The 57,671-nt window shown below is 31.3% G+C and carries 48 protein-coding genes and 1 tRNA gene (2 of these 49 cut by a window edge); 23 read left to right on the forward strand and 26 right to left on the reverse strand.

All coding sequences use genetic code 11. The features are described from left to right. The 6 genes from Q4Q35_RS19790 to Q4Q35_RS19815 all read right to left on the reverse strand — a co-directional run. A protein-coding gene (locus Q4Q35_RS19790; RefSeq protein ID WP_303279763.1) for a hypothetical protein crosses the window boundary here: on the reverse strand, positions 1 to 805 show its 5' portion. 776 nt of this gene lie to the left of the window's left edge; the window shows 805 of its 1,581 coding nt (coding positions 1-805); the start codon lies at positions 803 to 805; its stop codon lies off the left edge, out of view. A 104-nt stretch (positions 806 to 909) separates the two neighbouring features. Beyond that, a complete protein-coding gene (locus Q4Q35_RS19795; RefSeq protein WP_303279764.1) occupies positions 910 to 1,644 on the reverse strand; it encodes a BamP family beta-assembly machinery protein in 735 nt (244 codons plus the stop codon). Between the two features lie 172 nt (positions 1,645 to 1,816). Beyond that, on the reverse strand, positions 1,817 to 2,839 hold the full coding sequence (locus tag Q4Q35_RS19800; protein WP_303279765.1) for a UDP-glucose--hexose-1-phosphate uridylyltransferase: 1,023 nt from the start codon (positions 2,837 to 2,839) through the stop codon (positions 1,817 to 1,819). Between the two features lie 6 nt (positions 2,840 to 2,845). Beyond that, positions 2,846 to 3,997, reverse strand: coding sequence for a galactokinase (galK, locus tag Q4Q35_RS19805; RefSeq protein ID WP_303279766.1), 1,152 nt, complete (start codon positions 3,995 to 3,997; stop codon positions 2,846 to 2,848). A gap of 12 nt (positions 3,998 to 4,009) precedes the next feature. Then, entirely contained in the window at positions 4,010 to 4,903 is an 894-nt protein-coding gene (locus Q4Q35_RS19810; protein WP_303279767.1) for an aldose 1-epimerase, read from the reverse strand. Between the two features lie 22 nt (positions 4,904 to 4,925). Continuing rightward, positions 4,926 to 5,918 carry a GntR family transcriptional regulator gene (locus Q4Q35_RS19815; RefSeq protein WP_303279768.1) on the reverse strand — a complete coding sequence of 331 codons (993 nt, stop codon included), beginning with the start codon at positions 5,916 to 5,918 and terminating at the stop codon, positions 4,926 to 4,928. A gap of 146 nt (positions 5,919 to 6,064) precedes the next feature. On the opposite strand from Q4Q35_RS19815, the gene Q4Q35_RS19820 reads away from it, so the two are divergent. The 3 genes from Q4Q35_RS19820 to Q4Q35_RS19830 all read left to right on the forward strand — a co-directional run bounded on the left by Q4Q35_RS19820 (position 6,065) and on the right by Q4Q35_RS19830 (position 10,977). Further along, positions 6,065 to 7,693 (forward strand): sodium/sugar symporter, encoded by a 1,629-nt coding sequence (locus Q4Q35_RS19820; RefSeq protein WP_303279769.1) that lies wholly within the window; start codon positions 6,065 to 6,067, stop codon positions 7,691 to 7,693. A 221-nt stretch (positions 7,694 to 7,914) separates the two neighbouring features. Then, positions 7,915 to 7,988, forward strand: a tRNA-Arg gene (locus tag Q4Q35_RS19825). A 412-nt stretch (positions 7,989 to 8,400) separates the two neighbouring features. Further along, a complete protein-coding gene (locus Q4Q35_RS19830) occupies positions 8,401 to 10,977 on the forward strand; it encodes an SIR2 family protein (RefSeq protein ID WP_303279770.1) in 2,577 nt (858 codons plus the stop codon). Between the two features lie 275 nt (positions 10,978 to 11,252). Here the strand turns inward: Q4Q35_RS19830 and Q4Q35_RS19835 are convergent, their stop codons facing one another. The 3 genes from Q4Q35_RS19835 to Q4Q35_RS19845 form a co-directional block, all read right to left on the reverse strand. Then, positions 11,253 to 12,068, reverse strand: a complete 816-nt coding sequence (locus tag Q4Q35_RS19835) for a carboxypeptidase-like regulatory domain-containing protein (protein ID WP_303279771.1) — start codon at positions 12,066 to 12,068, stop codon at positions 11,253 to 11,255. Positions 12,069 to 12,406: 338 nt separating this feature from the next. Beyond that, a complete protein-coding gene (locus Q4Q35_RS19840) occupies positions 12,407 to 12,763 on the reverse strand; it encodes a hypothetical protein (RefSeq protein WP_303279772.1) in 357 nt (118 codons plus the stop codon). A gap of 249 nt (positions 12,764 to 13,012) precedes the next feature. Next, positions 13,013 to 13,360: a helix-turn-helix transcriptional regulator gene (locus tag Q4Q35_RS19845; protein ID WP_303279773.1), complete on the reverse strand. Its 348-nt coding sequence runs from the start codon at positions 13,358 to 13,360 to the stop codon at positions 13,013 to 13,015. A gap of 197 nt (positions 13,361 to 13,557) precedes the next feature. Between Q4Q35_RS19845 and Q4Q35_RS19850 the strand changes: the two genes are divergently transcribed. The 4 genes from Q4Q35_RS19850 (at position 13,558) to Q4Q35_RS19865 (ending at position 17,005) form a co-directional block, all read left to right on the forward strand. Continuing rightward, a complete protein-coding gene (locus Q4Q35_RS19850) occupies positions 13,558 to 13,779 on the forward strand; it encodes a hypothetical protein (RefSeq protein ID WP_303279774.1) in 222 nt (73 codons plus the stop codon). Continuing rightward, complete coding sequence (locus tag Q4Q35_RS19855) at positions 13,749 to 14,021, forward strand: hypothetical protein (RefSeq protein WP_303279775.1); 273 nt, start codon at positions 13,749 to 13,751, stop codon at positions 14,019 to 14,021. Before Q4Q35_RS19850 ends, Q4Q35_RS19855 begins: the two co-directional genes overlap by 31 nt. Positions 14,022 to 14,429: 408 nt before the next feature. Further along, positions 14,430 to 16,496, forward strand: coding sequence for a hypothetical protein (locus tag Q4Q35_RS19860; RefSeq protein WP_303279776.1), 2,067 nt, complete (start codon positions 14,430 to 14,432; stop codon positions 16,494 to 16,496). A gap of 50 nt (positions 16,497 to 16,546) precedes the next feature. Continuing rightward, positions 16,547 to 17,005 carry an RNA methyltransferase gene (locus tag Q4Q35_RS19865; protein WP_303279777.1) on the forward strand — a complete coding sequence of 153 codons (459 nt, stop codon included), beginning with the start codon at positions 16,547 to 16,549 and terminating at the stop codon, positions 17,003 to 17,005. A 106-nt stretch (positions 17,006 to 17,111) separates the two neighbouring features. Here the strand turns inward: Q4Q35_RS19865 and Q4Q35_RS19870 are convergent, their stop codons facing one another. From Q4Q35_RS19870 to tsaD, 7 genes are all read right to left on the reverse strand, one after another. Continuing rightward, positions 17,112 to 18,287, reverse strand: a complete 1,176-nt coding sequence (locus Q4Q35_RS19870) for a THUMP-like domain-containing protein (protein WP_303279778.1) — start codon at positions 18,285 to 18,287, stop codon at positions 17,112 to 17,114. Between the two features lie 9 nt (positions 18,288 to 18,296). Then, positions 18,297 to 19,385 (reverse strand): AI-2E family transporter, encoded by a 1,089-nt coding sequence (locus Q4Q35_RS19875; RefSeq protein WP_303279779.1) that lies wholly within the window; start codon positions 19,383 to 19,385, stop codon positions 18,297 to 18,299. A gap of 205 nt (positions 19,386 to 19,590) precedes the next feature. Beyond that, positions 19,591 to 20,091, reverse strand: coding sequence for a TrmH family RNA methyltransferase (locus Q4Q35_RS19880; RefSeq protein ID WP_303279780.1), 501 nt, complete (start codon positions 20,089 to 20,091; stop codon positions 19,591 to 19,593). A 276-nt stretch (positions 20,092 to 20,367) separates the two neighbouring features. Continuing rightward, positions 20,368 to 20,700 (reverse strand): hypothetical protein, encoded by a 333-nt coding sequence (locus tag Q4Q35_RS19885; protein ID WP_303279781.1) that lies wholly within the window; start codon positions 20,698 to 20,700, stop codon positions 20,368 to 20,370. A 12-nt stretch (positions 20,701 to 20,712) separates the two neighbouring features. After that, entirely contained in the window at positions 20,713 to 21,354 is a 642-nt protein-coding gene (locus Q4Q35_RS19890) for a DUF4159 domain-containing protein (protein WP_303279782.1), read from the reverse strand. A 1-nt stretch (position 21,355) separates the two neighbouring features. Further along, positions 21,356 to 22,060: a 16S rRNA (uracil(1498)-N(3))-methyltransferase gene (locus tag Q4Q35_RS19895; protein WP_303279783.1), complete on the reverse strand. Its 705-nt coding sequence runs from the start codon at positions 22,058 to 22,060 to the stop codon at positions 21,356 to 21,358. Positions 22,061 to 22,153: 93 nt separating this feature from the next. Continuing rightward, positions 22,154 to 23,176, reverse strand: coding sequence for a tRNA (adenosine(37)-N6)-threonylcarbamoyltransferase complex transferase subunit TsaD (gene tsaD, locus Q4Q35_RS19900; RefSeq protein ID WP_303279784.1), 1,023 nt, complete (start codon positions 23,174 to 23,176; stop codon positions 22,154 to 22,156). A gap of 184 nt (positions 23,177 to 23,360) precedes the next feature. Between tsaD and Q4Q35_RS19905 the strand changes: the two genes are divergently transcribed. The 6 genes from Q4Q35_RS19905 to Q4Q35_RS19930 all read left to right on the forward strand — a co-directional run bounded on the left by Q4Q35_RS19905 (position 23,361) and on the right by Q4Q35_RS19930 (position 33,652). Next, complete coding sequence (locus Q4Q35_RS19905; protein WP_303279785.1) at positions 23,361 to 27,743, forward strand: translocation/assembly module TamB domain-containing protein; 4,383 nt, start codon at positions 23,361 to 23,363, stop codon at positions 27,741 to 27,743. A 158-nt stretch (positions 27,744 to 27,901) separates the two neighbouring features. After that, the gene (pfkA, locus tag Q4Q35_RS19910) at positions 27,902 to 28,888 is read left to right on the forward strand and encodes a 6-phosphofructokinase (protein WP_303279786.1); all 987 of its coding nucleotides are present in this window, start codon (positions 27,902 to 27,904) and stop codon (positions 28,886 to 28,888) included. Positions 28,889 to 28,905: 17 nt separating this feature from the next. Then, complete coding sequence (gene gap, locus Q4Q35_RS19915; RefSeq protein WP_303279787.1) at positions 28,906 to 29,907, forward strand: type I glyceraldehyde-3-phosphate dehydrogenase; 1,002 nt, start codon at positions 28,906 to 28,908, stop codon at positions 29,905 to 29,907. 74 nt (positions 29,908 to 29,981) lie between these two features. Beyond that, positions 29,982 to 30,842, forward strand: coding sequence for an N-acetylglucosamine kinase (locus Q4Q35_RS19920; protein ID WP_303279788.1), 861 nt, complete (start codon positions 29,982 to 29,984; stop codon positions 30,840 to 30,842). Positions 30,843 to 30,878: 36 nt separating this feature from the next. Next, the gene (locus tag Q4Q35_RS19925) at positions 30,879 to 32,099 is read left to right on the forward strand and encodes an ATP-binding cassette domain-containing protein (RefSeq protein ID WP_303279789.1); all 1,221 of its coding nucleotides are present in this window, start codon (positions 30,879 to 30,881) and stop codon (positions 32,097 to 32,099) included. Positions 32,100 to 32,218: 119 nt separating this feature from the next. After that, complete coding sequence (locus tag Q4Q35_RS19930; protein WP_303279790.1) at positions 32,219 to 33,652, forward strand: ATP-binding protein; 1,434 nt, start codon at positions 32,219 to 32,221, stop codon at positions 33,650 to 33,652. Between the two features lie 411 nt (positions 33,653 to 34,063). On the opposite strand, the gene Q4Q35_RS19935 is transcribed toward Q4Q35_RS19930, so the two are convergent. The 3 genes from Q4Q35_RS19935 to Q4Q35_RS19945 form a co-directional block, all read right to left on the reverse strand. Then, positions 34,064 to 34,921: a T9SS type A sorting domain-containing protein gene (locus tag Q4Q35_RS19935; RefSeq protein WP_303279791.1), complete on the reverse strand. Its 858-nt coding sequence runs from the start codon at positions 34,919 to 34,921 to the stop codon at positions 34,064 to 34,066. A 585-nt stretch (positions 34,922 to 35,506) separates the two neighbouring features. Then, complete coding sequence (locus Q4Q35_RS19940; RefSeq protein ID WP_303279792.1) at positions 35,507 to 35,887, reverse strand: RidA family protein; 381 nt, start codon at positions 35,885 to 35,887, stop codon at positions 35,507 to 35,509. Positions 35,888 to 36,114: 227 nt separating this feature from the next. Then, positions 36,115 to 38,859: a putative LPS assembly protein LptD gene (locus tag Q4Q35_RS19945; protein ID WP_303279793.1), complete on the reverse strand. Its 2,745-nt coding sequence runs from the start codon at positions 38,857 to 38,859 to the stop codon at positions 36,115 to 36,117. Between the two features lie 151 nt (positions 38,860 to 39,010). Here Q4Q35_RS19945 and Q4Q35_RS19950 point away from each other — a divergent pair, with 151 nt between their 5' ends. The 10 genes from Q4Q35_RS19950 (at position 39,011) to bshA (ending at position 51,699) form a co-directional block, all read left to right on the forward strand. Further along, on the forward strand, positions 39,011 to 40,114 hold the full coding sequence (locus Q4Q35_RS19950) for an N-acetylmuramoyl-L-alanine amidase (RefSeq protein ID WP_303279794.1): 1,104 nt from the start codon (positions 39,011 to 39,013) through the stop codon (positions 40,112 to 40,114). A gap of 50 nt (positions 40,115 to 40,164) precedes the next feature. Beyond that, a complete protein-coding gene (locus Q4Q35_RS19955; protein ID WP_303279795.1) occupies positions 40,165 to 41,097 on the forward strand; it encodes an MlaD family protein in 933 nt (310 codons plus the stop codon). A 6-nt stretch (positions 41,098 to 41,103) separates the two neighbouring features. Next, the gene (locus Q4Q35_RS19960; RefSeq protein WP_303279796.1) at positions 41,104 to 42,414 is read left to right on the forward strand and encodes a 4Fe-4S dicluster domain-containing protein; all 1,311 of its coding nucleotides are present in this window, start codon (positions 41,104 to 41,106) and stop codon (positions 42,412 to 42,414) included. Between the two features lie 39 nt (positions 42,415 to 42,453). Continuing rightward, entirely contained in the window at positions 42,454 to 43,245 is a 792-nt protein-coding gene (locus Q4Q35_RS19965; RefSeq protein WP_303279797.1) for a (Fe-S)-binding protein, read from the forward strand. A 66-nt stretch (positions 43,246 to 43,311) separates the two neighbouring features. Next, positions 43,312 to 43,827, forward strand: coding sequence for a PH domain-containing protein (locus tag Q4Q35_RS19970; protein WP_303279798.1), 516 nt, complete (start codon positions 43,312 to 43,314; stop codon positions 43,825 to 43,827). Further along, the gene (locus tag Q4Q35_RS19975) at positions 43,814 to 45,301 is read left to right on the forward strand and encodes a PH domain-containing protein (protein WP_303279799.1); all 1,488 of its coding nucleotides are present in this window, start codon (positions 43,814 to 43,816) and stop codon (positions 45,299 to 45,301) included. Before Q4Q35_RS19970 ends, Q4Q35_RS19975 begins: the two co-directional genes overlap by 14 nt. Positions 45,302 to 45,384: 83 nt before the next feature. Beyond that, the gene (locus tag Q4Q35_RS19980) at positions 45,385 to 45,870 is read left to right on the forward strand and encodes an ABC transporter ATPase (protein WP_303279800.1); all 486 of its coding nucleotides are present in this window, start codon (positions 45,385 to 45,387) and stop codon (positions 45,868 to 45,870) included. A 202-nt stretch (positions 45,871 to 46,072) separates the two neighbouring features. Further along, positions 46,073 to 47,296 (forward strand): phosphoserine phosphatase SerB, encoded by a 1,224-nt coding sequence (gene serB, locus Q4Q35_RS19985; protein WP_303279801.1) that lies wholly within the window; start codon positions 46,073 to 46,075, stop codon positions 47,294 to 47,296. 286 nt (positions 47,297 to 47,582) lie between these two features. Continuing rightward, positions 47,583 to 50,498, forward strand: coding sequence for a serine hydrolase domain-containing protein (locus Q4Q35_RS19990; RefSeq protein WP_303279802.1), 2,916 nt, complete (start codon positions 47,583 to 47,585; stop codon positions 50,496 to 50,498). 64 nt (positions 50,499 to 50,562) lie between these two features. Next, a complete protein-coding gene (gene bshA, locus Q4Q35_RS19995; protein ID WP_303279803.1) occupies positions 50,563 to 51,699 on the forward strand; it encodes an N-acetyl-alpha-D-glucosaminyl L-malate synthase BshA in 1,137 nt (378 codons plus the stop codon). Between the two features lie 289 nt (positions 51,700 to 51,988). Here the strand turns inward: bshA and Q4Q35_RS20000 are convergent, their stop codons facing one another. From Q4Q35_RS20000 to Q4Q35_RS20030, 7 genes are all read right to left on the reverse strand, one after another. Next, positions 51,989 to 52,411: a DoxX family protein gene (locus Q4Q35_RS20000; RefSeq protein ID WP_303279804.1), complete on the reverse strand. Its 423-nt coding sequence runs from the start codon at positions 52,409 to 52,411 to the stop codon at positions 51,989 to 51,991. 138 nt (positions 52,412 to 52,549) lie between these two features. Beyond that, positions 52,550 to 54,178 (reverse strand): acyl-CoA carboxylase subunit beta, encoded by a 1,629-nt coding sequence (locus tag Q4Q35_RS20005; protein ID WP_303279805.1) that lies wholly within the window; start codon positions 54,176 to 54,178, stop codon positions 52,550 to 52,552. Between the two features lie 590 nt (positions 54,179 to 54,768). Continuing rightward, the gene (locus tag Q4Q35_RS20010) at positions 54,769 to 55,128 is read right to left on the reverse strand and encodes a hypothetical protein (RefSeq protein WP_303279806.1); all 360 of its coding nucleotides are present in this window, start codon (positions 55,126 to 55,128) and stop codon (positions 54,769 to 54,771) included. Positions 55,129 to 55,416: 288 nt separating this feature from the next. Then, positions 55,417 to 55,761, reverse strand: coding sequence for a hypothetical protein (locus tag Q4Q35_RS20015; RefSeq protein WP_303279807.1), 345 nt, complete (start codon positions 55,759 to 55,761; stop codon positions 55,417 to 55,419). 239 nt (positions 55,762 to 56,000) lie between these two features. Then, a complete protein-coding gene (locus Q4Q35_RS20020; protein ID WP_303279808.1) occupies positions 56,001 to 56,360 on the reverse strand; it encodes a hypothetical protein in 360 nt (119 codons plus the stop codon). Positions 56,361 to 56,722: 362 nt separating this feature from the next. Next, positions 56,723 to 57,079 carry a hypothetical protein gene (locus Q4Q35_RS20025; protein WP_303279809.1) on the reverse strand — a complete coding sequence of 119 codons (357 nt, stop codon included), beginning with the start codon at positions 57,077 to 57,079 and terminating at the stop codon, positions 56,723 to 56,725. 279 nt (positions 57,080 to 57,358) lie between these two features. Beyond that, positions 57,359 to 57,671 carry the 3' portion of a hypothetical protein gene (locus tag Q4Q35_RS20030; protein ID WP_303279810.1) on the reverse strand. The gene runs 14 nt beyond the window's last position, so only the last 313 of its 327 coding nucleotides appear in the window; the start codon falls outside the window, past its right edge — the gene reads right to left on this strand; it ends in the stop codon at positions 57,359 to 57,361.

Below are 57,671 nucleotides of genomic sequence, written 5' to 3' on the forward strand. Positions count from 1 at the left end.
CGGGCGTATCGGCAAAAGCAGGTTCTAAACGATCTCCTTCAAAAATAACCTCGTTTTCTAATAAATCTGGATCGGTACTCAAAGCACCATTTACTTGCAATGATGCATTATTAGAAACAATAATTCCCGAATTATTATGAAAATGGACACGTGCACCAGCTTCTATGGTTAAGGTTTCACCATTTGGAACGGTTGCAAAACCATAAATAACATAGGGTTTATCGTTTGTAAAAGTGAGATTGACTGGTAATAGTTCCCGCCCTTGTAATTCGGTTTCAACTAATTCGCCAGCGATATCAAGCGTTAATGTTTCAATAACTTTTGTGGTATTATCTCTGTCTGGATAAATAAATACGGCATCTTTTACTAAGGTAACCAGCTCTACTTCCTGAAGGTTCGAGTCGGCATCAAACTCAATTTGATCGGTATATAAATAGCTATCATCTAGACTTGTTAAACTATTAATATCTATAGTCGATTCTATAAAAATAAATAAACTATCTCTGGCTAGTATTTCTACATTTTCAAATACTTTACCTGCTATACCGTCTACATTCAACCTATAATTGGAATCTTCTCCCAATGCCAATCTTAGTGAAGGTATAGAAATATCATCATCACTTCTGTTATAGACTTTTAAATTGTATGTACTAGAGCCAATGTTAGTGAAAACGGTGTCTAAATAAACGGTATCTTTTGAAAATTCAAGATTACCTGTGCTTGGAGAAAATTCAAAATCTTTGCGGCAAGAACTCCAAAGCATTATGAATACTAGTGTAAGTACGAAATACAGGTAACGTTTCATTAACATATATAAATTTTAAAGCCAATTAGAGGCTAAAAATATAACTTTTGAAACAATGATTTAGTATGATGTGTTTTATTTTAATTGAAAAAAATAAATATGACCTACTTTTTTTTAGATTCTTCAATTATTTTTAAAAATGATTTGCTATAAGATATTAAGCTGTCTAGAAGAATTATGTCATTTTTTTTTGATAAAAATGTTTTATTCAGATTTTTGGTCTCACAATATTCAAAAAAGAGGTGTTTATAATCTTTAGGAATTGCTAGATCATTAACAAGTAATGTTTCATTAAAAAATGTATTATTGGAAAATAATGAATCTAGGTCTTTATGCGACAAAGGAATGGTAGAGGCGTTTTTTATTTTATCCTTTTTTAAAAGCTTACCAATTAATTTAGCTACTCTAACGATATCAAGCCCATATTTTGAAGAAGTCCCATACTTATGAGGATTTCTCTTTATATCTTCTTTAGTTTGTTCTTCGAAAGTCTTTTGTACCTGCTCCTGATTAAATTCTTTAGGTTTTATATTATTCTGTATTAAGATCTCGTTAAGTCTGTTTATAGTTTTTCTTAGTTCAATAACAATGACATCATTAAAATCGGTTTCAGTAAGTTTTATGATTTTTTTATTATGGAATATAGAGTGAAAAGACAGGGTGTCACCTATACTTGCTTTAATAGTAAAGCTCCCGTAATTATCTGTATAAGTTCTGGTTTTTTTACTCAGGTTAAAAACATCTATTCCTTTTACTGTAGTGTCATTATCATACACTTTTCCTGTTATATTTTGAGAAAGCATTGAAAATGGTAAAAGAATAAAAATGAAGTATTTCATTTTTGTTTTATTGGTTATCGTTTTTCAAATTAAAGTATTTTACAATCTAAATTATTGAGAATTAAGATACTTTAACAGCCGTTTTAGTGAACTCTTAACATAATATATTAAAAAAACCTGATGGGGACATCAGGTTTTTAACATTGGTTTGCTATTAATCAATCGATGGTAGTTACAATTGTTTTCGAATCATATCTGCAGCAATTTCTGCAGTGATGTCTCGTTGCGGAGACCCAAACATTTCATAACCTACCATAAATTTCTTTACTGTGGCACTTCTTAATAGGGGCGGATAAAAGCTCATATGCCAGTGCCAGTGTTTATTTTCGTTTCCATTGGTTGGTGCTTGGTGTATACCGCTGGAATAAGGAAAAGATGTGTTAAATAATTTGTCGTATGCTTTAGTTAGTACCGAAATGGCTTCGGCATAATTTAAAGCCTCTGCATCATTTAGTTCTAAAATAGTTGACTGTCGTTTTTTGGGCACAATCATAGCTTCAAACGGCCATACTGCCCAAAAAGGAATTAAAACGACAAATGAATCATTTTCAAAAATAATACGCTCTTGCTTTTCTAATTCCTGAGCTAAATAGTCTCCTAAAAGACTGTTTTTATTTTTGTTATAATAATCTAGTTGTCTCGTGTTTTTTTTGTCAACCTCATTAGGGAGTGTAGATTGACTCCAAATTTGTCCATGGGGGTGCGGATTGCTACAACCCATTACGGCTCCTTTGTTTTCAAATATTTGTACGTAGTTAATATTGGGGTTTTCTGAGAGTTCTTTAAATTCCTTCTGCCAAGCGAAAACCACTTTTTGGATATCTTTAGGAGCCATGTCTGCCAAGCTTTTTGAATGGTCTGGGCTAAAGCAAATAACTTTGCATATTCCGGTTTCGCTTTCTGCGACTAACAAACCATCTTCAACCGAAAAAGATTTAGAGTCTTTTTGCAAGGCAGCAAAATCGTTGGTAAAAACAAATACATCTTGATATTTTGGATTTACCTCGCCATTAATTCTGGTATTTCCTGCACATAAATAACATGAGTCATCGTAAGCTGGTCTAACAGTATTAGAAACGGCCTCGTTTTGACCTTGCCATGGGCGTTTTGCACGATGTGGCGATACTAAAACCCATTCGCCGGTAAGTATATTTAAACGTTTATGAGAATAATCCTGTAAATCGGTATGCGTCATTTTAAATTAATTATTTATTATATGTGTACCCTCAGATAATTTTATAAAGTATACAGAACAGGCTTTGTTAAATTTATTTTTATAAGCTACAGATACCGCTTCCCCAAAAGCTTTGGCTTCGCTTTTTGCTACTAGGTTTATGGTACAACCACCAAATCCGCCTCCCATCATTCTTGCACCTAACACATGCGTATTTGCTTTTGCCAGATCTACTAAAAAATCCAATTCATCACAACTCACTTTGTATTGATGTTGTAAACCTTGGTGCGATTTAAAAATTAAGCTTCCTAAGGTATCTAAATCGTTATTTTCAATAGCTTTTGATGCTTCTATAGCTCTATTGTTTTCTTGAATAACATATAATGCTTTTTGATAATTTTCTGGTGTTACCTTGTCTTTTATAGTTTCTAAATCGGCTTCATTAGCATCCCTTAATGCTTTTATTCCAAGTAATTCAGCAATGCTTTCGCAAGCAGCACGTCTGTCGTTATAGGCACTATCAGATAAACTATGCTTTACGTTCGTGTTAATTAGCATGAGTTGATGATTTTTAAAATCTATTTTATAAGGGTTAGATTCTACAGTCCTACAATCTAATAACAATGCATTGTCTTTGATGCCAAACATGCTTGCGTATTGATCCATAATACCGCATTTTACACCAACATAATTGTGTTCTGCTTTTTGAGATATTAAAATCATTTCGTGCTTAGTGAGTCCTAAATTGAATAACTCATTTAGACCAAATACAACACTGTTTTCTAATGCTGCGGAAGATGACATACCTGCACCTCCTGGAATATCACCTTTAAAGACAATATTAAAATTACCTACAACTTTGTTTTTATTTTGAATTTGAGCAATGACACCAAACACATAATTTTCCCAACTACCTTTGGTAGATGGTTTTAATTTATCTAAATCAAATTCTATACGGCTGTTTTTATTTAAAGCATAGGCTGTAGATACATTGGTGTCGCTTTTTTGTATGGCGGCTGCAATGCCTTTATCTACTGCTGCAGGAAATACAAAGCCATCATTATAATCTGTATGTTCTCCAATAATATTAATCCGACCCGGAGAGAAAATAAGAATAGGTTCGGTTTTAAATGTATTGATGTATGCTGTTTTTACATCATTTATTAATGTGGTACTCATTATTGTTATTCGTTAAAAATTGCTATTTACTTTTAGGTTCCAGGTAATATTATAAATGGCATTTGCATCTAAAACCTCTAAACCAATTTTATTATTAAAACTATCTGAAACACCTGTTGTAGGCTCTATAGCTATCGTGTTTAATTTAGGAGGTGTGTAAACTTGGAGAAAATTATCCTTTCCTGTAGACTCAATTGTTAATTGATATTTAGGGGTATGGAAGGTTACTTCTTTTGAATCTAAAACCCAGCAATCGTCCAACGATTTGTCATAGATATTAAAGACGTCTTTTAATTCGAAATCTTCTATACCTGTTGTTATATTTCTTTTATCTAAAACTAATTTTTTACTGCTATTAAAATGTAGTGTACTATTAAATAAATCGGCACTTAAAAAATAAGGATGCCAACCTAAAGTAAATGGAAATGCTTTAGAATCTGTGTTTTTTACAAATACATTTAAGCTTAAATCATTTGGAGTAAAAACATATTTTAATTGAATAGTATAGGTATAGGGAAACCCGATAGATAGCTCGGTTTCTTTGTATTCTAATAAAATAGATGCAGAATCGCTACTGGTTTTTTTCTCTATTACTCGAAACGTTTTATTATAAACCAATCCATGTAAAGCATTGTTTTCTTCTTTTACATTAATTTCAAATTGAAACGCTTTATTGTTAAAAGTATATGCTCCGTCCTTTATTCTGTTAGCAAATGGAAATAAAATTGAAGATGCATAGGTGTTTGAATAGGATAGTGGTGATAAATCCTTTATAATGGCATGTCCGTTTAATGTTAATTCTTGCAAACTTGCCCCTGCATTGAGGTTAATTTTTCCGTATGCCTTGTGTTTAGAGTTTTCAATCTCTAAAGTATTTAATGTTTTGTTATGATTAATTCGATACACTATTATGTTTTGATTTTGTTTATTACAATGAATTTCTGATAATTAATTTATTAGTGTTTTCTACTTTAATTTGTTCCTTATTTAATATCATTTCTGCTAAACGCTGCCCCATGATGTTAAAATCTGTAGAAATGGTTGTAATACCACCCTCTACAATCTCTTTAAGTAAGGTGTCATTATATGAAATAATACCAATATCTTTTTTTAACGATAGGTTTTTACTTTTCATTTTTTTTATAATTTGAAGTAAGCTTTTATCGTCTGGCATAATGTATAATTCTCCCTTTTTTAAAACCCTGTTAGCTAATGAGCTTATAACCTCAAAAGGCATTTTGTTTTCTTTACAGAACATATTAAAGCCTTTTAACATGCCAAGAGGTTGTTTGTCTTCGGAAAAAATTAAAACTATTTTTTCATATTTTTTTATGAGATGCCATGCTTTGGTAAGGTTTTTAAAAATTACTTTTTCAAAATTTTGATAAATAGCGGCGTATTCAAGTAAATCGTCATGTATTTGATCTAAAATATACACCTTATCCTTTGGTAGTTTTTTTATATCCTCATTAGTATCAGTAAGGTTTGCCGGCATAATAACATAGAAATTGTAATTCCCAACGTTATCATTAATTAATTTGTTAAAAACAGTTCTGTTGAAATGATGGAAAAAAATATCTACTTGAATATTACCTCCTAAATTTTCTAAAAAGGAATTGTATAAGTCTTCTTTAAAAGAATTTAGCTCATCGAAAAGCAAAAATATTTTTTGAGTAATGTTTACATCTTCACTGGCAATGTAATATCCTTTACCAACAATAGATTGAATAATACCTCTGTTCTTTAACTCATTAAAAGCCATTAAAACAGTATCTCTTGAAAGTTTATGTTTGTCCTTAATACTATTAATAGAAGGAATTTGATCCCCTTTTTGCAAAGCACCGGAAAGAATAGCATGCTCAATCGAATGGATTATCTGCTTATATTTTGGGACTCCAATTTTCTTCTTAATTTTTATCATAACCTGCTACAAATGTAGCATTATTTTTTCTAAAAAACATACTAGACCCTACTAGTTTGTTTTTTTATGTAAAACATGCATTATTTTTAAATTAAATTTCTATATTTGATCTTAATTTTTCACTAACTAAACTAATTTATTTTACTATGACAGCAGGATTTGAAATGTGGGATTATGTAGTCTTTGTCGCTTACGCCATTTTAATTTTAGGAGTAGGGTTGTGGGTGTCTCGAGATAAAGATGGGCATCAAAAGAATGCTGAAGATTATTTCTTAGCAAGTAAGTCTTTACCGTGGTGGGCCATAGGAACATCATTAATTGCAGCTAATATTTCGGCAGAACAATTTATTGGTATGTCCGGATCTGGATTTGCTTTGGGGTTAGCTATTGCATCTTATGAGTGGATGGCAGCTTTAACTTTAATTATAGTAGGTAAATATTTCTTACCTATTTTTATTGAAAAAGGCCTTTATACGATTCCAGAATTTGTTGAAAAACGATTTTCAACTAATTTAAAAACAATACTAGCTGTATTTTGGTTAGCGCTTTACATTTTTGTAAATCTGGCTTCTGTTCTATATTTAGGAGGATTAGCAATCGAAACCATTATGGGAATCGATATGATGCATGCTATAATTGGTTTAGCATTATTTGCGGCAGCTTATTCTTTATACGGTGGTTTGTCTGCTGTGGCATGGACCGATGTTATACAAGTTGTGTTTTTAGTATTAGGTGGTTTGGTTACTACATATTTAGCATTAAATACAGTGTCTGGAGGAGAAGGTGTTTTATCTGGTTTCTCTAAAGTTGTAGAAGCAGCTCCTGATAAATTCCATATGATCCTTGAAGAGACTAATGAAAACTATGTAAACTTACCTGGTATTTGGGTATTAATAGGAGGTCTATGGGTCGCTAACTTATACTATTGGGGTTTTAATCAATACATCATACAAAGAACTTTAGCAGCAAAATCTTTAAAGGAGTCTCAAAAAGGAATTTTATTGGCTGCGTTCTTAAAACTTATCATACCTGTAGTAGTAGTTGTTCCTGGAATAGCGGCTTACGTGATGGTAAACGATCCGTCAATTATGGCTAATTTGGGAGAGGCAGGTATGTTAAATGTACCTACTACAGATCAAGCCGATAAAGCGTATCCTTGGTTGTTACAATTTTTACCAGTAGGGCTTAAAGGAGTTGCTTTTGCTGCTTTAGCTGCTGCTATTGTATCTTCTTTAGCGTCTATGCTAAATTCAACATCAACTATATTCACTATGGATATATACAAACAATATATAAATAAAGATGCTAACGATAAAACAACGGTAAATGTGGGACGTATTTCTGCTGCAGTAGCTTTGTTAATCGCTGTGATTGTAGCGCCTCTTTTAGGAGGGATCGATCAAGCATTTCAGTTTATTCAAGAATACACAGGTATTGTAAGTCCGGGAATACTAGCCGTGTTTATTTTAGGTTTATTCTGGAAAAAAACAACAAACAATGCAGCCATTTGGGGAGCTATTTTATCTATTCCAATTGCATTAGCTCTTAAATTCTTGCCTATTCCGGTATTTGAGCCATGGATGCATCAAATGGGTATAACGACATTGTTATCTATGCTAGTTATAGTGATAATAAGCAATATACAAAATAAAGGAGCAGATGACCCTAAAGGGATTCCGCTTACTAAAGAGCTATTTAAAACAACGCCATTATTTAATGTAGGTTCGTTTGCGATTATGATTATCCTAACAGTACTTTATGCGTTATTTTGGTAATAATTAAATAGATAGATATTTAAATTGAAAGCACCATGTAAAAGTGGTGCTTTCTTAATATAAAGCTATGGGAAACATACTTGGGAGTTTATAAATGGTTATGGTAAGTATCATGTTTTAAAAGCATTATGGGAAACCAAAAAAAATATAAACATTTCTTTTGGTTAGATTTATAGTTAATTTTATATTTGCACACCGGAAATCAGAAATGTTTTCTTTTAGGGCTCTTAGCTCAGCTGGATAGAGCACCTCCCTTCTAAGGAGGCGGTCGAAGGTTCGAATCCTTCAGGGCTCACGAAAAGCTTCACTAGACATAGTGAGGCTTTTTTGTTTTTGGTACTATCTGTAATTTTTTGGGACATAGACAAAAGGGATCATTCCTAAAAGTTGTGTTTAAGCAAAAATTCTAGTTAATCTTAAACAGGAATAATTCCAATTTTTACAGCATTAAGCTGAGTATTGAGAGCTTTATAACTGGTCGATTCCGTATCTTTATACCGATGAACAAGTTTAGTCTAATCTCTTCGTATTAATTAGCAATAATGAAAATGTTCCTGAGACGGAACGTTTTTAATTTCTTTATCACTAAACAAAATTTTATATAAATATTCTTAGTAATCTTTTATAGATTTTATATTTTTGAAAGAAAAATCTTTTTTTAGAAGGAAAATATCTATATTGTTAACATTTAATTTTTTTCTAAAAAAATGGAAGAAGCAGATTATAAAAAGCAATCAATATCTAACTTAAAACTCCTTGCCAAGGAATTGGCATATAACTATTTTGACGCATCATCCATTGACCTTTATCCGAAATGCGATAATGAGAGTAATGAGAAGAAGGAAAGTGAATATAGGATAAATGAAGGTAAAATAAGTGATTTAAAAAAAGATGTCATTAAAGATTTTGTTGAAGGCATTGAAGGAAAATCATTAGAAATTAATGAAGAATCTAGAATTTCAGATAGTTCAATAAAATATTCAAGGAACATATTAGTTATAGGGGCTGGATGTAGTTATAATGCTTTTGAAAACATTCCTTTGGCAGATAAGGCTATAGAGGAAATTCATAAAAGAACGGTTGTAGATAAGAGTAATAATTTGACCTTCTTTGATTTATTAGGAAATGGGCTATTAGAAAAAACAGAAGGTAAAAAGCTACCTAATAAAGAGGACAAATACCAAATAGTGGACGGAGTTATAGAGAAATATAATGCAGAGTATCGTAAACAAAAATTAATTAGAAAAGATTATACGGATTCTGGCAAATTAGATTTTGAAACATCATTGAGTTTACTCACAAACTTCCTACCCGTATCTAAAATAAGGGCGTTAATAAAGGATACGTATGATTACAGGTATAGCCCAACTCTTTTTTATGAAATAGTAGCCCACCTTTTTAAGCATAGATTTATTGATATCATAATTAATTTTAATTTTGATGAACTTTTAGACCAAGCAATTGAAGATGAAATTGGGGATGGTGGATTTGATAAAATAATTTCTGATGGAGATTGTAAACCTCTCGATCAGCTTTTCTTAGAAGGAAGATTACGTCAGCCCCTTTACATAAAACCTCATGGTACTGTTAGTCACAAAAGTACTTTAAGATTTACTAAAGACCATTATCATGAACTTCCTTTGGATATGAGAGAGTTTCTTGAAGAGATTTTTGCTGCTGTTGATGGAGATATAAAGAAGAAAATAAACCTGATCACAGTAGGATTCAAAATGGAAAGTATTGAATTTAATGAGATTTTGAAAAAAAACCTTCCTCTTAATTCACAAATATTCTCTTTTTACTATGAAAAAGAAGTAGGTGTTAGTAAGGCTGAAAAAGAAGTAGATGATAAATATGAGTACAATAAAGGTATAATAATCAACTTATTTAAGGATAAAGTCTCTCATACTCCAAAAATATATCTTATTGGTCATGAGTTTTTTTTAAAAAATTTAAATGAAATAAATCTATCTGAAAATAATAATTTGAATATAGGTTTAGATGTAACTAAAACTAGTTTAGGTAACACTTTTCATGTGTTGTTCGAAATTCTATCGAGTTATTTTACCCATAAATATAAACCAAGACAAATATATAAGCACCTTTTAATTGCGGAAATTTTTGGAAATACAAAGTTTTGGAAAAATCTTCAAGTTCCTGAAAATATGACTAAAGAAGAGGTGTTAGAAATACCTTTGGGAAAATCGTATTATTCAAAAGATTATTTCACATCTTCAAAATATTTTAAAGATAGAGTATTAGTTGAAATTTTAATTAACCTTGCCGTAAACCAAGGAAAAGTAAACCTGTCTATTCTTATGAGTGGTCTTGTGGGAAATTATTATTCTCTATATTATGAGAAGCATAAAGGTGATAAATTAACCTTAATGAAATTAATAGAACGTATCGGTTTGAAAGATAATGAAGATTCATTGGGCTATAAATATTTAGAAATTCCCCAAGAAACTAAAGAAGCTAAACCTTCAGAATTTTTGAACAAGGTTATTACTGAGGTTATTACTCGACTTGTTGATAATGATAAAGCAGAATGTTATTTCTCGGATGAATTTAGAAAACATCTAAAGGATGGAAATACTAGGGAAAAAGTCATAACTCTTTTCGAAAAGATTCATAGGGCAAATAACTCTAAAATTCATTCTCAATTCCGTAATCCTATTTATCATATGTTTCAAAAATATAAAATTACAGATTTAGTAAGTACGGACTTGTTAAATGATTTGCATTTTACCGTTGGATTGCAAGACAAAAGAATTAACACTATTTGTGTTATTGCGGATTATGGTTATCAAGTTTCAAAATTCCTTAAAGATATTATAGGTAAGAACATAGATGTTTATCTTATTTTACAAGAAAAGGAAGGAGTTGAAAAGAATATATCTATCCTTAGAAAATTAGTTTTAGAAAGTTTTAAATCTAACAATCAATTTCTAGTTTATGATAAAGCTCTTCTTTGGTTCGACGAAAGAATACATATTTTCTCGCTTCCAATTAATGACCATAATTATCATATGACTTTGTTTTTAGAATTAGATACTAATGAGCCTTTAATAAAACAGAAGGATAATGTAATTCAAGCAATATATTATTATAAATGGGGGCTTTCTAAAAGAATTAACCCAATTCGAATGGTAGAAAAAGAAAATTTCGAATATCTTTTGAACAGATTTGTAGAACATTTAGAGAAAGTAAAGCAATATTATGGTGATAACAAGAAAAGATTAGAACCCTTAGAGTCATTGATAAATGGTAATTTAATAAACTAAATGTAAATAAATATCTAATAAGAGTTAATCAATTCTGTTAAAATATTATAATTTAATAAGTTCCAAGACTCTGTTTGTTTATTAAATATCAATCCATAATCATTTTACGAATGAAAAAGCTTCACTAGACATAGTGAGGCTTTTTTGTTTTTGTAGGGTTTGTGGTTCTTTATAGATTTTTTAATCCATGACCTTTGCAGAATTAATTTTTAATGAGAGCATGTGTTTTTTATGGTCTTGTACATAGATTACTGATGTTGGGCGTAAATTTTTTTTCAATATTCTATTTCAACATTAATTGTTGAAGCACCTTGAAGTTTATTCCATTTTCCTTGACTATTTCTTCTTGAATACCCTTTCCCTTTGGTTAATATTGCTCCTATATAAACATTGAGCGGGTTTTTAAAATCAGGAATAAATTCCACGCCAACAAAAAAATCTTCTTCAACATAGATCTCTTTTTTTGTTAAATCAATTTGAAGCCAACCAGGTTTAATTTGTTTCTTCTGCAAAATATTTTCAAAAACTATCCTCTCACCAGGCATATTGTCTACGTTTTTATAAAAATTTATTCTCACAAAACTGCTATCAGATTCGAAACCTCTTCTTAAATAAATATTCACATATTTTATTCTTACTATTTTCTCAGGAATATTTATTCTTTGAGCATTTTCTATAATATCATTATCCTCTGAAATTCCGCCAAGCCATAACAAAGGATTGTAACTTTTAACTCCAATTTTCCTGTTTTTTTTCTTTTTGTTTGAAACAATAACCTCAGAAAGCTCATTCATTTTAGGTTTGAGAAAAACAGTTTTATTTTTAGCGTTTACAATTGGAATTTTAGAAGGGTAATAATTTATATGACTAATTGTTAAACTGTCTTTTATGTATTCTTTTGAAACTTCTAAATTAAATTCCCCGTTTTGATTAGAAACGGTTCCTTTATTTTTATTTAGTATTCCAATATTTACAAACTCAATAGGCTCTTTTGTTTCAAAGTCAATTATCAAACCATTTATTATAATGTTTTGTGCGTATCCTATAAAGCTTGATGTAAATATTAATCCTATCAATAATATATGTCTCATAATAACAAGGCTTTATTATTAATTGTCAATAATAAATAAATATCTTTTCAAGATTGTTAAGAATAATTTAATTGGGAAATATTTAAGTAATTGGGTTTAAACTTTTTTATTAAAAATAGTAACACTTTTTATTCATAAGCTTATTAAGTTTAACAAAGCTTATATTTGTTCTCCTATTTTTAGCTATTTTTTTAATTGGATATTATATTTACGCGCAGTTACATAATATGAGATTATATATATTATTGGTTTGTCTTATAGTATCAAAGAGTGTCTTTGTGCAAGAAGACATATGAATCTATTATAAAAGCAATAAAAATTAAATCGGACGCTATCTATTATGGATCTTTTTTAACAATAGATTTTCTCAATCCTTCTACTGCGAAGACACCTATAGCAAACCCACCAAGAACCATACATGCTTTAGCTATATATTCAAGTTCTGCACATTCGTTGAAGTAGCCTATTAATCCTATATTAAAGCACATGGATATAGTGAATCCAAAAGCAAAAGACATGATAATATCTCCAATATAATAAGTCTTTCTTTTATAAAGTTTTCTTGCTATAAAGTATATAAGTACAAACACTGAACCTAATATCAAGCCAAGCTGTAAATAGTTTATATTTTTTAAAAGCGATTCTATAGGAACGAGAATTAAAAAGGTTATTTGTATTACAACAACAAAAACCATTTTCGGGTAGTAAAAATTATACTTATTTGTAAAATAAATTGACTATATATACTTATCGTTAATTTTTAAAAGATAATTTGCAGGATTTCCTGCCTGTAGTTTTACCAGGTTTTTTTAAGAAAATAAAAATTACCATTTTATATTTAAACATTCTGTAACAAAACAGAAAAGAATATCCAGCCTAATAAGCGTAAGGCAAATAGTTATAATTCTAATATTAAATATTTATTGATTGAAGGAGAGTAAAAATCACTTTCTAATATTGTCAATCCATTCATTAGCTCTAAAAACAAACTCTTTTCTAAAAGGATCATATTCCATTAATTCGCCAAAGCGGTTCTTAAAGGCATCGGTTACAAAATCCAATTCTTTTTGCCCCATTTTTTTATAATCTGGTCGGGGAGGGTTACTAACTTCATGTTCTATTTTTGGTTGCGTATAATTACGCAATAAATTAGTGAATAATTTCTCTTTACTTTTTGGAATATTACTGCCCCCTTCATAATTTACTATAGTTTTTCTAGTTACACCAAGTAATTTGGCTAACTCTTTTTGAGTCATGTTTAATTTTTCTCTTTCCTTTTTTATATTCAACATGCTGAAAAACAATTAATTATTTTAAGTGTGGAATGTTTTTTGTTTACTCAGAGGGTAAAATTACTCTTGTTATTTTGTAAAAGAGTAAAAATACTCGTACATTTGTAACGAATTTGTTTGTGATTTTACAACAAATATATGTTGTAAAATCTTGTAAAACAACAAATGAAATCAAATAACAGGTAAAACAGTAGTAGATGGAAAGCCTCACGTATCAAGAAAATAAAATCGTTTATAGGATATCAAACGGCTTTTTTGAAAAGGGAACAGTAGATATATTGTATATAAACCCTATTACAATCAATGCTTTTACACGACCTATCGGGCGTAAGCTGCCTGCTAAAAATATCGCAGGTGTACACCCACAAATAAATTTAGGCAAGCCTGTATGCTCACAGATAAAAACATCCAAAACATAAAAAACAATATGAGTGGTATTAACGAAATAGACAGTATTAAGCAACTTTTTAGTCAAATAAATAAATCTGACAGAGAGGACTTTTTTGAAAAAGTAGCAGAGGAGTTCGATATGGTAAAATCTAGTGTAAGGTCTGGTTGGTTTTCTCGTTTTGAAATACCGATGAAGTATAATGTGCGCAAGCATTTAATAGCGTATATGCAAGATTATATATCATGTAGCGTTAAAAAAAGCAAAGATTAAAAAATAATACCAATACATGAACCTGTTGAATTTCGGTTCAAAAATCAGCAATGTGCAACCTCATTATATTGTTCATAATAGCTGTATCCACTTTATGTAGCTCAGTGGTCAGAGCAAGCCAGACCATAACACGATAAATGATTTTAGAGGTAAGCGCCTTCAAGAACATTAAAAAAAGATCTTCCACCAAGTGGTACTGCTCTTAGCAGAAGAAGGGATTGGCACATAACTTAAAAAAGTATAGTTTAGCACAAGATAAAATCATTGTAGGTTTCCACTCTTCTATTAAAAATAATAACACTTTTTATTCATAAACTTATTAAGTTTAACAAAGCTTATATTTGTTCTCCTATTTTTAGCTATTTTTTTAATTGGATATTATATTTACGTGTTCACACGTTGCATTATATGAGAATATATATATTATTAGTTTGTCTTATAGTATCAAAGAGTGTCTTTGCGCAAGAAGACATATCAATCCCTACGAAGTTTCTTGAGGAAGGTCATTTATATGAAAATTTTAATGAGCTTTCAAAGCCTATAGCAACATTTAAGGAAAATGAAAAATGTATAGTAACGGGCTATTTAGGTAGAGATACCTATAAAGTAAAATATAAAGAATGGGAGGGGTATGTAAATGTTGAATTTCTAGAGGTTACTGAGCGAATGATGGATCTATACTTCGAAAACCAAGAGAAAGAAAGACTTAAAGCGATTGCAGAAAAAGAAAACAGAAGAAAGAGAATACAGGAGATTGTAAAAAAAAGAGAAGATTCCATAGCTGAAATTGAAAATGCAAAAAAGAGAGCTTTAGAAGCGATACAGGAAGCTGCAAGAAAAAAAGCCTTAGAAAAAGAAAAGAGAAAACAAGATTCTATAGCCAAAGTAGAGGCAGCAAAGAAGAAAGCAGCAGAAGCCGAAGCAGCAAGAAAACGGGCATTAGAAATTGAGAAGCGGCAACGAGATTCTATTGCTAAGGTAGAGGCCGCTAAAAAAAGGGCAGAAGAAATCGAAGCTGCAAGAAAGCGGGCATTAGAAATAGAAAAGAGAAAACAAGATTCCATTGCTAAGGTAAAGGCTGCTAAAAAAAGGGCAGAAGAAATTGAAGCCGCAAGAAAAAGAGCTATAGAAATAAAAAGGATACAACAGGATTCTATTGCCAAAGCAGAGGCAGCAAAGAAGAAAGCAGCGGAAGTCGAAGCAGCAAGAAAGCGGGCATTAGAAATAGAAAAAAGAAAACAAGATTCCATTGCTAAGGTAGAAGCTGCTAAAAAAAGGGCAGAAGAAATTGAAGCCGCAAGGAAAAGAGCTATAGAAATAAAAAGGATACAACAGGATTCTATTGCCAAAGCAGAGGCAGCCAAGAAGAAAGCAGCGGAAATCGAAGCAGCAAGAAAGCGGGCATTAGAAATTGAGAAGCGACAACGAGATTCCATTGCTAAGGTAGAGGCCTCTAAAAAAAGGGTAGAAGAAGCCGAAGCCGAAAGAAAACGAGTATTAGAAATTGAAAGAAAAAAATACGATTCTATTGTTAAAGTAGAAATAACAAAAAAGAAAGCACAGGAAGCGAAAATCGCAAGAAAACGAGCATTAGAAATAGAGAAGCGAAAACAGGATTCTATTGCTAAAGCAGAAGTTGTCAAAAAGAAGGCCGAAAAAGAAGCAATAAAACTAGAGAAAAAAAGGCAAGATTCTATTATTAAAGTAGAGGCAGTAAAAAAGAAGGCACAAGAAGTAGCAGAAAAGGCAGCAAGAAAAAGGGCCATAGAGTTAGAAAAAAGAAGACAAGATTCTATCGCTAAAGTAGAAATAGAAAAAAAGAAAACAGGGGCATATGAGGCAGCCGCAAGAAAAAGGGTGTTGGCACTACAGAAAAGAAGGCTAGATTCCCTCTCTAAAATAGAAGCCGAAAAAAAGCGAGTACAAGAAGCTGCCGCTGCTGCAAGAAAGCGAACATTAGAAATAGAAAGGAGAAAACAAGATTCCATCGCCAAAGTAGAAGCTGCCAAAAAGAAAGCACAGGAAGCCGAAGCGATTGCTGAAAAAGCTAAATTTCGAAATACTTGTCATTATCTAATAAACGAATATGATGAATTTTACAAAGTAAAAATTAAAAGAACCGAACCATATAAGGTTCATGAAGATTTAACAATAGAATTGTATAGACAAGGTAGAAATGTAGATGTCTTTTTGAATTTATCGGAGAATTTAGGTTGTGCCAGCTACCTGTCTAATAGTAGATCCTCTGTTAGAGTCCAGCTTGAAAATAATCAAGTAATAACCTTATATCACTCTTGGGATGTAGATTGTAGAGACGAATTTAGTTTTAAAGGCAGATTACCGAGTTCGAAAATGTCGAGCTTAAAAAAATCTCCTATTAAATCCATAAAATTTAAAGGAACAAAATCTTCACACATAATTACAGATATAGATTATAAAGAGTTTTTTATTGACAAACTAAAATGCATTGAGTAAGTCAAAAGAATAGTTTTTTAATTTTTAATGTTTTCTATTTTTGTGCTATTATGAATGATAATTTTACGAATGAGTTTTTTGGTATCGGAATTCAAAACGGTAAAACTCCCGAAAATTTAGGTGTATTGTGGCGTTCGGCCCAAAATTTAGGAGCAAGCTTTATTTTTACTATAGGCAATCGTTACGCAAAACAGGCATGCGATACTCACAATGCCGTTAAATCGATGCCCTATTTCCATTATGAAACGTTTGACGAGTTTTTTAAAAACCTCCCAAAAGGGACAAGATTGGTTGGCGTAGAGCTTGATGAAAAGGCTGAGGATTTAGAAAGTTTCCATCACCCAAGACGATGTGTTTATTTATTGGGAGCCGAAGATCATGGACTTTCTAAACAAGCTATCGAAAAATCTCATTTTTTAGTAAAATTTAAATCGCAATTAAGCTTAAATGTGTCTGTAGCAGGTAGTATAATAATGTACGACAGGGGGCTTAATAAGCCGAGGTCTTGATTTTTGTTAATATTGAACATAAGCTTATACGGTAATGAAAAAGTATGTTTCAGGATTGCATTAATACCGATTAATAGTTCCTATGTATTCAGGATAGAAAAAACAGCTATTTACTACAAACAATGACTGTTTTTATATTGTTTAAATCTGTTGTAAAGAATATATAGTAATCACCTCCGTCTTTTATATTGAACTTTTTACGTATTTGTTGAACAGTTTCATGGAAATTACGTGTCGTAATATTTGCTTTTTTTATAGATAGCTTTTTAATTTCTTTCTTATTATAAGGGACAATATTTTCAATTTTAAAACACCTTCCCGGAAAATCAATACATGTGTCACTAGTGTATAAATGAGAGTGTTGATGTAATTTAAAAACACTAAGCTTTTTAGCAATAGCATTGAAGGCTCCTGCCTTTAAAATAGCACTATTGGGTTCGTATAAATAGGAGAGTGGTTGATTGTATTTTACTTCTGAATTTTTTTCAGTCTCTATTGAAAAATTAAAGAATTCTTTTGCGGCTTTTTTAATATTTACTGTATCTATATTTATTGCACCTTCAAAACCATTTTCTAAAACCCATAGTAACTCTTTTACTTCATTATTTATAGCAATAATATGAATTGTTTTTACGTGTTTTAATTCATTGATGCCAACAGAAATATCAAGTAGCGGTGACGTTTTAATAAGGATATTTTTAGAGTGATTAAATAGCAAATCAATATGTTGCAGGATGTTAGGTAGACAATCATTTAAAAAAAAGACTTTGCCTTTGCTGTCGTGTCTTCTGGAAGGGTCGACATAAATCCAATCAAAGTGTTTTCCGGAAGTTTCTAAATAAGAAATACCATCCTCATTTTTTGGTTCTATATGGTGAATTTCCAATTGTTGGTAATTATGGGTTACTATATTCGATAGACTGTTATCAATTTCACAGTGTGTCACTGTTTTAAAAACTTTTGAAAAATAATAACAATCGACCCCAAAACCACCAGTTATATCTATAATGGATTCTCCTTGAATTAAATTTGATTTATACTGCGCCGTTATTTCAGAAGATGTTTGCTCAATATTTAACTTGTTGGGATAGTATATGTTTTTACACCGAAACCATGTGGGGAGCTTCTTTTCGCAACGTTTTTTTGCTTCAATCTGTTCAATAATGTCTTTCGCTTCAATAGAAGTAAATGGAATACCTTTTAGGAGCAACGAAGTCACATTAGAATTTAAATGACTATCTATAAATTCTTGAACTTCAATATTTAAAATAGACGAATTCAAATAGAAATATTATAAGTCTTTAGTGAGTTTTTTTACAATTTTATTTTCAGACAAAAACTCTTTTAAGATTACTTTTATAGCAGTGTATGCCGGAACCGCGATTATTAAGCCAATAACTCCAAATAGAATCCCAGTAATTAAGATTACTAAGAATATTTCTAATGGATGCGATTTCACACTTTTTGAAAAAATGATAGGTTGACTCCCAAAATTATCAACCAATTGACCGATTGCAAACACAATAAATACCCAAAATGTTTTTGGTAAAATAACATCGCTAAAACTCTCCCCGAGGTTGCTTGTCATGGTTAATGTAATCATTAAAAGTGCTCCAACCAATGGGCCAACATAGGGAATAAGGTTTAATAAGGCACATAAAAAGGCTATAACTATGGCATTTTCAACTCCGATAATAAGCAAGCCAATGGTGTAAATAATGAATAGTATAAATATTTGAAAAATGAGCCCCACAAAGTACCTGGAAAGTAAATCTTTAATTTTAGTAGATGAATTTTTCCAACGAGATTCTTTATTGTCTGGTATAAATGTTAAGATGCCATTTTCAAATAATCGACTGTCTTTTAAAAAGAAAAAAGAAATAAAAAGCACAGAAAATAAACCAATGCTAAAACTTCCAAGACCACTAACTACCGAGTTTAAAAAGTTAGGAATAAGAGAATAATCTATTTTAGATAAAAGATCAGATTCTTTAATAGACTGTTCCAGATCTATATGATGTAAATTGAAATAATTAATAATTTCAGCATATAAATTTTCGATATTAATTTGTAACTCATCAATGTTTAATAGCGATAGATTTTGCCCTTGTTTTATTACCAGTGGGATAAATAAGCCTACCAGACCTAAAAATAATCCTAAAAGAACAACCATAGTAACAATAACAGCAATGGTGTTTTTAAACTTTAATCGATGTTCTAGGAACAGTACAATAGGCCTTCCTATTAATGAAATAACTACTGCAATAGCAATGTAACCAATAACCGATTGTATTTGATATAAAAAGTATAGCACCAATGCTATACCTAGAATAATGGCTAAAGCCTTTAAAATACCGTTTGATATAGTGTTAGAATTCAATTGAAAAAAATTAATAGTAAATCTAGTCATTTCGAACGAAAGAGAGAAATCGCATTCTCATTTTTGTTATGAGAATAAAAATATGCCTCAATCGTATTGTCATTTGAGCAAAGTACAGGAATCTATTTTTTAGAACTTTGTTTCAATTTATAAGATTGTCACGTCACCCCAAACCCTATAGAGATCGAGCCTCCCATAATAAAGATTAGAGAAGTTGCTTGGTAATTTCGTAAAGCACTATATTAGTTGCTTGTACGACATTCATACTACTGTTTTGTCCGAACATATCGATATGAATAATAGCATCAGACAGACTTAAAATAGATTCAGATACACCAAAATTTTCATCACCAATAACCAAAGCAATAGGAGTTTCTGTCGAAAACTTAAACTCATGGATAGGATTACTAGTATCTGTAATTTCTAGCGAGATAATTTGATACCCACTGCTTTTTAAATTCTCAACAACATCTGAAGCAGACTCGACAACTTCAAACTCAACAGCTTTTTCAGTGGCTCTTGAGGTTTTAGTCATTTTTCGTCCAAGCGGAATCTGATCACCACAAAGGATGAGTTTTTCAATCCCAAAAGCATCAGAAACCCTAAACAAACTTCCAATATTAGGCGCATTCGTTACATTATCACAAACTAAAGTAATAGGAAAAGTACGCTTTGTAAAGTTTGTAGTGTAATGGGTTAGTTGCATTTTTGCTTAGTATTCAGTATTCAGTATTCAGTGGTAATCAGTAATAGTTGTAGCTTCTTTGCGTCTTTGTGCCTTAGCGTGAGATATTTTCAGTATTCATCAAATTTTACTTTGTATTTTAACAATAACCAAATTATAATTGAAAGAACTAATAGAAATATTATAATTTTTAAAACTATAATACCTATTTCTTTTGACGTTATTTCTTCATCAGAATCAGTATAAAAAATAAATTCAACTAGAGCTATTAAAAGATCCTTCATTATATTATTCTAATCATCTTACTCTTGACCTATTGAATAAGCTTGTTTTTTTATTTTGATCAACCCATATCCCTATTGGAATAGTGCCGCTTATTGTACTAACTAAGCCAAAATCCCATAGGAAAATTGTAATGATAATAGCAAGAACAATACCTCCTATTATAATCATATAATTAGGTTCTGCATGTAACCTATTAATGTCTTTTTTTGTGTGATTTCCACAATGTTTACAGCGTTCATTAATTTCATTTTTACCATATTCTACTAAAAAGGCATACCTGTCTGGTGCAGATGTTTTTAAATAATTCTCTTTTTTACAAGAGCTACAATAGTAACTTAATTTCATAGTATATAGGACTTAATTTTCAAAAGCATATTTAACAATATTCGCCCCCATTTTAAGCGCTTTATCCCTAACATCCGCCGGATCATTATGCACTTCGGTATCTTCCCAGCCATCACCTAAATCACTTTCATACGTAAACAATAATACAAGTCGGTCTTCCTGGAAAATTCCAAAAGCCTGAGGGCGTTTACCATCATGTTCATGAATTTTAGGCAAGCCTTTCGGGAATTTATAAGGATCATTAAATATTTTATGGTTTACAGAGAGTTCAACCAAATCTTTATTGGGGAATACCTTTTTAAGTTCTTTGGTAATATAAGGTTGCATGCCGTAGTTGTCGTCTATGTGCAAAAAACCACCGGATATTAAATAATTTCTTAAGTTTTCGGCATCAGTTTCACTAAAAAACACATTACCATGTCCCGTCATATGTAATAATGGGAATTGAAAAATATCAGTACTACCAACTTCTACAGTTTGTGGTTTTGGTGCTATTTTAGTGTTTATATTTTGATTACAAAAAGTAATTAAGTTTGGTAATGCAGTGGGATTACCATACCAATCGCCACCACCTTTATACTTCAAAATAGCTAAATCTTGAGCAGTTAAGAGTAAAGAAAAAAGGGCAAAGAAAAAAGATAAATAAATCTTCATATTATTCGTTTATAAAAGCTACAGAATGACAAGCTACCATAGCAGCGGTTTCTGTTCGTAATCTGGTTTCACCCAAAGTTACAGGAATAAAATTAGTCTCAATAGCCATTTTTATTTCTTTAACAGAAAAATCGCCTTCAGGACCAATTAAAATAGTAATGTTTTGTTTTGGTTTTAGGGTATGTTTTAATGACTTTCTATCGGTTTTTTCACAATGAGCGATAAATAGATTGCCGCTAAAATCCTGTTTTAAAAAAGATTTAAAAGAAATAGCATCGTTTAATTTTGGTAAGTAGCAGTTTAAAGATTGTTTCATAGCCGATTGCAAAATACGCTCGAAACGCTCCGGCTTAATAACTTTTCGTTCACTACGATCACAAATAATAGGTGTAATGCTATCGATGCCAATTTCGGTTGCTTTTTCCAGAAACCACTCATAGCGATCGTTCATTTTTGTTGGTGCTACGGCTAAGTGTAGATGATAATCTCTTTTTGTCTGTAACGATTTAGCTATAACAACAGCCATGCACTTATTAATATTAGGTATAGTGATTTCGGCAGTAAATAACCAACCATTACCATTAGTAATATATAATGTGTCTCCAACATTTTTTCGTAATACTTTAACAATATGCTTGCTTTCGTCTTTAGGAAAAGAAAATTGTTTTGTACTATCTGTAATATCCGGATTGTAAAATAATTGCATAAAGCGAAGATAAAAATGATTTACAATTTACGATTGATGATTTACAATTTTTAAATAATACTGAACACTGATTACTGATCACTGTGACCGCCACTAAATCTTAAGCCTAGCCGAAGCCGTAACACTCTGTTCAGCAAAATTACCTTCCAAATACTTTAAATATCCAACTATAGCTATCATGGCAGCATTATCGGTAGTAAATTCGAATTTAGGTACATAAGTCGTCCAGCCAAATTTTTGCTCCCCATCTTTTAAAGCTTGACGTATTCCAGAATTTGCAGAAACCCCACCACCAATAGCAATATGTTTAATCCCAGTTTGTTTAGAAGCCCGTTTTAGTTTATCAATAAGAATACCGATTATAGTATATTGTATAGAAGCACAAATATCATTTAGGTTTTCTTCAACAAAATTAGGATTCGCTTTTACTTCGCGTTGTACAAAATAAAGAATAGCCGTTTTTAAACCAGAAAAACTAAAGTTTAAGCCATCTACTTTTGGTTTTGTAAACGGGAATGCTTTTGGGTTCCCTTGCTGTGCTCGTTTATCAATTTCAGGTCCAGCAGGATATCCCAAACCAAGTATTTTTCCGCTTTTATCATAAGCCTCCCCAACGGCATCATCAATGGTTTCACCAATAACTGTCATGTCAAAATAGCTTTTCACTTCAACAATTTGTGTATGTCCGCCAGAAATAGTCATAGCAATAAAAGGAAACGATGGTTTCTCAAAACCTTCCTCATCTATAAAATGAGCCAAGATATGTGCTTGCATGTGGTTAACATCAATTAATGGGATATTTAATCCGTAAGCTAAAGACTTTGCAAACGAAGTCCCTACTAATAACGACCCCATTAAACCCGGACCACGAGTAAAAGCAATAGCATGGAGTTGATCTTTAGTGATACCTGCCTTTTTCAAGGCTTGATGTACCACAGGAACAATGTTTTGTTGGTGTGCTCTGGATGCTAATTCTGGAACCACACCACCAAATTCTTCATGTATTTTTTGACTCGCTATAACGTTGCTTAAAATTTTTCCGTTGTGTATTACAGAAGCGGCAGTATCATCGCAGGATGACTCAATTCCCAGAATATAAATATTTTGTGAGGACATTAGTAAATATTAGGCACAATAATTGTTAATTTTGAAACAAAATAAAAATCTAACCAAAGTTTTTATTCGTAAGTACAAAAATAGGGTATTCTTATTTTAAATTATAATTTACAAGGACATCAAAAAAATCTTAAAAATAGGGTCAAAAATAGTAGGCATTATTTTGCTGCTTTTCATCATTTTGATGCTTATACTTGCTATTCCCATAGTGCAAACCAGTTTAGGTAATTATGCAACAAAAAGGATAAATAAAGATTTTGGGACTAATATAAACATCGAGAAAATTGGTTTACAGCTAAATGGTGATGTAGAGCTTAAAAATATTTACATTGAAGATTACAGAAAAGATACCCTTATAAGCATTACCGAATTAAATACATCTATTTTAAATTACGGCAACTTATCCAAAGGCAAGTTAGAGTTTGGAGATATAGATATTATAGGTTTAGTTTTCAATATAAAAACATATAAGGGTACTATGGATACCAATTTGGATGTTTTTGTGGCAAAGCTAGAAGGAAACAATCCAAAGAAAGGAGATGGTAGCTTTTTACTATCCTCGAGCGATGTATCTATTTATAATAGCATTTTTAGGCTATCTGATGGAAATAAAGAAACTACAGAAGTTCTCCATTTTAGAAATTTAAATATTAATGCGACCAATTTTTTAATAAAAGGAAGTGATGTAAGTGCAAGAATTAACACATTATCTCTTTTAGATAGTCGTGGTTTGGCTATGGAAAATCTAATGACAGATTTTGCATATACGCTAAAGGATATGACCTTTGCCAATCTAGAAGTAAAAACACCGCATTCTATTTTAAAAGGCGACCTAAAGTTTTCTTATAAAAGAGAAGATTTACAATTCTTTACAGATAAAGTTTTGGTTTCTGCAAGTTTTAAAGACTCTAACGTATTGTTAGACGAACTTAACGTGTTTTATGATGAGTTTGGTAACAATCAATCTGCTAAGTTTAATGCCAATATATCAGGTACTTTAAACGATTTAAAAGTATCAAACTTAAAACTGAATACGAATAGAAATACAAGAGTTTACGGTGATATAAACTTTAAAAATCTATTTAACAAGGAGAAAGACAATTTCTATATGAATGGAAGTTTTAGAAACCTGTCTTCAACATATAAAGACTTAAAAGCTTTACTACCGAATGTTTTAGGAGCCTCTATACCCACATCGTTTGATAGGTTGGGCATGTTTATAATTATTGGGAATTCACAAGTAACGACTTCTAAAGTTATAGCAGATGTTGAAATAATTACAGAATTGGGTTTTGTCGATTCTAATTTAGAAATAGCAAGGATTGATGATATTGATAATGCTTCATACAAAGGAAATATTGTTTTTGAGCAATTTGATTTTGGAACCTTTCTTGATGATCCTTCGGTTGGAAATGGCTCTTTAAATTTTGATGTAAACGGTAAAGGGTTTATCACAGAAACTATTAACACTCAGGTAAAAGGAGATGTTTTCGAAGTTACATATAATGATTATAATTATAAAGGTTTAAAAGTTGCCGGAAACGTTAGAAACAAAATTTTTGATGGAAACCTTAATGTAAATGATAAAAATTTAAAATTAAACTTCGCAGGACTAATTGATTTTTCTGAAGCTGTAAAAAAATATGATTTTGAGGCTAATGTTGGCTATGCCAATTTAAAAGTACTAAACTTTGTAAAGAAAGACAGCATATCCATTTTTAAAAGTAGGGTAAAAATGAATATGAATGCCAGCGACTTTGATGATGCTTATGGTAAAATTTCTTTTAGTAACACATCCTACAAAAACCAAAATGATAATTACTATTTTAATAAATTTGAGGTGTTTTCGCGATTTGAGAATGATACCCGATTTATTGAATTTAATTCCCCAGATATTATAGAAGGGGATTTAAAAGGGCGTTTTGTATTTAAAGATTTAGGGAAATTATTCGAAAATTCGTTAGGACACATTTATACCAATTATGTTCCGCACGAAGTAGCAACAAATCAAGGTATAGATTTTAATTTTAAAATTTATAATAAGATTATAGAAGTCGTTTATCCAGAAATAGAGCTCGGTAAAAATACATTTATACGTGGGCGTGTTGAAAGTGATGAAGAAAATTTCAAACTCACGTTTAAATCGCCAAAAATTAGATTACTGGACAATTTTGCCAATAATATAGAATTACAAGTAGATAACAGTAATCCACTTTTCAATACCTATCTGGAAGTTGATAGCTTAAAAACAAAACATTATAATGTTTCTAAATTCAATTTAATTAATGTTACAGTAAATGATACCTTGTTTATGCGTTCCGAATTTAAAGGAGGTAAGCGTAATAATGATAGTTTTAATTTAAGTTTTTATCATACCATTAACGAAGAAAATAAATCTGTTATAGGCTTTAAAAAATCGGATGTCACTATTAAAAATAATAAATGGTTTATTAATGAAAATAAAGACAGATTTAATAAAATTTCATTCAATAAAGACTTAACAGATTTTGATATTGATAAATTAAAGATTAATAATAAAAACGAAGAAATTAAAGTCTCTGGTTTTATAAGAGACTCAACAGAAAAGGATTTAAAATTAAACTTTAAAAATGTAGATTTAGTAAAAATAACACCGGATATAGATAGCTTGGCTTTGGCTGGAAATGTAAACGGTGAACTGAATATATTTCAAAAAAATGGAAATTATTTACCAACCTCTAAAATTGTTATAGACCACTTAAAAGTGAATAATTTCTTATTAGGTTCTTTTGATGCTAATATTACAGGAAATGAAACACTTACTAACTATAAATTAGACGCTACTATTAAAAATGATATTTCAGAATCTTTTAAAGCAAAAGGAAATATTAGTGTGATAGGTAAACAATCTAAAATAAATGTAAATCTGGATTTCAATAATTTTAATTTGGTGCCTTTAAACCCATTATTAGAAGACGTTTTAACGAATATAAGGGGAGAGGCCACAGGCGATGTAAATGTAATAGGGAATATTAATCATCCAGATATCAATGGAAGTTTAACTTTAAATAATTCGGGATTAGGTATTCCATATCTTAATGTCGATTATAGTTTTCAGGACAAGGCATCAGTTACCTTAAAAAAGCAAAGTTTTATTTTTAACAAGATTCAATTAAGAGATACTAAATTTAATTCAAAAGGAGAACTCAATGGGTCGTTAAGCCATTTAAACTTTTCTAAGTGGAATTTAGATTTAGATATAAAAACACCTCGACTGTTGGTGCTAGACACAAAAGAAGCTGAAGATGTTTTATACTATGGCACTGGTTTTATAGAAGGAAGAGCAAAAATATTTGGCCCTACAGAACAGTTGGTTATAGACGTAGTTGGAGAAACCAAACGAGGTACCGTATTTAAGATACCACTTAACGATGCCGAATCTTTTGGAGATAATACATTTATCCATTTTATAACAAAAGAAGAAAAAGAAGCCAGACAAAAAGGGGAAGAAGTTGTTTTTAATGAGATTAAAGGCTTGGAGTTAGATTTTGATTTAGACCTTACCGAAGAAGCAGAAGTTGAAATTATTATAGATAAAAGTACAGGACATTCATTAAAAGGACGTGGTAGAGGTGGTTTATTAGTTGAAATTAATACGAATGGTAAATTTAAAATGTGGGGAGATTTCTCTGTGTTTGAAGGTGTTTATAATTTTGCTTATGGAGGCATAATTCGAAAAGAATTTATTGTACAACCAGGGGGGACATTGGCATGGAATGGCGATCCGTTAAATGCCTTAATGGATATGAATGCTATTTATAAAACACAAGCTAACCCTTCACCATTATTAGATAACCCCATTAACAGAAGCATTCCTGTTGAATTAAATATTAGTCTAAAAGGCGATTTAGAGCAACCCGATCCAGATTTTAGTTTCCAGTTCCCTAATGTGAATTCAACCATTAAGTCCGAGTTACAATACCGTTTGGAATCTGATGATGATAGACAAAATCAGGCATTATATTTTTTAGCAACGGGAGGTTCTTTTAAGAATAGAGGAGCGGGCGATTTTAACGTCTCTGGTACCATTACAGAAAGATTAAATGGTATTATTGGTAATATTTTTTCTAATGAAGATAGTAAGCTTAATATAGGTTTAAATTACGAAGCAGGCGAAAATAGACCGGAATATCAAACCGGAGACAGAGTTGGAGTTACTTTACAAACACAAATTAGCGACCGAGTACTTATAAACGGTAAAGTTGGGGTGCCGGTAAGTGGAGCAGGAGCCACCGAAACTGTTATTGCAGGAGATGTAGAAATTGATTTTCTATTAAACGAAGATGGCACACTAACAGCAAAAGTGTTTAACAGGGAAAATAGCATTAGAAATTTTGGTGATGAGATAGGGTATACTCAAGGTATCGGACTTTCTTATAATGTCGATTTTGATACCTTTAAAGAATTACTTCAAAACTTCTTTAAAAAGAAAGAAAAAGAAGAAGTCGTTCCACAAGAAAAAATAGAAGAAGAAGATGCCAATGCCTTACCAAATTTTATTACAGTAAAGCCTTCTACACAAAAATAAACACTCATTTTTTGCCTTATTTACCAGATGTTTTCATCATAAAACGATTTTTTTTATTAACTAAAACGTTGTAGTTTACTAACTAAGATTAAAATAGGATAAATGCCATAGATATATGCATTTTGTTTATTAATTTTACCTGTAAATAACAAAGATTAATGCCAAAAGCAATAAAAAAATTAGCCGTTTTAACTTCTGGAGGAGACTCACCAGGAATGAATGCAGCTATTCGTTCGGTGGTTAGAACATGTGCCTATCATAACATAGAATGTTTAGGAGTTTACCGCGGATACGAAGGTTTAATAGAAGGCGATTTTAAGCCTATGGATGCCCGTAGTGTAAAAGGAATTATAAACAAAGGAGGTACCATATTAAAATCTGCACGTTCCAAAGAATTTAGAACAGTAGAAGGAAGACAAAAAGCCTTTAAACAAGTGGTTGATGCCGACATTGACGGATTAGTTGTAGTTGGTGGAGATGGTTCTTTTACAGGAGCTCTTATTTTTAACCAAGAGTTTGATTTTCCGGTTATGGGAATACCAGGGACTATTGATAATGATATTTACGGAACTTCACATACTTTAGGATTCGATACAGCACTAAATACAGTAGTAGACGCCATTGATAAAATTAGAGATACAGCAAGTTCACATAACAGACTATTTTTTGTAGAAGTTATGGGGCGTGATGTTGGGCATATAGCCCTTAATGTTGGCGTAGCAGGTGGAGCCGAAGAGATTTTAATCCCAGAAGAAGATTTAGGATTAGATAGATTAGTAGAATCATTAAATAGAAGTAGAACCTCTGGAAAAACCTCAAGTATAGTTATAGTTGCAGAGGGAGATAAAATTGGTAAAAACATATTCGAACTAAAAGATTATGTAGACGAAAACATGGAAGGTTACGATGTTCGAGTATCTGTACTGGGACATATGCAACGAGGAGGAGCACCATCATGTTTCGACCGTGTTTTAGCCAGTAGAATGGGTGTAAAAGCAGTGGAGTCTTTATTAGACGGAGAAACTAATTATATGGTAGGGTTGTTAGACAATAAAATGGAACTAACGCCATTAGATAAAGCCATAAAAGGAAAATCGAAAATTAACTTAGAATTATTGCGTGTCTCAGACATTATGAGCACTTAACATTTATAAACACAATCATGTCAAAATTAAAATTAGGAATTAACGGATTTGGAAGAATTGGAAGGATAGCATTTAGAGTGGCAGCTTCCAGACCAGATATTGAAGTAGTAGGAATTAATGATTTATTAGACGTAGAGCATTTAGCATATTTATTAAAATATGATTCCGTACATGGACAGTTTGAAGGAACTATTGAAACAAATAATGGAAATTTAGTAGTTAACGGAAATGAAATTAGAATTACTGCAGAGCGTAATCCAGAAGATTTAAAATGGGATGCAGTAGGAGCAGAAGTAGTTTTAGATTGTACAGGTATTTTTACTAATCTAGAAGGCGCACAAAAACATATTACAGCAGGAGCTAAAAAAGTAGCAATTTCGGCACCATCAGCAGACGCACCAATGTTTGTAATGGGAGTTAACCATGACGAAATAACGGCAGACCATAAGATAGTATCTAATGCATCTTGTACGACTAACTGTTTAGCACCGTTAGCAAAAGTAATCAATGATAAATTTGGTATTGCAGAAGGTTTAATGACTACAGTTCACGCTGCAACAGCAACACAATCTACAGTAGATGGTGTTTCTAGAAAAGATTACAGATTAGGTAGAGCATCTTTAAATAATATAGTACCAGCATCTACAGGAGCTGCAAAAGCGGTAGGTAAAGTAATTCCAGAATTAAACGGTAAATTAACTGGTATGGCTTTTAGAATTCCAACGGTTGATGTATCTGTAGTAGATTTAACGTGTCGTTTAGAAAAAAGCGCTTCTTTCGAAGATGTAAAAGCAGCATTAAAAGAAGCTTCAGAAAATGAGTTAGAAGGTATTTTAGGATATACAGAAGAAGGTGTTGTATCTCAAGATTTCGTATCAGAACCAAAAACAAGTACATTCGATGCAAACGCAAGTATGGCATTAAATGATAACTTTGTTAAGTTAGTATCTTGGTATGATAATGAGTTTGGTTATTCAACTAAATTAGTTGACTTAGCTCAGCATATCGGTTCAATATAAATTATTAATTTAGTCCACAGAATTGCTTTTTGTTAAACAAAAGTAATTTTGTGGATTTTTTTATATAAAAACTTATGATTTTAATTGTAGATAGTGGTTCTACTAAATCCGATTGGATAGCCGTAGATAGTGAAGGGAATCAATTACTGGAAAAGATACGTACAAAGGGTCTTAATCCGGCTATTTTACCGGAAAAGAAGATAAAAAAAATAATAAAATCTAATAGCCTATTAAAGGAGCACAAGAAAAGTGTCACCCATATTTTCTTTTATGGAGCTGGATGTGGTACCGTAAAACCTGTAGCACTTTTAAAAGACGTGTTACAAGGTATCTTTGTTAATGCCCATATTGAAATAAACGAAGATACTATGGCTGCGATTTATTCTACAATTAATCACGACAAAGAAGCAGCAGTAGTTTGTATTCTGGGAACTGGTTCTAACTGTAGTTATTACGACGGAGAGCAATTAGATCAACGTGTTGTGTCTTTAGGATATTCTATTATGGATGATGCTTCCGGTAATTATTTTGGACGTCAATTAATTAGAGACTATTACTTTAATCAAATGCCAGAAGACGTTAAAATAGCTTTTGGTAGTAAATTTAATATGGAGTCAGATTATATAAAGTATAATTTATATAAACAACCTAATCCTAATGCATATTTAGCAAGTTTTGCAGAATTTATGTTTTTACATAAAGATTCAGAATACACTATCAACCTAATAAAAGAAGGTATTCGATTATTTGCTACAAATATGATTATGCAATTTAAAGAAGAGCTAAAAACAGCCCCAGTACATTTTGCAGGCTCTATAGCATACTTTTCACAAGAAGAAATTAAATCTGTGGCTCAAGAGATGGGCTTTACAGTTGGTAATTTTGCAAGAAGACCTATTGAAGGCTTAGTAGATTACCATACAAAAAACCTATAGGTTTATTTATATTTTAATGTATTAAAACATTAATTTTTGTATCATCATACCGCGTTTTATATTTCCAATAAAGACAATAAGAAAAAGCTTATTGAAGGGATTATATCGGGAGAGATACTAAGTGATTATATTGATTTAAAAGGCGCGTTATTTTCTGAATTAACAGTTAATAAAATTATAGAAGAAGAAAAACGCCATGGCCGATTTGATGTTGTTACCAGTACAAAAAATAGCTTAGAGAAATCTTCCGAAGGAGAGCGTAGAAAGGCATTGTTAGCACACATTATTTCTAAAAAACCCGATTATATAATTGTAGATAATGTTTTTGATAATTTAGATGTAAACGCTCAAGAAAATATTGTAAGCACACTATCAGATTTAAGCAAACAAATATCAATTATTCAAATAGCAAATAGAAGGCTAGACATACTACCTTTTATTGAAAAGGTATATAAATTACAAGAAGGGAATTTAATTGATGATGTACATTTAAAAAATCAGCCAACACAGCCAAATTTTATTGCATCCATTCCAAAGTATGAAAGTCAAATTCAAATCAAGGGCAATACACTAATTAAGTTTAATGATGTAACTATTAATTATAAAGATAGAACCATTGTTAAAAATATTTTTTGGGAAGTTAAAAAGGAAGAATTTTGGCATTTAAAAGGTCCTAATGGTTCGGGTAAAAGTACTTTGTTATCTCTAATTACAGGAGATAATGTTAAAGGATATAATAAAGATGTCATGCTTTTTGGTGTTAAAAAAGGCAGCGGAGAAAGTGTTTGGGATATTAAAAAGAAAATCGGATATTTTTCTTCAGAAATGCTAAGAGGTTTTAAACGTCTGGATTCTATAGGAAATATGATTGCATCCGGGTTTTATGATACTATAGGTTTGTATAAAACACCAACAAATGCCCAAATTAAAATAACCCACCAATGGTTGCATGTTTTAAACATGTACGATATTAGAAAAAAAAACTTTTTAGAACTATCTAGAGGCCATCAACGATTAGTTTTAATAGCAAGAGCCATGGTTAAAAATCCGCCATTACTTATTTTAGATGAACCTTTAACAGGGCTAGACGATAATGATATTTCTTTGTTTTCTGAATTAATAAATAAAATTGCACAGGAAAGTAATACGTCTATATTATATGTTTCGCACAGAAAAGAGCCGGGTTTAAACCCAGATTATATTTATGAGCTAATTCCTGGTGAATGTGGCTCGATAGGAAGAGAAATTACTCAATAAATTTAAGTGCAGTTACATAATTCAATTAATCAGTTATAATACACTATTATACAGTTTTAAAGAAATAAAAAAATAAGTAATTATAAATAGTTTGATATAATTTAAATAAGTTTGTTAAAATGAATGGATTAATGAGCTTGTTTTCACGACTTACCAAACCTAAAAAAAAAAGAAAGATACTGTCTTCCTTTATTTTTATTTCTATTACCATAATTCTATTGGTGGGTTATTTCTTTCTTGAAAAGAAAATTAATTTAGAAACCACCGCATTATTCTTATTTATTCTGACCATAGTGCAAGTTTTCGTGTTGCAATATTTTTTTAAAAATCAAATAAAGCATGATGCCATACGATCCAATTTAGACATACGAATTAAAGAGTTAAAAGCCCGTCTGAAAGAGTCTGAAGAAACAGTCGAGCACAAATCCATTTATTTAGCAAACATGAGCTATGAGGTTCGTACGCCACTTAGTACAGTTTTAGGCATGCTAAATATGTTAAAGCAAACCGAGCTTGTTGATGACCAAAAAGCACAAGTTGAGATTGCAGAATATTCCTCAAAACACATACTGCAATTAGTAAAAATGGTTACAGATAATTCGGATGTGGAAACCGGAGATCTTAAATTAAATTTGTTGGGAATAGATTTAAAATCGGATTTATCTCATCTTTTTAAAGTTTTTGAATATCAAGCTTGGGAAAAAGGCTTAGAGTTTGATTTTAAGTTTTTATATGAAAAAAAGGATACGTTTTCTGTTGTAGCAGATTCAGCTAGAATTCAGCAAGTATTAATTAATTTAATTAACAATGCTATAAAGTTTACTAACTCAGGGAAAATAACAATCATAGTAGATCAAACCATTAACTTTGATGACGAGCAAATAGTGACCTTTTACATTAAGGACACAGGTATTGGTATGCGCCAAGAGGAAGTTAAACGCATTTTCGATAACGCTTCAAATCCATATAATACCTCTATGATGAAAGACTATAGAGGCGGTGGTATAGGGCTTTCTATTTCACATCAATTAGTAAAACTAATGGGAGGCGAGCTAAAATTAGAAAGTAAAGAAAATGAAGGATCTACGTTCTATTTCAGTTTGCAGTTGAAAAAAACGCTAAATATTAAAGAAGAAGAAATAGAACAAAAACCAATACTTCAAGATAAGTTTAGTGTTTTAGTAGCAGAAGATAATCGAATGAACCAAAAAGTTATTAAATTTTTGCTGGAACGACAAGGAGCCGATTGTACTTTTGTAAAAAATGGTATAGAAGCAGTCGAGCTGTATAAAATTTTAGATTTCGATATGGTATTCATGGATATTTATATGCCAGATATGGATGGTTACCAGGCTACTAAGTCCATTCAAAGAACTAGAAAATACATTAAAAATAGGACACCGATAATAGCTGTATCAGCCAGTGCTTTTGAAGAAGATATAGCTCAGGCAAAATTGGTAGGAATTAATGAATTTGTAGCAAAGCCAATAGACATGGATAAGTTAAAAGAGATATTAGTTAAATATGCTAAGAAGGATACTGCATCTAGTTAATCTTTAATGTTTTTCTTCGAAAAGAATACTCCTAGATAAATAAGGTAGACACTAATTTTAATTTTACGAATTTCTCTGCCTATCGGTAGGTATCAAACCTGTATGAGCTTAAACAGACTTGAAAGTATGATTCGTGTAAATTTGTGCTATTTGTGGCTTAATAATCATTTTAATTTATCCAATACACTCATGTTGCTAAAAACATAAAAGTTATAGATATCGTTTTTACTGCTACTTTTATAACTAAAGGTTTTGGTAGAGACTGTCTAAAAAGTGCCATTCTGAATGAGATGAAGAATCTCTTGGAGCTTTAAAGTTTTTATTTTTAAACAAACAAATAAGATGCTTTGTTTTGCTCTGAATGAGAAAGTTTCTCACTTTTTTTTAGACAGCCTCATGGTATTTTTTAAACTATTCTTTAATCAATCGCAGGGTCTTTATATATTTTCCATTAGAAATTTTCACAAAATAAACCCCACTTTTAAAAGAGCTTAAATCAATTGTTTCTTGTAGCTTACTCGATTTTTGAGATTTAATTAAACGACCGTTCACATCTAATATGTTAAACTCATTTTCAGTTGCAATTGCATTATTAAACTTAATCGTAACTTTATCTGTAGTAGGGTTAGGAGTAGCTGTTACTTTAAAATTGTCACTACTCTTTTCCTCAACACTCAAAGTTGCTTCAGGAATTGTTATTGATATGTTATGAAAATCAATGTATTGCGTACCTGAATCATTTGGAGTGCTTATAGTAAAAGATGAAAGGTTCGTATTATTATTAAAATCAGTATCAGTAAAACTAACGGTGGTACCAGAAGAGGCGGACGGCGGCACTATATCAGTAGCTTCCATTATTTCAACACTATTACCGCTGGTATCTCCAGAAATGCTAAATTGGAGCGTTTGCCCTGTTGGATTAAAATCTACAAAATCAATTTCATTTAAAGTAAATGTTTGCGAAGCCCCGTCTTTTGTTAAACTAATGTTCCATTCTCCTCCTCCTGATGGTGGATTTCCATAATAAAACATCTGGTCACCGTTATAACTGTATAGAAAAGCTTGACCACTGGTATCGGGACTATGAGAAGCAGTTAAAATATATTCAGACACATTACCATTATCATTAATAGAAATAGTTTGAGTAACACTTGCCCCAGATGTGGCGACCGTGCCATTATCAAAATCAAAAACAATTGTTTGAGAAAAAGCAATACCAGTAGATAAAGCTAATGTTGTTAATAATACGTTGCGTAATTTTTTTTTCATGGTTTTAAATTTTTAGGTTATTTTATACTTATGTTAACCTGTTGTGCATTTTGATTTATTTCTCTCAAAATGAACAATAGGTATTATTATATAAGATTATAATACATACTTAAGTTGTTCTAAAAAAAGTGCTAAAGTCAATCAAATTAGGGACGAAATAAGCATTTTAAGAGATTTAAGAAATTTTGAAACTGATTTCTGGTGACTATCAGGGTTTGGAAAAAGAGTAAACTTAAGTACAAATCATTTTTTTAGGATATTGGGATGCCTAATCTTGGATTTTTTAGAAATATGGTATAGAGATTAAATATCATATACCTGTTAAGTATACCGCCTTATTCGGCAGAATTAAATCCTTGCGAACAAATATTGTAGTATATTAAAAATAGATTTAAAAATCAACGATTCTATATTATGAAACCTTTAAAACAATGGCTTCACATGATGGTTAATCAAATGCAAGAGGAAACTATTAAGTTTATAACAAGCAATCATCACTAAGTAGATACTGTTTTAGCGACATTTAAGATTTAAATTGGTATAACCCACATTATACCTCGTGGATAGTTGGTTTTAAGACATTATTTATTTAATGGCAATCATGCTAATTTCTACATTAACATCTTTGGGCAGTCTGGCTACTTGTACCGTTTCGCGTGCCGGAGCTGTATCGTCATTAAAATAACTGCCATATACCTCATTTATTTGAATAAAATCATTCATATTACTAATAAAAATAGACGCTTTTATAACGTTCTCAAAAGTCATGTCTGCTGCTTTCAAAACAGCTTTAAGGTTCTGCATAACTTGTATTGTTTCAGTTTTAATATCGTCTAAAACAAGGTCTCCTGTTTCTGGGTTTATGGCTATTTGTCCAGAAGTATATAACGTATTACCACTTAATACAGCTTGGTTATAAGGGCCAATAGGGGCAGGAGCTTTGGATGTTGTAATTATTTTTTTCATGAAAATATTATTTATTTTATTTCCGCGACCTGTGCTGAACTAGTTTCGGTAAAACGGAAATCTTATTACATACTTTTAAATAACATGATTTTGATATGATTAACAATATGTCGGGTCGAGCCTTTCGGCTCCGCTCAAGACAGGCTAAAGTCGAGACCTAATGACATTTTACGAGTTTATAATAACCTCTCGACTGCGCTCGAGGAAACAACAACTAATTTTATTATTTATAGTGTAATATCCGGTTGTTTTCGTTTTTCATATTTTAAATCCTGTAAAATACTCGACTTAATACCAATAAAGAAATTCCATGAAGTTCTTGTACTAAAAGGAACCCAACTAAAATTCATACGCCAACTTAACAAATCACGTCCAAAGGTTAGTTGTGTATAAGTAAAACCAGCATTCTTTAAATCGTAACCAGAAGATGCTCCAATAGACCACTTAGGAGACAATTCAATATTTCCGGAAAACATGAGAGAATGTGACGATATTTGATTCTGCCGTGTAGAATTTGAATAGTTTAAAGCATAAGCAATACGTAAACTCCAGGGTATTTTATAATTATAATGTTCACTTGGAGGTTTTTCTTCTTTGTCATCATCGGGTCTAATCTGCTGATTGGCATAATCTAAATCTTTAGGAAGCACATCTTCAGGAAAAAAATTAGAGTCATTTTTGTCATTGTTCTTATCACCCTTTTTATCTCCATCCTTACTAGATAAAGACCAACTGGTTGTTACGTTTGCACTAGTTAATCTAAAGAGACTACCACCATTATCAATATTAAATTTATTAATCCTATTGTTATTATTATCTAATGCATAAGGATCTAAAGTAGCACCAAAGTTCACACTCATTTTATTGTTAAAAAGCTGTGTACCACCACTCATTCTAAGAGGACTCCACTGTAATGAATCTCCAGCAAAGTTATAAGAAGTAGAAAAGTTTAAGTTATTTAATAATATCACTTTTTTAGGTTCTGTAGCTGTACTGTCTTTATCACGAACCTTAGCTTCTATATTATTGGATAAAGAGATTCCCATAGAACTTGAAAAGGTTTTACTAGGCGTTCCAAAAATACTTTCATCAAATCTGGTAAACTCAACATCACTCGTAGTTAAACCATCAGCACTAACAACTTCGTAACTGTCATAATACTGGTCAAAAGCGGGGTTTATACTATAGCTTATAGAAGGTCTCATAACATGCCGAATCGCTTTTATTTTACGGTCTTTACCCTCTTTTTCAAAATTAAACATACCATATATTGTGGTTCCAAGGCTCGAGCTAAAATTATAAGTTCTAAAAGAATCGAAACCATTTATAGTTTCCACAACTTCTTCACGTTCTATAGGGTCGAAATATTTGTCTACAGTTTTAAAAGTCCAAACCTCATTATAGTTAGTACCAGCACTAAGGCTAAAATATTTAAACAATTTAAAATTTGTATTTAATGGGATAGTATGTTGAAAACCTGCCTTTGCCTCATCAAACATTTCTTTTTTAAAGAAAAGAGAATCGGTTGTCGTAATTCTATTTTCACCTCTTAAATTATACTGTAAATTAATATTCTGAATAATGCCCTTTTTTGTTCCAGACTTCGAAACAAACGGATATATTCTGCCAATACTTCCTTGAAGCGTAGGAAGGGTCATATTTATTGTTTCTGTATTTGTGTTTTGGGAATGTGTTGCCGTTAAGCTAAAGTTTACCTGAGGCTCCCCTTGAAACGTTTTAGAATATGATATGGATGATGATAATGTATTATTTAAAAAAGATCCGGTATTAATTTGATTAACAGAGGTACGATAATAAGTGCTACTACCCAGATTAACAGAAGCAGAGAATCGTGAATTGGGATTAGCTTTACTATCTTGGCTATGAGACCATCGCAGATTATAAATAGTACTTTTTGAGTAATCCGGAAAACCACGTTCGCTGTTAATTATGTTTTCGTATCTAAAACCTAAATTACCACTAAACTTATAACGTATGGAATAGGTGCTTTCTAAACGCGCAGCATAACTGCCATTAGTGTAATAATCTCCTAAAGCGGCCAAATCTATATAATCACTAATAGCAAAATAATACCCACCGTTTTGTAAAAAAAATCCGCGGTCGTTCTGTTCTCCAAACGATGGTATAATTATTCCGGAAGTGTGCTTTTCACTTTGTGGAAAAAAGCCAAAAGGCAAACCAATAGGAGTAGGTACATCATATATAAATAAATTTGCCAGCCCGGTGACAATTTTTTTACCAGGAACAACTTTTGCTTTTCGAAGCTTTATATAATATTCAGGATCATCAAGGTTTTCGGCAGTAGTATATTTAGCATTTTTTAAAAAGTAAACAGAATCATTTTCTTTCTTGGTAATTTGAGCTATTACAGTTCCTTCACCTTGCTCCGTTTTAGAATTAAATATAAGTGCTTTTTTAGTATCAGTATTAAAAATAATGGAGTCTGGTTCTACAACATTACTACCTTGAGTAAAAACGGGTTTTTGTGTATAGCCTTCGATAGAATCTGTTATTCCTTTGGCATATACCGTATTTTTAGTATAATCAATAGTAATGTTCCCCGCAACAATATTCATATCCCCATAATCAATCGAGGCTTTGTTGTATAAGTAAAGCTTTTGTTTTTTTTGATTGAATTTGGTATAATCTTCCGCATGGTAGGTAACAATATTTTCTAAAAGCTCTTTTTTAGGAGCAATAGAATCAGTTAATGTGGAATCCTGACTTTTTTCAGATATTTCAGGAATAAGAAGACTATCTCTACTGGTAATTACTACACTGTCTTTAACACTCCTGTTAATCTTTTTAGGTTTTTTAGGAATATCTTGGGCAAAGCTTAACGTGTTAATAAACACTGTAAAACTTAGTGTAAAAAGTATTTTAAAGTTGTTTGTATGCAACGCTTTTAAATGTATTTTTGTAAAAGTATGGCTCGGTTTTTGAAAAGTCAAAATTACATATATTTTTCTGTGATTGATTTAATAATCAATTAAAAATTTAAAAATTAAAATGAACCGGTTTTTTAGTCGTTAAAATCTTTAGTGAAACATTTTTAATAGATGATGTTAGATGCTTTCGATTAAAATTAATTTATAATACCACATGAAAACGCACAGAGTATTACTTTTCGTATCCTTTATAATATTATTAACATTTTCGTCATTTATAAAAACAGATAGAAGTTTAAGTAAAGACAAATTTGTTGTAGTGTTAGATGCGGGGCATGGCGGAGGTGATCCAGGTAATTTAGGAAATGGTTATAAAGAAAAAGATATTGCCTTAAAAATAGTTTTAGAAGTAGGGAGACAGCTCGAAAAAAATCCCAATATTAAAGTTATTTATACACGAAAAAAAGATGTGTTTATCGATTTGTTTGTTAGAGGGCAAATTGCAAATAAAGCGAATGCAGATCTATTTGTATCAGTGCATTGTAATGCTCATCATTCAGACGCACATGGCACAGAAACATTTGTATTGGGAACACATAGAAATGAAACGAATTTTGAGGTTGCAAAAAAAGAAAACTCAGTGATTTTTCTTGAAAATGATTATGAAAAGAATTATGGAGGGTTTAACCCTAACTCACCAGAGTCTGTTATGAGTATATTATTAAGCCAAGAAGAATATTTAGACCAAAGTATTATGTTGGCTAGTTTAATACAAAAAAAGTTTACTAGTTCATTAAAGCGTAAAAATAGAGGTGTCAAACAAGCAGGGTTTATTGTATTGCATCAAACAGTAATGCCAAGTGTTTTAGTTGAAACAGGGTTTTTATCTTATAAAAGAGAAGGAGCCTATTTAAATTCCAAAAAAGGACAAGAACAAATATCCAGTTCTATAGCTAATGCCATTTTAGAGTATAAAAACAGTTTAGATAACAATGTAGATGATTATTCTATTGTTGATGATATTATAGAACCCGATGTGTCTATTGCAGACAATGCTATTATTTTTAAAATACAAATAGCAGCAAGCTCTAAAGCACTAGAAACAAAGCCATATAATTTTAAAGGGTTACAGAATATATCCCGTTTAAAAGAAAACAATATGTATAAATATTTTTATGGTAATGCGAAAAGTTATGAAGAAACAAAAGAGTTAGAGAAACAAGTTAGGGAAAAGGGGTACACCTCAAGTTTTGTTGTTGCTTTTAAGGATGGAAAAAAAATAGCATTGGTAGAAGCTTTAAAAACAACTACTAATTAGACAGTTTCTTTTTAAATTTATTTTAAATTTGTTTTCTAAATACATTTAGTTTGAAAATATCAAAAGAAGTTAAAACAGGTATATTAGTAGTATTAGGAATCCTCCTTGTTATTTATGGATTTAATTATTTAAAGGGCCAGAATCTATTTGACTCTAATAGTGTTTATTATACCGAGTTTGATTATAATGCTTTAACCGAATCTTCATTAGTGACCGTTAGTGGTAATCCTGTAGGGAAAGTTCAAGATATTGCTTATGATTTTAAAACTGGAAAAACCAGAGTATCATTTTTTGTAAATGAAGAATTGAAGTTTTCTAAAAACAGTGTCGTTAGACTTTATGAAACCAGTTTAATGGGAGGCAATGCCATAGCAATAATATTAGCTAAAGATGGCGATATGGCTAAATCTGGAGATACTTTAAAATCTGAGGTTGAAAGCGGATTAGTATCCAGTCTTTCAAAAAACTTTTCAGGGATAAGTAGTGAATTAAATTCTACATTAAAAGCAACAGATACACTATTTAATAACTTAAATGCCTTTGTTACCGATGATTCCGACGCAGGGCTTAAAAGCACTATTAAAGAGTTAAACGAAACTTTAAAATCTTTTAAAGCAACATCAAATACGGCTAATGCATTACTTTCTAAAAATGACGAAAATTTAGCTGCCATCCTTGAAAAATTTAAAATACTAAGTAGTGATTTGGCGGTAGTTTCTACCGAATTAAAAGAAGCTAATATAGGAACCACTATAGAAACTTTAAATAAAACCCTTAACAATTTAAATGGCTTATTAGCCAATATAGATAAAGGAGAAGGTACTATGGGGAAACTTTTTAAAGATGAAGCCTTATATGATAATTTAGAAGGTGCAACTAAAGAAATGGAAGCCTTATTAAAAGATATTAAATTACACCCAAAACGCTATTTTAGAATTTTATCAAAAAAAGAAATTCCCTATAAAGAAGAGGAAACTAAATAAACCTTAATGCAATATTTACCTAATATTCTTTTTGCTGTTATACTATTAGCCGGTATAGGTTTTTTTATTAAAAACGTAAAAAAACTATCCCGAAATATAAAATTGGGTCGAGATATCGATGTTAGTGATAACAAATCGCAGCGGTGGAAAAACATGGCTATGATTGCCTTAGGGCAAAGTAAAATGGTGCGTCGTCCCATTGCTGGCTTTTTACATGCTATAGTATATGTAGGTTTTATAATAATCAATATTGAAGTCTTAGAGATTATTATTGATGGTTTAACAGGGCGCCACCGTATTTTTTCTTCAATAGGAAGTTTGTATGGAATTTTAATAGGCTCTTTTGAAATATTAGCGCTTTTGGTTTTTGTATCTGTAACCCTTTTTTGGATTAGAAGAAATGTTATAAGACTAAAACGTTTTTGGAAATCTGAAATGACCAGTTGGCCTAAAAATGATGCCAATAACATTCTGTACTTTGAAATGGTTTTAATGACCTTGTTTATCGTTATGAATGCTACCGATGTTCATTTTCAAGACATGAATTCAGGTAATGTTATTAGTCAGTTTATAGCACCTTGGTTTAGCAGCCTACCCGATAGTACATTACATATTATAGAAAGAGGCGCATGGTGGGTGCATATTATAGGTATATTAGTTTTCTTAAACTACCTTTATTATTCAAAACACTTACATATATTACTGGCATTTCCAAATACGTATTACGGGAAGCTTAAGCCTAAAGGGCAATTAGATAATTTAGAAGCTGTTACAAAAGAAGTAAAAATGATGATGGATCCAAATGTAGATCCATTTGCAGCACCCGAGGAAGAAGAGGCAGAAGGAGACATTCCAGCTAAATTTGGAGCTAGTGATGTACAAGATTTAAATTGGCTTCAATTACTAAATGCCTATACCTGTACAGAGTGTGGACGATGTACATCGGCATGTCCGGCAAATTTAACAGGTAAGAAACTATCGCCTCGTAAAATTATGATGGATACCCGAGACCGTTTAGAGGAAGTAGGCAAAAACATAGATGCCAATAACGGGGAGTTTAAAGAAGATGGAAAACAATTGCTGGATGATTATATATCCAGAGAAGAGCTTTGGGCCTGTACAACATGTAATGCTTGTGTAGAAGAATGTCCAGTAAGTATAGATCCATTATCCATTATTTTAGATATGAGACGTTATTTGGTTATGGAACAGTCTGCAGCTCCAGTAGAATTGAATAACATGATGACCAATATTGAAAATAATGGTGCGCCATGGCCATATAATCAAATGGATAGATTAAATTGGAAGGACGAATAATTAATTAAACTGCCAAATTTTAAAAAATTAAGAGAAACGATGAGCGAATTACTTAAAGTACCAACAATGGCCGAGTTTATGGCTCAAGGTAAAACACCCGAAGTGTTGTTTTGGGTTGGTTCTGCAGGTAGTTTTGATGATAGAGCAAAAAAAATAACGAAGGCTTTTGTTAAATTACTAAATAAAGCTAATGTTGAATTTGCAGTATTAGGAACCGAAGAAAGTTGCACAGGAGATATAGCTAAACGAGCAGGTAATGAATTCTTGTTTCAAATGCAAGCTGTTACTAACATTGAGGTTTTAAATGCTTATGATGTAAAAAAAATTGTGACCTGCGATCCGCATTCATTTAATTGTTTAAAAAATGAATACCCGGGTTTAGGAGGTAATTACCAAGTTATGCACCATACACAATTTATAAAAGCATTACTTGACGAAGGACGATTAAGTATAGGTGATGATAAATTTAAAGGAAAGCGTATAACATTTCACGATCCATGTTATCTTGGTAGAGCAAATAATGAATATGATGCTCCCCGAGAAATATTAAAACAAACAAAAGCTAATATTGTAGAAATGAAAAGGCATAAGCATACTGCTTTATGCTGTGGCGCTGGAGGTGCTCAAATGTTTAAAGAACCTGAAAAAGGTGATATGGATATTAATGTTCTTAGAACAAATGATGCTTTAGAAACAAACCCCAATATTATTGCAACAGGCTGTCCATATTGTAATACCATGATGACAGATGGTATAAAAGCCAAAGAAAAAGAAGCCGATGTTTCCGTTATGGATATTGCAGAATTGATTGCGAACGATCAGGGTTTATAACAAAAAATAAGTCATAATTCGAATATTTTTCTTACTTTAAAGAATTAACTCCTTATTGAGTAGGATATGTTTACAAATACCCAAATTGATATTGAAACACTTCCAAAAGTTTCAGATATTGCACTTATACCAGTTGAAAAGTCATACATAAAGATTGTTTTATTTAATTTGTGCGTCATATTTATAAGTATAATAGGCACCCTATTTGGTTTGAAATTCTTAAAAGAAGATTCAAAATTCGATAGTATTGCTACGACACTTATAATCGGTTTAATAGTTGTTTTTATAGTTCAATTTGTTGTTTTAGTCTTAGGTTTCAAAAACAGAAAGTATGCCCTTAGAGAAAAAGATATCATTTACACTAAAGGTTTATTAAATTTTTCAACTACTATATTACCTTTTAATCGCGTTCAACATGTCGAGATTTCGCGTTCTTTTTTAGCTAGAAAACTTAATTTAGCCACGCTGGAAATCTATACTGCGGGCGAATCCGGCAGCGACCTGAAGATTGGTGGGCTACCGGAAGATGTTGCAGAATCGATTAATGAGTACTTAACAACTATGTTAGATGACCGTGTATAGTTTTGAAACACCATCTCGACAATCATTAAAGGGTGTTATCATTATTTTTGCTATAAACCTTTTCAAAACAATTAAGAAAAGCATTGCTGTAATTTTTGTATTTGCTATTAGCTACATTAGAGATTTTGAAATTGTAAATAACCATGGATTAAAGGTTGTTCTAGGTTTTGGAATATTTCTTATAATATTGCTTGTAATTTCAATTTTGAAATATGTTACTTTTAAATTTCGTGTTGATGAAAACTATTTTTTTCTTAACAAGGGAATTATAAATAAGGAACAAATAACTATTTCCAAATCGAAAATTCAAAACGTTTATATCAAACAAAATTTTGTTCAACAGCTTATAAATGTTGTAGCGTTATCGATTGAAACAGCAGGAGATGATAAAACTGAAATTGAAATTCATGCTATGTCAAAGCAAAAGGCAAAAGCATTAAAAGAAGTTTTATTAAAGCATAATTCGGATGAAATTAACATAGACCCTGTAGCTGAAGATATCTATTTTAAAGCATCAATAAAACAACTGATACTCGAAGGTATTTCAGAAAACCATTTTAAAAGTTTAGCTTTCATTTTAGTTTTGTTTACTGGGGTTTATAGAGATTTTAGAGGCTATATAGACTCGTTTGAAATAGAAACCAAATTCAAACATTATTTTGAATTTGATGAATTTGATATAGCAACGTTTATTGTTTTTAATATATCGTTGGTTATCATAGTATTGATTATAGCTTTCTTGTTTTCTTTAATAAAAATAATTATAATTAATTTTAATTTAAAAGTTGTGCGAACCGCTAATGGTTTAGAAATATCCAAAGGCTTATTCAATAAAATTTCCCTTCATTTAAAGAAGAAAAGAATTCAAAGTATTACCTTAAAAACAAATCGTTTTAAACAGTTCCTTGGATTGTATAGTTTAAGGTTTACCCAAACTATGGGGAGTAAAAAACAGAAGGAACGTTTATCAATAATAGGTCTTAATAAGTTGAAGTCTAATGAACTAATTAGAGGGTTTTACAGAGATGTTTTCAAGAATTCAAACAAGCAACATCCCGAAAAGTATTTTATGAGAGTGCAGACAATTCGATGGTCTTTTATAGTACTACTCATAAATATCCCGATGTTTCTTGTTTCTCGTTATACATTATTTTTAAATATTCCAATACTATTATTAATACTATTGCATGTAAGGTCAAGTTACAAAAAAGCCTACTTTGATTTAGATGATATGTATTTAATTAAAGGAAGTGGAGGGGCTATTGAAACTCGCACGGATTTTTTAGAATTGCATAAAATTCAATCTGTAGAATTGACGCAATCAGTTTTTCAAAGAAGACGAGACATTGCATCTGTCATTATATATACAGGTTCAAAAGGTTTTACTATCCCGCATATTACAAGAATGAATGCCCAACGAATTATTGATTATATATTATTTAAGGTGGAATCACAACACAAAGATTGGATGTAAATCCGTATTTTTGCACTATAATATAAGACCTATATTACAAGAATATAAATAAGAAATGAATAAAATAGTTAGGCTGTAATAATATGCTAGTAGAATTTGACACATTACCCGAAGAATCTCGAGTTTGGATTTACCAAGCTAGTAGATCGTTTACAGAACAAGAGCAGGAAGAAATTCAAGATAAGTTAAACACCTTTATCGAGAATTGGACTGCTCATGGAAGCGATTTGCAATCAGGTTATTTGATTAAATATAAGCGCTTTATAGTATTAGGTTTAAATCAAAACTTAAACAATGCAACAGGCTGTTCAATTGACGCATCTGTTCATTTTATCCAACAATTAGAAAAAGATTATAACGTCGATTTAATGGACAAAATGAATGTATCTTATAAACAAGGAGAGTTTATAGCATACAAACCTCTTGTTGATTTCAAGAAGATGGCTAAGGACAAAGCCGTTTCTAAAAACACCATTGTATTTAACAATTTGGTAACCAATATTGCAGAATTTAAAGAAAACTGGGAAGTACCTGCTAGCGAAAGTTGGCATAGCCGATTTGTTAAATAGTATCCTACTTTTTTATTAATTGATTTATTTTTGATTACCATTCTTATCAACTTTTTATAAAATGTCTAATTAATTTTTAAAAGTAAATCTTAAAATTTAAGATAACCACAAAATTTAAGATAGACAGGATATTAAACTTGAAAAAACTTTCATATATCAAATAGAATAATGATTTTTATGCTTCTAAAAGAGCAAAAAAGATATGGCTAACGAAATTATATTGTTAAATATTTCGGGACAAGATAAACCAGGTTTAACATCAGCTTTAACATCTGTTTTAGCAGAATATGATGCTAAAGTACTGGATATTGGACAAGCAAACATCCACGATACTTTATCCTTGGGTATCATGTTTGAAATTCAGTCAGGAAAAAAATCAGCAGCAGTATTAAAAGATTTACTTTTTAAGGCTTATGAACTTGGTATTACAGCTAAATTCACGCCAATCTCGCTTGATGATTATGAAAAATGGGTAACGTTACAAGGTAAAGATCGTTACATAGTTACTATTCTGGGGGAAAAACTGGCAGCCGAACAAATATCGCAGGTTACAGAAATAATTTCAGAAAAGAATTTAAATATAGATTCTATAAAAAGACTTACAGGACGTTTGTCGCTTGTAAGAGAAGAAGAATATCCAAGAGCCTCTATACAGCTATCTATTAGAGGAAAAATAGATAATAAAGCCGAGTTTACAGAAAAATTCATGCAAATTTCACATGATTTAGATGTAGATATCGCCTTTCAAGAAGATAATATTTATAGAAGAAACAGGCGCTTGGTTTGTTTCGACATGGATTCTACACTAATACAGACTGAAGTAATTGATGAATTAGCAGAATTAGCAGGAGTAGGAGACGAGGTAAAAGCTATTACTGAATCGGCAATGCAAGGTGAGATAGACTTTAATGAAAGTTTTGTTAAACGCATGAAACTTTTAAAAGGCTTGAGCGAAGAAGTATTGCAAGATGTTGCTATTAACTTACCTATAACCAAAGGCGCTAAAAGACTTATAGATACTTTAAAAAGCTACGGTTTTAAAACAGCTATTTTATCAGGAGGGTTTACATACTTTGGAAACTATTTAAAAGAAGAACTAGGTATGGACTATGTGTATGCTAACCAATTAGAAATAAAAGATGGCGTTTTAACAGGAGACTATCTAGGAGACATTGTTAATGGAGATAAAAAAGCAGAGTACCTTAAAGAAATTGCCAAAAAAGAAGGTATAGATATAAGTCAAACAATAGCTGTTGGCGATGGTGCAAATGACTTGCCAATGCTTAATCTTGCAGGGTTAGGAATTGCTTTTCATGCAAAACCAACAGTAAAAGATAATGCACAAAATTCTATATCAAGTATTGGGTTAGATGGCGTATTATATTTATTGGGTTACCATGACAGACATATAGATTTAATAGAATAGCTTAAAAGTCCTTTTTCTGATTTTATAAATGTAAAAAAATTAGACGCTTAAGTTGTTGCTAAAAAAGCAGTTGACTTCAATAATTTAGTTAATAACATTGTAGATTTTTACTAAAATTAAGAAGCATTTACCAATAAAAATAGGCCTTGGCACTCTTTAAAATAATCGTTTATTATTTCTTTATAAATCTTCTCAAAGTCTTTTCATCTTCTCTTTAAAAGTGTTAATTTGGCATTAATATTAGTAGGTAGGTAATTAACTATTAATGCTTTTAATGATTCTTTTTATGCACCGTATTTTTTTTATAGCAACATTCATTTTTGCAACCCTCTCAACGTTTAGTCAAACAACCAAAAACCCTTTATTAGCCGATAACGTAAAAACTCAAAAAAAATGGGTAGACAGTGTTTATAAATCTATGACTTTAGCCGAAAAAGTAGGGCAACTATACATGGTGCAAGTAATGTCTAATCAAGACGCTACCTCAAAAAATAAAATTATTAAGTTAATTAAAGATTATCATATAGGTGGTTTAATTTATTCAAATGGAGGGCCAGTTAAACAAGCAAAATTGAATAACGAATTGCAATCGTTTTCTAAAACACCATTATTAATTGGAATGGATGCAGAATGGGGGTTAAGCATGCGTTTAGATTCTACCTATGCATTTCCGTGGAATATGACACTGGGAGCTATAAGAGACACAGACCTTATAGAACAAACAGGAAGAAAAATAGGAGAACATTGTAAGCGTTTAGGGGTTCATTTTAATTTTGCCCCGGTTGTAGATATTAATACCAACCCTAAAAACCCGATAATTGGTAACCGTTCTTTTGGAGAAGATAGAGATAATGTAACCGAAAAAGCATTGGCTTTTATGAAAGGGATGCAAGATGCAGGTGTTTTAGCCAACGCAAAACATTTTCCTGGTCATGGCGATACAGATCAAGATTCGCATGAAACATTACCAACTATAAATTTTAATGAAAAGCGCATCGATTCCATAGAGTTATATCCCTACAGAAAACTTATAAAGGAAGGTTTATCCAGCGTTATGGTAGCACATCTAAATGTACCCAGTTTAGAGCCTCGTTCTGGTTACCCTTCATCACTATCTAAACCTATAGTTACCGATATTTTAAAAGGCACATTAGGCTTTCAAGGACTCATATTTACAGATGCATTAACCATGAAAGGCGCTTCAAACTTTAATGAAACAGGTGCTATAGATCTGGCCGCTTTTAAAGCAGGGAACGATGTTATGCTAATGTCTGAAGATGTAAGCAAAGGTGTTTCTAAAATAATAGAAGCTTATAACAAAGGAGATATAACAGAATTACGCTTAGAGCATTCGGTGAAAAAAATATTGCAAGCCAAATATAAAGTAGGCTTAAATAATTATGAACCTATTGGGTTATATAATTTAACTAAAGATTTAAATAGGCTAGAAGACGATATTTTATATGAAGAACTTATTGAAAGCGCTATTACAGTTGTAAAGAATGATAAAACTGTTATGCCTTTAAGGCAATTAGAAACTAAAACGATAGCGTATGTAAACATGGGGGATGATAGCGGCTTAACCTTTTTTAATGAATTAAAAAAATACGCAAAAGTACATCGTATAGAAGGAACAAAGTCTAATGATTTAATTAAGAAACTTCAGGTATATAACACCGTAATTATAGGTTTACATCGCTCTAATGAAAGCCCATGGGAAAAGTACCAATTCACTAAAAAAGAATTAGACTGGATAGAAAAAATAGCTCGAACACATACGGTTATTTTAGATGTTTTTGTAAAACCTTATGCGCTTTCAGATTTAAAAAATATTGAAAATATAGAAAGCATCGTAGTAAGTTACCAGAATAGTGATATCGCACAACAAAAATCGGCGCAACTTATTTTTGGAGCAATACCTGCCAAAGGGCATTTACCGGTGTCTGCCGGAAAGTTTTTAGTAGGAGAAGGGTTTAACATTAATGGGATTAAAAGGTTAGGGTATACCATTCCCGAGCGTGTAGGGATGAGTTCTCAAAAACTAAAAAAAGTAGACTCCGTTGCACAGGTAGCGGTAAACCGTAAGATGACACCAGGGATTCAATTACTAATAGCAAGAAAAGGACAGGTTATTTACAATAAAAGTTTTGGTAAGCACACTTATGAAGGAAAAACCAAGGTGAAGTTTGACGATCTTTACGATGTTGCGTCTTTAACTAAAATATTGGCAACATTGCCATTGCTCATGGAACTGGAAGAGAAAGGTATCGTATCGTTAAATACTAAGCTTTCAAAAATATTACCAGAATATAAAGGTTCAAATAAAGAAGACATAACGATTAAAAGTATGTTATCCCATTATGCCAGATTAAGACCTTGGGAGCCATTTTATTATCATACTTTAGATACAGTAACCAAACGACCAAGCAAAAAATATTATAGAGGTAAGAGAAGTAAAAAATTCAATATAGAAGTCACCAAGGATTTATTCTTACGTTCTGATTATAAGGATTCTATAAACAGCATTATTAAAGATTCGAAGTTGTTAGAAAGGTTAAGATATAGATATAGTGACTTTCCTTATTATATTTTAAAGAAATTTATAGAAACCCATTACGACAAAACACTTGATAAATTAGTACAAGATCATTTTTATCAATCATTGGGAGCTAATAATACATTATATAACCCATACCATAGAATAAGTAATAAAAAAATTGTTCCTACAGAAGTAGATGATTATTACAGGTATAAAAAAATACACGGTTATGTGCATGATATGGGAGCTGCTATGCAAAATGGTATAGGCGGACATGCCGGTGTTTTTAGTAATGCTAACGATGTAGCAAAAATTTTGCAAATGTATCTGCAAAAAGGGTATTATGGAGGTAAACGCTATTTAAAGCCAAAAACTATTGATAAATTTAATACTTGCTATTATTGTAAGAAAGGAAATAGAAGAGGGGTTGGGTTTGATAAACCACAATTAGGAGAAGAAGGACCAACGTGTGGTTGTATATCTATGACAAGTTTTGGCCATTCAGGATTTACAGGAACCTACGCATGGGCAGATCCCGAAGAAGAAATAGTTTATGTTTTTTTAGCAAATAGAACCTATCCTAAAGCTGGAAAAAATTTATTATTACGGGAGAATATAAGAACCGAAATACAACGCTTAATTTACGAAGCGATAGAAGAATAAAAAATTGAAATTATAGTTAAGTAGTATAAAGTTAAAAAGCTTTAGATACTTAGAATTAAAAAATATGAAAATAGGAATTGTTTGTTATCCGACATTTGGAGGAAGTGGTGTTGTTGCTACAGAACTTGGTTTAGAATTATCTAAACGTGGGCATGAAGTACATTTTATAACGTATAATCAACCCGTAAGATTAGAACTATTAAGTAATAATGTGCACTATCATGAAGTAAATGTTCCGGAATATCCATTGTTTCACTATCAACCATACGAGTTGGCATTATCTAGCAAATTGGTAGATATGGTAAAACTTCATAAAATAGAAATTCTACACGTTCATTATGCAATTCCGCATGCTTATGCAGCTTATATGGCTAAAAAAATGCTGAAAGAAGAAGGCATTTATTTACCAATAGTAACCACTCTGCATGGTACCGATATTACACTTGTAGGAAGCCACCCATTTTATAAATCGGCAGTTACGTTCAGTATTAATAAATCAGATGCAGTAACAGCAGTATCCCAAAGTTTAAAAGACGATACGTTGCGGTTATTTAACATTCATAATGATATTCATGTGGTACCAAACTTTATTGATTTGGAGAAATACAATACTGGTTTTTCAGATTGTCAGCGAGAAATGATGGCTAACGATAATGAAAGAATAGTCACCCATATTAGTAATTTGCGTCCCGTAAAACGCGCACAGGATGTCATTTCTGTGTTTTATAATATTCAAAAAGAAATACCAGCAAAACTTATGTTGGTAGGAGAGGGACCAGAGCGTGAAAAAATAGAGTTGCGCTGTCAGGAATTGGGCATTCAGGACAAAGTCGTCTTTTTCGGAAAAAGCAATGAAATAGATAAAATATTATGTTTTAGTGATCTGTTTCTACTACCTTCAGAAACAGAGAGTTTTGGATTAGCTGCCTTAGAAGCTATGGCATCAGGTGTGCCAGTAATATCGAGTAATACAGGAGGCATCCCAGAAGTAAACGCACATGGCGTATCGGGATTTTTAAGCCGTGTAGGAGATGTGGATGATATGACTAAAAATGCACTTTATATATTAAAGGATGAAAAACGTTTGCAGACTTTTAAAGACCAAGCAAGAAAGGAATCTTTAATATTCGATTTACATGCCATCGTTCCGCAATATGAAGCTATTTATGAAGATACTTTAACGAAGTGCTTAGTGCTGTAAAAAACTGGACTGCTTTATGGAAATTACCTTTTAATAAGTAATTAACGAGAGTTCGATTTATTATATGAGCTTTGTGTTGATTTTCAATTGATTAATGACATGTCAGGTCGAGCGCAGTCGAGACCTAGTGAAATTTTATGAGTTTATATTAACCTCTCGACTGCGCTCGAGGAGACAAGCATTAATTTTATTAGCTTTTATACTTTTAAATAGGAACGTTAAATCGAGTTAAGTTAATCATGATTGGAATTTCTTCCAATCATGACAGAACTTTTTAAGTTGTTCTTTTTTATTTCTGCATTTTAAAATAATAATCTAAGGAGTTTTTACCAGAACCATAAAACAAGAAAAAGATACAAATTACTAAGGTTATAATTGCCAATAGTAAATTATCAGAATTCATTTCTCCTGCAAAATTTATAACAATAGCACCAATTAAAATTGGTAGCTGAGCAATAATAACCCATCTGGTAAGCAAACCAAAAGCAATTAAAATACCTCCAATAAAATGAGCAGGAGCTACATAGTGAATAACCGCCATACCACCGGCCAAATTTTGTATTGGTTTAAATAACTCCATTAGCATAGCACTGTCTGACATAAAACTAATGCCTTTAATAAATAGAAAGACACCAAGAGCAACGCGTAGTAGATCTAATGGCAAATACGTATGCGCATTTGCCCATTTGTTGAGTGTTTTTATTGTTCCCATAGTTAAAAGGTGTTGATTTTCAACTATTAAGATACAGAATTTTTATGAGAAAATAAATAAGTTCCAGAATTCAATTAGTCGTACCTATACCAATATATAGACCTGAAGTAAAGCTTCAAAACATTTTTTTAATTGAAATTATACCTGAAGAACCCCCAAATTAAATGGCTTTTCAATAGGAGCGTGGTTAGCAGCCTCTATACCCATACTAATCCAGTTTCTAGTATCTAAGGGATCTATAATAGCATCAGTCCAAATACGGGCAGCAGCATAATATGGTGATACTTGGTTATCGTATCTGTCTTTTATTTTATTAAAAAGCTCTGCTTCTTTTTCAGGCGTAATTTTTTCACCTTTCTTTTTTAACGAAGCTTTTTCAATTTGTAATAATACTTTGGCTGCCGAATTTCCACTCATAACAGCAAGTTCTGCACTTGGCCATGCAACAATTAACCTAGGATCGTAAGCCTTTCCACACATGGCATAATTACCTGCGCCATAACTGTTTCCAATGATAATTGTGAATTTTGGAACTACAGAATTACTAACAGCATTTACCATTTTGGCACCATCTTTAATAATACCGCCATGCTCACTTTTACTACCAACCATAAAACCAGTAACATCTTGTAAAAACACTAACGGTATTTTTTTCTGATTGCAATTCGCAATAAAACGCGTTGCTTTATCAGCACTATCATTATAAATAACACCCCCAAATTGCATTTCGCCTTTTTTAGTTTTAACCAATTTACGTTGGTTAGCAATAATGCCAACCGCCCAACCATCAATTCTGGCATAGCAAGTAATAATGGTTTGTCCGTAACCTGCCTTATATTCATCAAATTCAGAATTATCAACTAGTCGCTTTATAATATCATACATATCATATTGATCTGCTCTAGACTTAGGCAAAATACCATAAATATCTTCTGGGTTTTCCAATGGCTTTTTTGAATCGGAGCGATTAAAACCGGCTTTATCATAATCACCAATTTTATCAATAATGTTTTTAATGGTATTTAAAGCATCTTTATCATCTTTAGCCTTATAATCGGTTACTCCAGAAATTTCACAATGTGTTGTTGCACCTCCCAAAGTTTCATTATCAATGGTTTCTCCAATGGCAGCTTTTACTAAATAACTACCAGCAAGAAAGATACTACCAGTTTTGTCAACAATTAAAGCCTCATCACTCATAATTGGTAAGTAAGCGCCACCTGCAACACAACTGCCCATAACAGCAGCAATTTGGGTGATTCCCATGCTACTCATAACAGCGTTGTTTCTAAAAATACGTCCGAAATGCTCCTTATCAGGAAATATCTCATCTTGAAGCGGTAAATACACACCAGCAGAATCTACCAAGTAAATAATAGGAAGTTTATTTTCGATAGCAATTTCTTGAGCTCTTAAGTTTTTTTTGCCAGTAATTGGAAACCAAGCACCAGCTTTAACCGTAGCATCATTAGCAACAACGATGCATTGTTTACCCTTTATATAGCCTATTTTAACAACAACACCCCCAGAAGGACAGCCGCCATGTTCTTTGTACATATCCTCTCCTGCAAAAGCACCAATTTCTATGGATTTAGATTTAGAATCTAAAAGATAACTAATACGTTCTCTAGCAGTCATTTTTCCTTTAGCATGATGCTTTTCGATGCGATTTTTTCCACCTCCTAGGCTTACTTTTGCCAAGCGTTTGTTTAATTCGGAGAGTAAGAGTTTATTATGATCTTCGTTTTTATTGAAGTTAATATCCATGTAATATATTAGTTAGTTTGTCGCTAAAGTACAAAAGTTTAAATTTTTAGATTAATCCTTTTTTGTAAGATTTAAGTTTTTTTTTAATATCCACTATTAATAATTATGTTAGTTTTTATATCAATTTGGTAACAAATGATTATTGGTTAGGAAGAAATGCAAATTGAGAGTTGGGAATAATAAAAAAACAAGTTTGATTAGTTTAAAAAACACAGTTAAAATTATTTAATGTGCTGACTTTAAGTGTGTAAAAAGTTTATTTCAACAGGTTTTTTTGAATGCAAAAACCAATGATAAGAATTATAAGTTAGTGAAAATATATTATTGTGTCTGTGAAAAATTTGAAGAGGATCTACAAATTTGAGTTCGACGAAAGAGAAAGGGAATAAAATAATACAAATAAAAAAGTATAAGTTTAACCCGTTGTGCGTTTAAGATAAAAATCTCACAAATCAATTAAATGGTTTAGTTTAGCAATAACTTTGATACTTTGGTTAGGGGCATAGAATTATTAAGCCTAAATATGATATTAATACCCTTAAAAATAAGAAAGCTTCCTTAAATGCACAACGAGTAAGTTTATATATTGTTTAATATCTACAAACCTCCCAATGATTTATTAAACCACTAAGATGACTCTTGGATATATCAGCAGAATAAGTATAACCTCCATATGTAATTTCAGCAAAATAAAATGTTTCACCACCTTCTAGATAATTAGGACCATAATACGTACCCATATTAGTTAAATTTATTATTTGAGCATCTATTGTAAATGTTTCAGAGGAAACACTTATTCCCACATCGATAGAATCACTACCAAATGTAAATATATCCAGAAAACCAGTATATCCAGTATATCCAGGAGTGTTAGATTGATTTAGACATTGTGCGTGTACTGTTGTTGTCAATCCGATTGCAAAAAGAGCAATAAAAAAAAGTTTTTTCATGGGGTTTAAAATTTAAAATTGTTTATCTAAAGATAAAAAGCATGATTTAGAACGGCGTGTGAAAAAACCACATAATTTTAAAAAACTTTTGCCAAGCGTTTGTTTAATTCGGAGAGTAAGAGTTTATTATGATCTTCATTTTTATTGAAGTTAATATCCATGCACTATTTAGTTTTGATGCTAAAGTACAAAAGCTTAGTTTTTCACAATACACTAAAATTTTTATATATTAATATTTTAGATCACCCACCAAAAATAGTTTGAGGTATATGATGCGATGCCTCATATTTATATCCTACATATTTCGTACACAACAATTATCCCACTACTATTAATGCCAGCATTATAATGATATTGGTAAGCGCCTACAGTAATAGTATTTGTATAAAAATGAAGACCTGCTACAAAATACATATAATTTAATGGTTCAGCATAAACATATACATTTGGGGTGCGATAATTAATATATATACCAGCAGTATAAGTTCCAGAATCAATATAACACCTAACTTTACTTGATCTAAATTCTACGAAAGCACCGTCTGCATTATAATTATAATCTGAAACACATTGTGCGTGTACTGTTGTTGTCAATCCGATTGCAAAAAGAGCAATAAAAAAAAGTTTTTTCATGGGGTTTAAAATTTAAAATTGTTTATCTAAAGATAAAAAGCATAATTTAGAACGGCGTGTGAAAAACCACATAAATGAGAAATTTTAACATTTAGTATCTATGTCGAATATTTACTGTTATATCTCAGATAAGAAGTTTTTGTTAAAATTAATATTTAAAAAGCCTCTCAAATTAACAAGAGGCTTTAGGGTTATAAATTATTTAGTCTATTAATTTAGAACTTAGTCTTTTTTAAAATTTAATTTTTACAGATATCAATCTCTTCAATTTCTCCGGTAGGAGGATATACACCAATCGTAAAAGCGTAAGTGTCACCTTTTAACAGAACTTCTCCATAATACATGTTAAGACCATGCATTAGGTATAAATACGTGAGTGATTCTTGAATAAGCCCTACACCACATGTTAAATTAGAGATACTTGCTGTAAACTTTTTGGTACTATTATCAATAGTAATGAATTGATTTAATTCACCATTAGAACCATCATAAGTAAAGCCCATACCAGAATAAGAATAATTATTGACACATATGGATTGGGCTTGCATGGTTGTTGTTAATCCGATTGCAAAAAGAGCAATAATAAAAAGTTTTTTCATGGGGTTTAAAATTTAAAATTGTTTATCTAAAGATAAAGAGCATGATTTAGAACGGTGTGTGAAAAAACCACATAAATAAAAATTTTAACATATAAATATTTTTTTCGAATGAATAATACTTCTAAGCGATGTTATATAAATCAGAATTTATTATGAAAGAAAACAAAGAAACATAATGAAACGAAAGACTTAATTTTTAAATATTGGTGAAGTTAAATTAATAGTAAGTAGTTTTGTTGTTATAGCTAGACAACAAATAGAAATTATTCAACCTTTGTAAGGAAGTTTTGTAGAAATATAAACTCAAAAAAACCATCCAAAAAACACTTTTAAGGATGGTTTCTTTTTAAGTTTTTTTGAAATTAGTTTTTGCAAATGTCGTATTCCTCAAGGGCGTAACCATTTACTCCTACCATGAACTCATAAGTATCACCATCAGCATCTATTTCTACATGGTACATGTCTAAGCCAGCCAAAAGATATCTATACTGTAACGATGCAGAATATTCAGTGCCACCTATATAAATACTAGCATATTTGTTAGAACCATTCACCCAAATAATACAACGATTACCGCCACTGTTTCCTCCATTAAAGTTTATTACTTCATCTAAGCCGCATAAAGTAAAATCATTATAATTATAATCTGACACACATTGTGAGTGTACTGTGGTTGATAATCCGATTGCAAAAAGAGCAATAAAAAAAAGTTTTTTCATGGGGTTTAAAATTTTAAATTGTTTATCTAAAGATAAAAAGCATGATTTAGAACGGTGTGTGAAAAAACCACATAATTTTTAAAAACTTTTGCCAAGCGGTTGTTTAATTAGGAGATTAAGAGTTTATTATGATCTTCATTTTTATTGAAGTTAATATCCATGCACTATTTAGTTTTGATGCTAAAGTACAAAAGTTTAGTTTTTCATCTTGTCCTTTTTCATAATCCGTTTAAAATTTTATTACTTAATTCAAAAAAGTTTGAATAGTATAGTCTTTGATCAACTTATCCATATTTCCACATAGGTAATATTGTATGATGTATCTCTCACTACAATAAAATTATAAACATCAGATCCAATATGTATTTCTGTTTGGCTAAAATATGAACCAGAACCTATAGGATAAAAATATGTTATTGGCTCAGTGTATGCACCTTCAATACTAACAATTGGGGTGTTTGTATCTCTTAGATCAACATACCAATCGTTACTTGTATCATTAATTATCCAATTAGCAGGCTCATCTGCATCTGATGCATACGACTGTGCGTTTATAGTTGTTGTTAGTCCGATTGTAAATAATGCAATAAAA

The organism is Flavivirga aquimarina (genome assembly GCF_030540835.1).
GTDB classification, from domain to species: Bacteria; Bacteroidota; Bacteroidia; order Flavobacteriales; family Flavobacteriaceae; genus Flavivirga; species Flavivirga aquimarina.

Excerpts from the sequence above, each read along its gene's own strand:
- Q4Q35_RS19795 (WP_303279764.1), bottom strand. The coding sequence starts at position 1,644 with ATGAAATACTTCATTTTTATTCTTTTACCATTTTCAATGCTTTCTCAA.
- Q4Q35_RS19800 (WP_303279765.1), bottom strand. The coding sequence starts at position 2,839 with ATGACGCATACCGATTTACAGGATTATTCTCATAAACGTTTAAATATA.
- galK (WP_303279766.1), bottom strand. The coding sequence starts at position 3,997 with ATGAGTACCACATTAATAAATGATGTAAAAACAGCATACATCAATACA.
- Q4Q35_RS19815 (WP_303279768.1), bottom strand. The coding sequence starts at position 5,918 with ATGATAAAAATTAAGAAGAAAATTGGAGTCCCAAAATATAAGCAGATA.
- Q4Q35_RS19820 (WP_303279769.1), top strand. The coding sequence starts at position 6,065 with ATGACAGCAGGATTTGAAATGTGGGATTATGTAGTCTTTGTCGCTTAC.
- Q4Q35_RS19830 (WP_303279770.1), top strand. The coding sequence starts at position 8,401 with ATGGAAGAAGCAGATTATAAAAAGCAATCAATATCTAACTTAAAACTC.
- Q4Q35_RS19835 (WP_303279771.1), bottom strand. The coding sequence starts at position 12,068 with ATGAGACATATATTATTGATAGGATTAATATTTACATCAAGCTTTATA.
- Q4Q35_RS19840 (WP_303279772.1), bottom strand. The coding sequence starts at position 12,763 with ATGGTTTTTGTTGTTGTAATACAAATAACCTTTTTAATTCTCGTTCCT.
- Q4Q35_RS19845 (WP_303279773.1), bottom strand. The coding sequence starts at position 13,360 with ATGTTGAATATAAAAAAGGAAAGAGAAAAATTAAACATGACTCAAAAA.
- Q4Q35_RS19850 (WP_303279774.1), top strand. The coding sequence starts at position 13,558 with ATGGAAAGCCTCACGTATCAAGAAAATAAAATCGTTTATAGGATATCA.
- Q4Q35_RS19855 (WP_303279775.1), top strand. The coding sequence starts at position 13,749 with ATGCTCACAGATAAAAACATCCAAAACATAAAAAACAATATGAGTGGT.
- Q4Q35_RS19860 (WP_303279776.1), top strand. The coding sequence starts at position 14,430 with ATGAGAATATATATATTATTAGTTTGTCTTATAGTATCAAAGAGTGTC.
- Q4Q35_RS19865 (WP_303279777.1), top strand. The coding sequence starts at position 16,547 with ATGAATGATAATTTTACGAATGAGTTTTTTGGTATCGGAATTCAAAAC.
- Q4Q35_RS19880 (WP_303279780.1), bottom strand. The coding sequence starts at position 20,091 with ATGCAACTAACCCATTACACTACAAACTTTACAAAGCGTACTTTTCCT.
- Q4Q35_RS19885 (WP_303279781.1), bottom strand. The coding sequence starts at position 20,700 with ATGAAATTAAGTTACTATTGTAGCTCTTGTAAAAAAGAGAATTATTTA.
- Q4Q35_RS19890 (WP_303279782.1), bottom strand. The coding sequence starts at position 21,354 with ATGAAGATTTATTTATCTTTTTTCTTTGCCCTTTTTTCTTTACTCTTA.
- Q4Q35_RS19895 (WP_303279783.1), bottom strand. The coding sequence starts at position 22,060 with ATGCAATTATTTTACAATCCGGATATTACAGATAGTACAAAACAATTT.
- tsaD (WP_303279784.1), bottom strand. The coding sequence starts at position 23,176 with ATGTCCTCACAAAATATTTATATTCTGGGAATTGAGTCATCCTGCGAT.
- Q4Q35_RS19905 (WP_303279785.1), top strand. The coding sequence starts at position 23,361 with ATGCTTATACTTGCTATTCCCATAGTGCAAACCAGTTTAGGTAATTAT.
- pfkA (WP_303279786.1), top strand. The coding sequence starts at position 27,902 with ATGCCAAAAGCAATAAAAAAATTAGCCGTTTTAACTTCTGGAGGAGAC.
- gap (WP_303279787.1), top strand. The coding sequence starts at position 28,906 with ATGTCAAAATTAAAATTAGGAATTAACGGATTTGGAAGAATTGGAAGG.
- Q4Q35_RS19920 (WP_303279788.1), top strand. The coding sequence starts at position 29,982 with ATGATTTTAATTGTAGATAGTGGTTCTACTAAATCCGATTGGATAGCC.
- Q4Q35_RS19930 (WP_303279790.1), top strand. The coding sequence starts at position 32,219 with ATGAATGGATTAATGAGCTTGTTTTCACGACTTACCAAACCTAAAAAA.
- Q4Q35_RS19935 (WP_303279791.1), bottom strand. The coding sequence starts at position 34,921 with ATGAAAAAAAAATTACGCAACGTATTATTAACAACATTAGCTTTATCT.
- Q4Q35_RS19940 (WP_303279792.1), bottom strand. The coding sequence starts at position 35,887 with ATGAAAAAAATAATTACAACATCCAAAGCTCCTGCCCCTATTGGCCCT.
- Q4Q35_RS19950 (WP_303279794.1), top strand. The coding sequence starts at position 39,011 with ATGAAAACGCACAGAGTATTACTTTTCGTATCCTTTATAATATTATTA.
- Q4Q35_RS19960 (WP_303279796.1), top strand. The coding sequence starts at position 41,104 with ATGCAATATTTACCTAATATTCTTTTTGCTGTTATACTATTAGCCGGT.
- Q4Q35_RS19965 (WP_303279797.1), top strand. The coding sequence starts at position 42,454 with ATGAGCGAATTACTTAAAGTACCAACAATGGCCGAGTTTATGGCTCAA.
- Q4Q35_RS19970 (WP_303279798.1), top strand. The coding sequence starts at position 43,312 with ATGTTTACAAATACCCAAATTGATATTGAAACACTTCCAAAAGTTTCA.
- Q4Q35_RS19975 (WP_303279799.1), top strand. The coding sequence starts at position 43,814 with ATGACCGTGTATAGTTTTGAAACACCATCTCGACAATCATTAAAGGGT.
- Q4Q35_RS19980 (WP_303279800.1), top strand. The coding sequence starts at position 45,385 with ATGCTAGTAGAATTTGACACATTACCCGAAGAATCTCGAGTTTGGATT.
- serB (WP_303279801.1), top strand. The coding sequence starts at position 46,073 with ATGGCTAACGAAATTATATTGTTAAATATTTCGGGACAAGATAAACCA.
- Q4Q35_RS19990 (WP_303279802.1), top strand. The coding sequence starts at position 47,583 with ATGCACCGTATTTTTTTTATAGCAACATTCATTTTTGCAACCCTCTCA.
- bshA (WP_303279803.1), top strand. The coding sequence starts at position 50,563 with ATGAAAATAGGAATTGTTTGTTATCCGACATTTGGAGGAAGTGGTGTT.
- Q4Q35_RS20000 (WP_303279804.1), bottom strand. The coding sequence starts at position 52,411 with ATGGGAACAATAAAAACACTCAACAAATGGGCAAATGCGCATACGTAT.
- Q4Q35_RS20005 (WP_303279805.1), bottom strand. The coding sequence starts at position 54,178 with ATGGATATTAACTTCAATAAAAACGAAGATCATAATAAACTCTTACTC.
- Q4Q35_RS20010 (WP_303279806.1), bottom strand. The coding sequence starts at position 55,128 with ATGAAAAAACTTTTTTTTATTGCTCTTTTTGCAATCGGATTGACAACA.
- Q4Q35_RS20015 (WP_303279807.1), bottom strand. The coding sequence starts at position 55,761 with ATGAAAAAACTTTTTTTTATTGCTCTTTTTGCAATCGGATTGACAACA.
- Q4Q35_RS20020 (WP_303279808.1), bottom strand. The coding sequence starts at position 56,360 with ATGAAAAAACTTTTTATTATTGCTCTTTTTGCAATCGGATTAACAACA.
- Q4Q35_RS20025 (WP_303279809.1), bottom strand. The coding sequence starts at position 57,079 with ATGAAAAAACTTTTTTTTATTGCTCTTTTTGCAATCGGATTATCAACC.